Origin of the sequence: Streptomyces sp. NPDC018833 (genome assembly GCF_044390825.1) — a bacterium.
Classification (GTDB): Bacteria; Actinomycetota; Actinomycetes; order Streptomycetales; family Streptomycetaceae; genus Streptomyces.
Genome location: NZ_JBIRZM010000002.1, coordinates 191,136 through 247,461, shown reverse-complemented (window position 1 = coordinate 247,461; position 56,326 = coordinate 191,136). Strand labels below are relative to the sequence as shown.

Here is a 56,326-nt window from a genome sequence, read left to right as displayed (position 1 = left end):
CGCGGCTTCTCCTGGGTCACACCGGGTAGTCTCCTCGCCGTGGTGATCTGGCTGCTCGCCTCGGCGGGCTTCGCCCTCTACGTCGCCCACTTCGGCTCGTACAACAAGACGTACGGCACCCTCGCGGGAGTGATCGTCTTCCTGGTGTGGCTGTGGATCACCAACCTCGCCATTCTGCTGGGCCTGGAATTCGACGCCGAGATGAGCCGGCAACGGGCCGTCGCGGGCGGGCATCCGGTGGCCGAGGAGCCGTACGTAGAGCCGCGCGACACGCGCAAGTGGAGCGACGAGGAGCGACGGCGCGCGACCTGAGCCGTCCCGCTGCCCTGCCCGCCACGGCCGTCGATCAGCGACGGAGGAGCCATGAGCACCCACCAGGAACGTCAGCCCGCCCCGGTCGCCGTCGTGACGGGCGCTGACTCCGGTATCGGCCGTGCCACCGCTGTCCGTCTCGCCGCGGCGGGCATGGACATCGGCATCACCTTCCACACCGACCGCGAGGGCGGGGAGGCGACGGCGGACGAGGTACGCGCCCACGGCCGCAAGGCGGCCGTGGCACAGATGGACCTGACCCGACTCCCCGACGCCGCCGGGGTGGTGGACGACCTGGCCGACCAACTCGGCCGCATCGACGTGCTGGTCAACAACGCGGGAACAGGAACCGCCGTCCCCTTCCTGGAACTCGACCTGGAGACCGTGCGCCAGGTCGTCGACGTCGACCTCGTCGGCCCCTTGCTGTGCAGCCAGCGGGCCGCACGCCGGATGATCGCCCAGGGCGGCGGCGGCCGGATCGTGAACGTCACCTCCGTCCACGAGCACCAGCCCCGCGTGGGAGCCGCGCCCTACTGCGCGGCCAAGGGCGGTCTCGGCCTGCTGACCCAGGTCATGGCGCTCGAACTTGCCGAGCACGGCATCACGGTGAACGCCGTCGCTCCCGGCGAGATCGCGACACCCATGACCGGCCAGGAGGACGCCGACGTGCACCGTGCCGAGCGCCCCGGCATCCCGCTGCGCCGCCCGGGCGACGCCCGCGAGGTGGCCGCGGTCATCGCGTTCCTCGCCGGCGCGGACGCCACGTACGTCACCGGAGCGTCGTGGGCTGTCGACGGCGGCATGCTCCGCATGGGACCGATGGCGGGCTCCCACCTGCGGGAGGACGACTGGCGGCGGCCGTAGCCGATCGCCTGGACACATCAGGCCTGCCGTCGGGTCTCCCGGACCTCTTCGTCGGCGTTCCGGACGGGTGTGTACTCGACACGGGAACCGGGAGCAGCCCGGTCGTCGGCGGCCGGATTGTGCGCCGCGTGCGGGGGCTGCGGTTCCTCGTCGTCAACGCCCTCTCCCGCGGCGGGCAGACGCAGGGCGAGCAGGGCGACGTCGTCGCCGCTCGGGTCGATCCGGGAGAGCAACTCGTCGCAGAAGTTCTCCACCTCACGGCGCGACAGCGCGGAGGCGTGCCGTCGCAGCAGCGCGAGCCCGCTGTCGATGGGCTGTGAGCGGCTCTCGACCAGCCCGTCGGTGTACAGCAGCAGCGTGGATCTCGGCGGCAACTCCACCCGGGCGTCGGGCCAGTTCAGGCCGAGATGCATGGCGGAACTCATCCCCAGCAGGGGCCCGTGCCCCTCCTCCAGGAAACGGGCATGACCGTCGTCGGTCACCAACAACGGAGGCGGATGGCCCGCGTTGACCCAGTGCATCTGCCAGGGCCCTCCCGGTGGGCCCTCGATGCGGGCGAAGATCGCGGTCGCCATCGGGGCGTCACTGGTGTGCGTCATGGCCTCGTCGAGGCGGCGCATGATGAGACTCGGCGGCTCCTGCCGGTCCCACGCCAGCGCCCGCAGCATGTTGCGGACCTCGGCCATGTGCGCGGCCGCCTTGAGATCGTGCCCGGCGACGTCCCCGATGACCATGGTGGTGACCCCGTCGGCGAGGAGGAAGGAGTCGTACCAGTCGCCGCCGATCTCCGCTGCCCTCTGGGCGGGCCAGTAACGGGCGGCCATCAGCAGCCGGTTGATCTGCGGCAGTGGGGTGAGCAGCTGACGCTGCATGGTCTCGGCGACATGGCGCTGCTGGTCGAACAGCAGGGCGTTGTCCATGACCAGCCCGGCCCGGCGGCCGATATCGGCCAGCACCAGCAGATCCGCCTCGGTGTACGCCGGAGAGCCGGCCGTACGCGCGACGGTGAGCGCGCCGTAGACCTTGCGGCGCGTGTACAGCGGCACCACGACGGCCGAGTGCCCGCCGAGGCGGTCGAACAGCTCCCGGTGGGCCTGCGCGAACGGAGAATCCGGTTGACCGGCCAGGTCTGCGGCATCCAGCAGAACGTTCTCCGCATGGCGCAGGACCCGCGACAGCACCCCGGCGGACCTCGCGGGCAGCGGCGGCAGCGGCCCCTCCAGCGACTGCGCGGCCCCGGGGTCGTGCCAGCTGTGGACGGCCAGGCGCTGCACCTCCTGGGTCCCTTCCGGCTGGATCAGATCCGCGGCGGCCCAGTCACCGAGTTCGGGCACCAGCAGCCGCACGAGCCGCCGCAGCATCTCGGGGATGTCCAGGGTGGAGACGAGAACGGTGGAGATGCCTGCCACGGTGCTCAGCCGACCGGTCAGCTCCTCCAGCGCCGCCAGATGGGCGGCGGTCCGTTCGGCGGCCTCGCGGTGCAGGGTGAAGTCGTGAAAGACGATCACGGCACCGACCACGCGGTCGTCCTGCACCAGCGCCGTGGCCGCCCAGATGACCGGTGTCACGGTGCCGTCCGCCCGCAGGTAGTAGTCGCTGCTCCCCTCGGCGGGCCGCCCGTCGGCCAGCACGTCGAGAATCTGGCACTCCTTACGGGGGACGGGCCTGCCGTCCGCGTCGCGGTGGAGCAGGTCGTGCAGATCGTGCCCTCGCGTCTCGTCCTCTGACCGACCCAGGATCCGCTGCGCCCAGGGATTGGCCGCCGTGACGCGGCCCTCGGCATCCGTGACGTAGATCCCCGCGCCCAGGGCGTCGAACACGGCCTTGAGGAACGAGGGCGCCGGGAGCCGGTCCGGGCTGCTCATCGCCCTGCCGGAGCCGTCGGCGGGTGTGGTTGCACGCTTCACCGCTTTCCGGGCCACCCGTGGCCCCGGGCGGCTTGCAGGCTGACGCTTCCATGCTTCCCCGGGGCCACGGGTTGTGCATGTGCAGGGCCAGCGTCCGGGGGGCCCGCGCATACGAGTACGGGCCTGTGGCGGGTGGCACCCGGGAGGCTCCGGCCGGCCGGGCCGGATGGAGCCGGTACGGCTTCGGGGCGCCCTACCCGGGCCGGTCTGGCAGCGTCCCGGAGCCAGGCCGGGCTCCGGTATGTCCGGGACAGGGCGCAGCTCGGCGGCGGCGGTCCCCGCGGCGGACCGGGCCTCGGCCAGGGCCGTGTATGCCGCCTGGCGCAGCGCGAGGCGCTGCCCGGTGGGCTCGCCGGGAGCGGCGAACTCCGCCTCGTCCCGGCGGCAGCGCCCGACCCGGAGCGGTCGCCGCAGGAGCAGCGCCTCGTCGGCGCGGTCGAGAGCGGCGGTGAGCTGCCGCCGGGCCGCCTCTGCCCCCGGTCGTCCCACCTCGGCGAGGGCATCGGCCAGGGCGTCGAGGACGCCTGCCACCGCCTCCCGTTCACCCCGCAGCGGCCCCGCCGTCGAACGCCCGCGCGACGGCGGCACGAGACGGAGGAACAGCAGCCAGCCCGATGGCGGGCAGCGGCCCACAGGCGACCGCGCCGCGCGCGACGGCGGCCCGCGGTGTGGGCAGCCGTTGCCGCTGGAAGAGATGGGCGATCCAGGGAGGAGTGTCGAACTGCATGGGCCTCGTTCGAAGGTGCGGGAGTGGCCCGTGGGGCGGCGTCGGCCGCCGGAGTCCCATGAGCGAAGGCGCGGGACACGCCCGTGCGGCTGCGGGTGGGTTGCCGTCGCGTGAACCGTCACCCTCACCGATACCGTCTCACCGTCACCGATACCGTCATCACCATCACCATCACCATCGCGTCGGCAGAAGGCTGCCGCGAGCAGGTCGGCACGGGTGCCGTCGCGCCCACGGCGTGACAGGATCCCTGATCGATGAAGGACTTGGCGTGCTGTGTGCGATGCGGCGGAACGGTGGCCCCTGACGGCTGGTGCTGGGACTGCGGAGCGGCGCAGCCGGCGTACCACGCGCATGTGGAGATCACGGCGGGCGGCCGCGCGGCAGGAGTCAGCGACCGGGGCAGGCGCCGCGCCGTCAACGCGGATGCGATGGCTCTGGCCACCGTCGGCACATGGACGGTCGCCGCCGTGTGCGACGGAGTGTCCATGTCGCCGATGGCGGAGCGCGCTGCCCGGCTGGGGGCCCGGACAGGAGTGGCCGTACTGGCCGCACGGCTGCGCGCGGGCGCCGTGCCGGAAACCGCGCTCGCCGATGCCGCCCTGCGGGCATTTCACGCCGTCGCGGCGCTGGCCGCGTCGCCGGACGCCGCCCCCGCGTGCACATTCGTGGCGGCCGTCGCGGACGCCGCCGGCGTCTGGAGCGCCGGGGTCGGCGACAGCCGTGCCTACTGGCTGCCCGACGAGGGGCCGGGAGTATTGCTCACCGAGGACGACACCGGCGAACACGAGGTGATCACCTCGTGGCTGGGGGCCGGCGCCGACGAACCCTCACCGCAGGTCCGTAGCAGGCGACCGCGCGCACCGGGCCGCCTGCTGCTGTGCACCGACGGCCTGTGGCGCTGCCTGCCCGGTGCGGATGACCTGCGGGCGGTGCTCGCCCGCCGCCCGCAGGCGACGGGCGGGGGCAACGAGCTGCTGCAGGAAGCCCGTTCGCTGGTCGGACACGCCCTCGACGCGGGCGGCGACGACAACATCACGGCTCTCCTCATCCGACACGCCTGAGAGCCGGGGGCGCGCACCGACCGCACTCTCCCGCGGCACACCATCGTCGGGCCGCGCAGCGCCACCGCCGGTGCCACCGGTCCCCGGCGCGCCCCTCAGCCCTCGCGGCGGCGAGCCATCGCGAAGACGAACACCGAACAGCACCAGCTCCCGGGGCGCCGCGAGGGACCCGCCCCGTGCGCCTGGCCACTGGTTGAGCCTCCCTGGGTGGGGGGAGCATGCTGGGATCAGAGCCGTGAACGGTCCGCGGTTCGGCGGTCCGAGCGGCGCAGGACGAAGTGGTGGGCCCATGGGCATCCGCATGAGCGGACGGCCGGGCGCGAACGACGGAGTGCCCCGGCCACCGGCGGTGACCGGAACGCCTCCGGCACCACCGGCAGGATCCGGCTCGCCCCCTCCGTCCCCCTCCCGTGCACCGGGGCGCGCCGACCAGCCCGCACACAACGGAAGCAAGACGCGGGACGGCCGGGCCCTGTCCGAACTGCCGGGCTGGATCCTGGAGCAGCTTCCGGTGCCGGTGGCGTTCTTCGACCGCCGAAGGCGCCTCGTCTCGGTCAACACGGCCGCCAGGGCCTCGATCGACAGATCCGGTGAGGAGCTGCGCGGGCTGTTGCCCGGAGAGATCGCGCCGGGCGTGCTGCTGGAGGGCGCCGAGGGCCTCGATGCGGCTGTCGCGGAGGTGCTGGGGACCGGTGAGCCAAGGACGTACGAGACGCGCCTGCTGCCCGGGGACGGTGAACACGCGTGGGTGGCCGTGCTCTCCCCGGTGAAGGACAGCACGGGCGCCGTGCAGGGCGTCTGCGTGGTGACCATCGACACCACCGAGCAGTTCTGGGCGCGCCGCCGCATGGCCGTGCTGAACGAGGCGAGCATGCGCATCGGCAGCACGCTGGACCTGCGCCGCACCGCCGAGGAATTGGTCGAGCTGGCCACCGAGAGCTTCGCCGACTTCGCCACCGTGGACCTGCTGGCGGGTGTCATGGAGGGCGAGGAGGCGAGGCCGGCCACGGGCGGCGACGCCCTCGTCTTCCGCCGCGTGGCCCAGGGCTCGGTCCTGGAGGGCTGCCCCGAGTCGGTCGTGCCGCTGGGGGAGCGCCATACCTGCGCCCGCGACTCGGCACTCGGCCGCGCCCTGGTGGAGGGCGAGGCGGCACGGTACGTGATCGACGAAGACGCCCGGCGGCGGTGGTGGGCGGTCGATCCCGCACAGGCCCGGAGCATGCGTACCCACGGGATCCACTCGATGGTGGTGGCCCCGCTCAAGGCGCGCGGCGCCACCCTGGGCATCGCGATCTTCTGCCGCCACCGGACCGCCGAACCCTTCGACGACAGCGATCTCCTGCTCGCGGGCGAACTCGTCTCCCGTGCCGCGGTCTGTGTGGACAACGCCCGCCGCTACACCCGCGAGCACGCCACCGCCCTGGCGCTCCACCGCAGTCTGCTGCCCCGCCGGACGGCACGGCAGCACGCCGTGGAGGTCGCATCGCGCTATCTCCCGAGCGCGACAGGGGCGGGCATCGGCGGCGACTGGTTCGACGTCGTCCCGCTGTCGGGTGCCCGGGTCGCCCTGGTGGTGGGCGATGTCGTCGGCCACGGAGTCCAGGCGTCGGCCACCATGGGCCGCCTGCGCACCGCCGTACGCACCCTCGCCGACGTGGACCTGGCGCCGGACGAACTGCTCACCCAGCTCGACGACCTCGTCCTCAAGCTGGATCGCGAGGAGGCGCAGGACAGCGGAAGCACATCGTCCGTCGTCGGGGCGACATGTCTGTACGCGGCGTACGACCCCGTCTCGGGGCGGTGTTCGATGGCCAGGGCCGGGCACCCCGAACCCGTACTCGTCCGCCCCGACGGCTCCGCCGTGCTCCTCGATGTGCCGGCCGGACCGCCTCTCGGCGTGGGCGGCCTGCCGTTCGAGGCGGTCGAATTCGAGATCCCCGAGGGCAGCCTCCTGGCCCTGTACACCAACGGTCTCATCGAACTGCCCGGCCGCGACATCGATGCCGCGCTCGACGTCCTGCGCGACACCCTCGCCCACCCCGAGCCGTCCTTGGAGGACACCTGCGACACCGTCGTACGGGCCCTTCTGAGCGACCGGCGTCCCGACGACGACGTCGCACTCCTCCTGGCCCGCACCCGCCGGCTGGGCCCGGCCCACTACGCCAGCTGGGACCTGCCCGCCGACCCGGCCGTCGTCGCCGCGGCCCGCAAGTACGCCTCCGCGCAACTGGAGACATGGGGCTTCGGCGACGCCGTCTTCACGACCGAACTGATCGTGAGCGAACTCGTCACCAATGCCATCCGCTACGGCGGCGGTCCCATCCAGCTGCACCTGATCCGGGACACGGCGCTCGTGTGCGAGGTGTCCGACGGCAGCAGTACCGCGCCGCATCTGCGCCGCGCCCGGATCCTGGAGGAGGGCGGCCGCGGGCTCATGCTGGTCGCGAGCGTCACCGAATGCTGGGGCACCCGTTACGGCCCGACCGGCAAGACCATCTGGGCCGAGCAGCCCCTGCCGGAGACATGACCGCGGCGGCAGCCGTCAGGGAGTCGTCAGGGAGTCGTCCTCACTTGGTCCCGGGCGGGCCAGGCGCCGGAGTCGCGGGCGGGGCCGGGGACCGGGACCAGAGCGCAGTCCGGCGGCGCCGAGGGGCGCGGGGCGACGAAGTACTCGGCGTCCTTGGGGCGGTGGTCCGCGGAGAGCCGCGGGCGCTGGGCCGGTTCGAGGTGCGGGATGTGCTTCGAGCAGTGCACGTACGCCTCTTCCACCACGAGGTGCACCCACAGGTCGGGGCGGCGTCCGGGCGCCGTGTCGACAGGGAGGTGGGGATGGGCCCGCCGTTGCTCGTCGTCGGTGCGCAGCAGCGCCGTTCCGTTGACGTGCAGGCCGATGTGATGGTGGGTGAAGTCGATGAAGAGAAGCCCCAGATGAGGATTCTCGGTGATGTTCCCCGCGCTCGCGAGGACACCGTTTCCCCGGTACTCGGGGTAGGTCAGAGTCCGTTGGTCCAAGTCGACGACGAAACCCGGCGGGCCGGCCCGGAAGCTGGCGTCGCACTCCCCTCCGGCATCGGCCGTGGAGATGAAGACCATGCTCTGGAGTCGTATGAAGTCCCGCATCTGGGGCGTGAGCTGGGGCTGTACCTGACGGCCGTAGAATCCGGCGGCCCGTTCCGCGCTGCCGAGGTGGTTCTGCAGCAGACGCTCGCCGGCGGATCCGAAGGTGCCGCTGTGAGGTGTCACGGGGGGTCGTCCTCTTCCTGTGGGGCCGTTTGCAACCGGTGGTGCCTGTGCGTCGGGTCCCCTGTGGCAGGACCCGGCCTTGAGGGCCACTATGGTGCCCGGTCCGGGCTCTGGGAAGGCGTCGAAGCCGTCGTGCAGTTGTGAAGATCCACTGATCACGATGGCGCGGGAGCCGTTCAGCGGCCCGCCGATGACGAACGCACTGCTCGGCGAGCGTAGCTGGCCGGCGCCGCCACGTGTGCGGTCTGGCGCGAGCACCGCGTCCCCGCCGACCGCCGACCGCCGACGCCGACCGCGGACGGCGGACGGCGGACGGCGGACAGTGTGACGCCTGTGCGGCGGGTCGGCCGAGTTCGCGACAGGTGATGCCGCACGCTCCCGACCGGTCGACCCCGGAGACCGACCGGTGTACATCCGGGCGGCCCCGAACCGGGCGTGTGCCCGAGCCACCGCATCACCTCACGGCGGCCGCCTTGTGTTCGGGGACGTCGACGGCGACGGCCGTCGCGGGAGCGGTCGCCGCGAGCGCGTGGACCAGTGCAGCCGCCACCTCCGGACCGGGGGCGTGGAGAGGGCCGATGCGCGAGGTGCCGCTGCACGGACGGCCGGCAGCGAGCCCTCCGGCTCGCCCCCCGAGCCGCGCGGCGACGGCGGCGGGGACGGGGGCGGAAGACCGGCCACCCCATCCCGCCGGCCCCTCCCGCGGGGGGACGCACATCCGGCGTCGTCCCCCGGGGTGGGGGTGACGCCGCGGGCGCACAGTGGAGCGGTCAGGGGTTGCCGCATGCGCGGTCGCCGAGGATCTTTCTCCCAGTATCGCCGCGCCCCTCTCCGGGAGCTTCCCGAGCGCCCAGGGGACGCCCCGCCCGGCGGGGCGTCCCGTACGCCTGTATGCCTCGGCACGGTGCGGCTGCCCTGCCGTTCACCCGCTCCGCACGCGGCCGCGTGCGGAGCGCAGCACGTGGATCCGCTGGTGGATCGCCGCTGCGGCGCGGCTCACGAGGCCCGCATCCGAGGGGAGGGCCATCGGACGCGCCCAGCCGGTGCGCATCGTCGTCCTAGCGGTCATGTGCCGTGACTCCTCGACGGCGTGGATCCTGAAGGCGCCCTGCCCGAGGGCCCGGACCAGCGGCAGAACGGTCACTCTTACGCGCCGCCGTTTCCTCGGGCGTCACCCGGTGAGCAGGGGGTAGTCAGGAGACGGCACACCGGGGCCCGGCCACCGTCCGGTGGGCCGTGCTCTGCCGAGCCTGATACGGAAGGGTTTCCATGGCGACGCCGACCGAGCAGCCCGTCACACCGCTATCAGTTCCGCACCGCGGACGAGGCGCCGTGGTGATCTCCTGGATCACCACCACGGACCACAAGAAGGTCGGACACCTGTACCTGATCGCGTCGTTCCTCTTCTTTCTCGTCGGCGGTGTGATGGCGATGCTGCTCCGGGCGGAGTTGGCGCGGCCCGGCCTCCAGATCATCAGCAGCGAGCAGTACAACCAGATGTTCACGCTGCACGGCACGATCATGCTGCTGCTGTTCGCCACCCCGACGTTCGCCGGATTCGCCAACGCCGTCATGCCGTTGCAGATCGGCTCGCCGGACGTCGCGTTCCCCCGTCTCAACATGTTCTCCTTCTGGCTGTTCCTCTTCGGCGGCCTGATCGTGCTGGGCAGTCTGCTGACACCGCAGGGCGCGGCGGATTTCGGATGGACCGCGTACATCCCGCTCAGCGGAGGCGTACGCGCGCCGTTCGTGGGCGGAGACATGTGGATCATGGGGCTCGCGCTCGCCGGGTTCGGCACGATCCTCGGCGCGGTCAACTTCGTCACCACGATCATCTGCCTGCGGGGACCAGGCATGACCATGTTCCGGATGCCGATCTTCACCTGGAACGTGCTGTTCACCTCGGTGCTCGTCCTTATGGCGTTCCCGGTCCTGGCGGCCGCTCTGCTGGTCCTGGAGGCGGACCGCCGCTTCGGCGCGCAGGTGTTCAGTCCCGAGAACGGCGGCGCGCTGCTGTGGCAGCACCTGTTCTGGTTCTTCGGCCATCCGGAGGTCTACATCATCGCGCTGCCGTTCTTCGGCATCGTCACCGAGATCATCCCGGTGTTCTCGCGCAAGCCGATCTTCGGTTATGTCGGGCTCGTCGGCGCCACCATCGCCATCACCGGCCTGTCGGTGGTGGTGTGGGCCCACCACATGTTCGCGACGGGTGCCGTCCTGCTGCCGTTCTTCTCGTTCATGACCTTCCTGATCGCCGTGCCGACGGGGGTCAAGTTCTTCAACTGGATCGGCACGATGTGGACCGGGTCCCTGTCCTTCGAGACGCCGATGCTGTGGTCGATCGGCTTTCTCGTGACCTTCCTCTTCGGCGGTCTCACCGGCATCATCCTGGCGTCACCACCGATGGATTTCCACGTCACCGACACCTACTTCGTGGTGGCGCATTTCCACTACGTCGTCTTCGGCACGGTCGTGTTCGCGATGTTCGCCGGCTTCCACTTCTGGTGGCCGAAGATGACCGGCACCATGCTCGACGAACGCCTCGGCAAGATCCATTTCTGGACCCTGTTCGTCGGATTCCACACCACCTTCCTCGTCCAGCACTGGCTCGCCGCCGAAGGCATGCCCCGCCGCTACGCCGACTACCTCGCCGCCGACGGCTTCACCGCACTCAACACCCTGTCCTCGATCGGCGCCTTCCTGCTGGGCATCTCGACACTGCCGTTCCTCTACAACGTGTGGAAGACCGCCAAAATCGGCAAACGCATCGACGTCGACGACCCCTGGGGCTACGGGCGCTCCCTGGAGTGGGCCACCTCGTGCCCGCCGCCCCGCCACAACTTCGTCGCGCTGCCGAGGATCCGCTCCGAATCGCCCGCCTTCGACCTGCACCATCCCGCCCTCGCCCGGCTCGACGAGGCACGGTCACAAGGCCGCCGCGATGCGGTGGAAACGGGCAAGGGAATCGAAAAACCGGTGCAGGGCGAGGACTGACACGGCGCAGCCGACCGAGTGCCCGACGGGCGCGCTCGCCGCCGCCGACGCCCGGTCCTAGACTGAGACGCGGGTGTCCTGCGATGTGACGGGAGGCTCGTGTGGCTGCCGAGACTGCGAGTTGCCGCCCCAGCAGGGCGAACGCCCCGCGCTATGTCCCCATCGCCGAGCACGGTCTGATCGGCGACCTGCGCAGCAGCGCGCTCGTCGGCACGAACGGCACCATCGACTGGTACTGCTGTACCCGCTTCGACGCCCCCAGCGTCTTCGCGTCGATCCTCGATGCCGACCGCGGCGGCTCGTTCGCCCTCGCCCCTGACGTGCCGGTGCGCACGAAGCAGTTCTACTTCCCCGACACCAACATTCTGATCACCCGCTTCTACGCGGACGACGGCGTCGGCGAGGTCCAGGACTTCATGCCCGTCGTCGACGACTCGCGGGAGGCGGACCGGCACCGGCTGATCCGACGGGTGCTCTGCGTCCGCGGTTCGCTGCCGTTCACCGCAAGGGTCGCGCCCCGGTTCGACTACGGCAGGAGCGGTCACTCTGTGAGCACCCGCTGCGGCCAGACCGTCTTCGACTCGCCGGACCTCTCCCTGGCCCTGACGTCCACCGTGCCGGTCGAGGTCGACGGCCAAGACGCCTGCTGCTCGTTCAAACTCATCGAAGGCGAGACCGCCGTCTTCGCGCTCGACCGGATCGGCGGCGCCGTAGAGCCCCGGTCCTGCGCGCAGACCGAGGCGGAGGATCTGTTCGACGCCACCGTGCGGTACTGGCGCGGCTGGCTGTCCCGGTCGCGCTACCGTGGCCGCTGGCGGGAGATGGTGCACCGCTCCGCGCTCACCCTCAAGCTCCTCACCTACGCGCCGACCGGCGCGATCGTGGCGGCGCCCACGACCAGCCTGCCGGAACAGATCGGCGGCGAGCGCAACTGGGACTACCGTTACGTATGGGTCCGCGACGCCGCCTTCTGTATCTACGCACTCCTCAGGCTGGGCTTCACCGACGAGGCCGAGGCCTTCGTCAACTTCCTCTCCGAGAAGGCCGCCGCCCCGGGAGGCACGGAAGCCCCGGCAGGCACGGAAGCCCCGGCAGGCACGGGCGGCGCGAACGGCACGGGGGGCAAGGACGGCGCGGGAGGCGGCCGGTTGCAGATCATGTATGGCATCGACGGCCGGCGGGACCTTCCCGAGGAGGAGCTCACGCACCTCGAAGGCCACGTGGGCTCTGCTCCGGTCCGTATCGGCAACGACGCCGTCGGCCAGCTCCAACTGGACATTTACGGCGCCCTCATCGACTGCCTCTACCTCTACGACAAGTGGGGGCAGCCGTTGTCCAGCGCCCACTGGGACACCGTCGTGGACCTGGTCGACTGGGTCTGCGACAACTGGGACCAGCCGGACGAGGGCGTGTGGGAGACCCGCGGCGGCCGCAAGAAGTTCCTGTACTCGCAGCTGATGTGCTGGGTGGCGATCGAACGCGCGATGAGGATCGCGAGACGCCGCGGCCTGCCCGCGGACATGGCCCGCTGGGCGCAAGCCCGCGACACGATCTACCGGCGGATCATGGACCGCGGGTGGTCGGCACGACGGAACGCGTTCGTCCAGCACGAGGGCGAGGACGTCCTCGACGCGGCCGTCCTGATGATGCCGCTGGCCAAGTTCATCTCACCGACGGACCCCAAATGGCTGTCCACCCTCGATGCGCTGGGGGAGGGCCTGGTCTCCGACTCCCTGGTGTACCGCTACGACCCTCAGGCCAGCCCGGACGGACTGCGCGGGGAGGAGGGCACGTTCTCGATCTGCTCCTTCTGGTACGTCGAGGCGCTCGCCCGCGCCGGACGCCTGGACGAGGCCCGGCTCGCCTTCGAGAAGATGCTCACCTACGCCAACCACGTCGGTCTGTACGCCGAGGAGATCGGCCGGACCGGCGAACAGACCGGCAACTTCCCGCAGGCCTTCACGCATCTCGCGCTCATCAGCGCGGCGTTCAACCTCGACCGGGCCCTGGGCTGAGTCCTTCCCCGGTGGCGGACTTCCCCTGCCGGGCGCCTGGGGCTCGCCGCCTACATGTTGATCATGTGACCGGCCAGTCCGTGGACCGCTTCCTTCACCGCCTCTCCGAGGGTGGGGTGCGCGTGGACGTTGCGGGCCACTTCGTGCACCGTCAGGTCCCACTGCTGCGCCAGCGTCAGCTCCGGCAGCAGTTCGGTGACCTCCGGGCCGATGAGGTGGGCTCCCAGCAGTTCCCCGTGCCGGCCGTCGCTGAGGATCTTCACGAAGCCGGCGGGGTCGCCGAGTCCATGGGCCTTGCCGTTGGCGGTGAAGGGGAACTTCTGGACCTGTACGTCGAAGCCGCGCTCCCGCGCCTGCGCCTCCGTCCAGCCGAAGCTGGCGATCTGCGGCTGGCAGTAGGTGGCGCGGGGGATCATGATGTAGTCGAGCTCCATGGTCTCCGCGTCCGCAATGGTCTCGGCGGCCACGATGCCCATCGCCTCGGCCGCGTGCGCGAGCATCAGCTTCGCCGTCACATCACCGATCGCGAAGATGTGAGGGACGCTCGTGCGGCAGCGCGCGTCGACATCGACCGCCCCGCGATCGGTCAATCGCACACCGGTGCTCTCCAAGCCGTAACCGCTCACGCGCGGCTGGAAGCCGATGGCCTGGAGCACCTTGTCGGCTTCGAGGACCTGGCGCTGCCCGCCCGTCGTCACATGCACGCGCACCCGCGGGCCCGAGTCGTCGATCGCCTCGACACGCGTCGACGTCAGGACGTTGACCCCCAGCTTGCGGTACCGGCGCGCCAGTTCGGCGGAGACTTCCTCGTCCTCCAGCGGCACGACCCGGTCCAGGAACTCCACGAGCGTCACCTGCACGCCGTAGTTGTGCAGGACGTACGCGAACTCGACGCCGATCGCACCGGCGCCCGCGATGATGACACTGCCGGGCAACCGGTCACTGAGGATCTGTTCCTCGTACGTCACGACCCGCTCGCTCAGGCTCGTGCCGGGCAGCAGCCTCGTCGTGGCCCCGGTGGCGAGGATGCAGTGATCGAAATCGATGGTCTGCTCCGTGCCGTCGGCGGCCCGGACGCGCATCGTGTGCGCGTCGGTGAAGACCCCTGTCCCGTCGTACTCGGTGATGCCGTTCTTCTTCATCAGGTAGTGCACACCCTTGACGCGTCCGTCGGCAACCTTCCGGCTGCGCCGGAACGCTTCGGTGTAGTCGAAGTCGACCCGGCCCTCGACGCGGATCCCGAAGGTCTTCGCCTCATTGGTGAACAGATGGGCCAACTCGGCATTGCGCAGCAGCGCCTTGGAGGGAATGCACCCTACGTTCAGGCACACACCGCCCCAGTACCGCTCCTCGACCACTGCCACCGACATCCCCAGCTGGGCGCAGCGGACCGCCGCCGTGTAACCACCAGGACCGGCCCCGAGGACCACGACATCGAAGTGTGCACTCATGTGAGCACGATAGGGGGCGGGTGCCGTGAGCGGCATAATCGCCGTGCGGTATCAGCCAAATCCACCGGGAGGGCCGGACGTGGCGGACCGGATGCGGCGTGCCGGGTGGGGCCGCATGCGGGAGACCGTGCGGGCAGCGACCGGCGGACCCGGTCGGTGGAGGGTTCCGGCCGGAGGGCCGGAACCCCGTGGTTCATCTGCCGCAGCCGCGCGGGTGATGGATGTCGACCACGAAGCGCTCCGGCGAGTGGAGCGTGCGCGTCGTGTAGGAGGGCTTGGTGTTGAAGGCGGCTCCGAAGGTGACCACTCCTTCGTAGTCGCCGGTCAGCGCGATGCCCTTGAGGGTGGGCAGCGCGATCTTGGTGAGCCGCGGCCCCTTGTAGACGGACCTGCCCTTGTCGTCATGGGCGGCGGCGGGCGAGAGCCTGATCTCCAGGAAGTGCTTTCCGGCGAGCGGGACCTTCGTCCCCAGGCCGTCGTAGTGCAACGCCTTCACCGCTTGCACGGTGACCGGCGGCACCTTGCCGCGGATGTCGATGACGATTCTGTCGAACGTGCTGTGGCCGCCCCAGCGTGCGTTGGTGACCAGGGCGGTCGCCGGGGCCGAGGACGGTGCCGCGGACTGCGCGGCGGATGCGGGGATCGTGGCTCCGATCCCAGCGGTGAGAAGAATGCTCGCGGCGACCGCCGCGAGACGTGACTGGTGCTGCATGGTGTCCCCCATTTCTTCCTGTGCGGGGACTGCTGTGTCACTGAAGGAGACATGCCGCGAAAAGGAATGGTTGCAGCATTATCGCCCCATTCCTCGATGTTCAGCGATGCCGTCCGGCGCCCAGGCTCCACCGGGCAGGGGTGTCCCGCATCTGTCGCAGACATGGCATGGGCATGTAATCTCCGCGCTCGGTCTGTGGTGACCCCACCTCGCCCGCCCTGCGGCGTCGCCATGGGCGTGCCGTTGAAGGTGGCGGTCGCGTGTGACCACGATGCGGCCGCCGGTCAGACGCCGTGTGCCGAGGTGGACGTGCGAGGTCTCCCACGCGGACTTCACCACCGCGAGCAACAGGCCCAGTATCACGCCCTCGAAGAGATTCGTGACGACGACGGCCACGGCGGTCACCACCAGAAGGACCGCCTCGCTGCGGTGCGCGCCACAGCGGCAGGAGGTCCTTCACGGGGACGGCTTGCATCCGGCGTGCACCAGGACACCGGCGAGCACCGCCAGCGGGATGAGGCCGATGACGGCCGGGAGCAGGGCCGCGAACAGCAGCAGCCACAGACCGTGCGCGAAGGACGAGGACGGTCAGCCCGGCTGCCGGGCCGCTGAGCTGGCGGGAATTGCCGGGCAGCGCGCCGACGACGAGACCGCCCGGTCCGGCCCGCCGTGGCGGGCCGGTACGCGGAGCAGGTGGGGGAAACGATGCATGGCACGGCGGCCGGGGTGTGCGCCTCCATGCCGCGCCTGTGCAGGGGAGCCGAAGTCAGCGCCGGAGAAGTCCCGTTGGGCTGAGCGTCAGATCGCGTCGAACACGTCGGCGGTGCCGGGCCGGTGGACGCTCACGGTGCCGGTGTGCACCTCGTAGTACCAGCCGTGCAGGCTGAGGGAGCCGTTCTGGAGGCCATCCCGCACAGCGGGATGGCCGCGGAGTGTCTCCAGTTGCGCAAGCACATGCTGCTGCACGGCCGGGGCCAGGTCCGGGGAGCCTTCGGCGGAGCGCTGCACGCGTGTGGTGTGCTCCAGCCACTCCCGCACCGCGGGCATCGAGGACAGATCGTCGCCGCGGACCACGGCGCCCACCGCGCCGCAGTGGGAGTGCCCGCAGACGATGATGTCGCGGACGGAGAGCACACGCAGCGCGTATTCGATGGTGGCCGCCTCGCCGGCAGGCCGGCCCTGTGGCGGGTAGGGCGGAATGATGTTTCCCGCCGTGCGGAGTTCGAACAACTCGCCGGGGCGGGCGCCGGTGATCCACGCGGGGACGACGCGTGAGTCCGAGCAGGTGATGAAGAGGACCTCCGGCGCCTGACCGTCCGCGAAAGGCAGGAACGCCTGCGCGTTGCCGGCGACGTGCTCCGCGAAGGACCTGGCGTGGTCGATGAGCGACTGCATGATGGCCTGCCTCCTGCACCGCGGCGTGCGCCGGGGTGCGGTGTGGTCGGGTCAGATGGGCATGTTCTCGACTGGTCGACGCGTCGACAGGACGCCGGGGTGGGCGCCTGGCCTCGCGTCCCGATTTCCTCGCGGCAACCGCTGGGGGTTGGGGCGACCGCCGTCTGGGGTCCGATTCTGCTCGGCCGCCACTACCGGGACTTCACCATCGCATTACCTTGTGATGACAGATCACGAATACGCCAGGCCTCCCGGCCGCACGGCTCATTCTTCGCGCGGCCGGCGATGCGAAGGCGGCGTCCGGTCGAATCGACACCGGGCACGGCGGCACCAGCGCGGCCCCTTCCATCGGCGGGACGCCTCGGCCAACATGATCGGGCGTCAGCGATGCCGTCCGCAAAGAAGGTGACGCCCATGGCCGGGCACCGGATGGGACACGGCGTTCTGCGCCGCAAACCCATTGAGCAGATCGAAGAGCCCGACGTCCATCAACGGCTGACCCGGACCCTCGGGCTCTGGCAGCTCACCGCCATCGGCGTCGGCGGCATCATCGGTGCGGGCATCTTCAGCCTGGCCGGTGCCGTCGCCAACGGCACCGCCGGTCCGGCCGTGCTGGTCTCGTTCCTGATCGCGGGTGTCGCCAGCGCCGCGGCCGCCTTCTCGTACGCCGAGTTCGCGGGCATGATCCCGAAAGCGGGGTCGGCCTACACCTACGGCTACGCGGTCCTGGGGGAGTTGGCGGGCTGGTTCATCGGCTGGGACCTCCTGCTGGAGTACACGGCGATCGTGGCCGTCGTGGCGATCGGCATCTCCGGGTACTTCAACTTCCTCATCGAGTCGATGGGCGCCGAGGTGCCGGCCTGGATGTTGGGCGCGCCCGGCACCGGGGACGGGCACCAGGTCGACCTGTTCGCGGTGCTGCTCTGTCTGCTCATCGCCTACCTCCTCACGCTCGGCATCAAGAACGCGGCCCGCTTCGAGACGGGCGTCGTGGTGCTGAAGGTGCTCGTCGTCCTGCTGGTGATCGGCGTCGGAGTGGTGCACATCGACACCGGCAACTACGACCCGTTCTTCCCGTACGGTGTCGGCGGGGCGTTCACCGGAGCGGCGACGGTGTTCTTCGCGGTCTTCGGATACGACGCGATGTCGACGGCGGCCGAGGAGTCCAAGGACGCCCAGCGGCACATGCCGAAGGCGATCGTCTACTCGCTGGCCATCTCGATGGTGCTCTATGTGCTCGCCTGCCTCGTTCTGACGGGCATGCAGAATTACCGTGACATCGACAGGGAGAGCGGCTTCTCCACGGCCTTCCAGTCGGTGGGGCTCGCCGGGCTCGCCGACGTGATCGCGGTCGGGGCCATCATCGGCATCCTCACCGTCATGTTCACGTTCATGCTGGGCGTCACCCGCGTCTGGTTCTCCATGAGCCGGGACGGGCTGCTGCCGAAATGGTTCGCGAAGACGCACGAGACCCGCCATGTGCCCACCCGGGTGACGTGGATCGTCGGCTTCGCCTCGGCGGCCATCGCGGGCTTCCTGCCGATCGGCGAAGCCGCCGAACTCACCAACATCGGCATCCTGCTGGCCTTCGTGGTGGTGTGCATCGCCGTGATCGTGCTGCGCTACCGCCGGCCCGAGCTGCCGCGCACCTTCCGCTGCCCGGGAATGCCCGTGGTGCCCGCGCTGGGCGTGATCTTCTCGGTCTGGCTGATCACGTTCCTGCAGTGGCAGACCTGGGCACGGTTCGCGGTCTGGTTCCTGCTGGGGCTTGTCGTCTACTTCGCCTACTCCTACCGCCATTCGGAGCTGGCCAAGGCCGAGGCCGCGGCGGAGACGGAGGCCGGGCCGGGGGCGCCGCCGACGGCGCCCGGAAGCTGACAGGGGTCGCGAGCCGGCCGCCCCATCGGCCGGGTCCGCTCGCCGCAGTCCACCGAGTCCCGGAAGTCGTCGTGGTCCACCACCTCCGCTCGTGCTCCATCCGGAGGCACGGTGGAGACGACGCCGTGCTCGACGTCCCCCCGGCGTGGGCGGCCACTCCTTCGGCGCGATGGGGACCGACCTCCCGGAAGGCGCCACGCTCGCGCTGTACACCAACGGTCCGATCGAGGCCCGCTGCCAGGACATCGAGGTGGGCCTTGTCGCCGTGCGCGCCGAACTAGCCCGATTCGCAGGTCAGTTGGAAGAGACGCGGACCGCGTGATCGAGAATCTGCTGGCGGATCCTACGACCGGCGACGCCGTGCTCGTTCTCGCCCGGCCCCGCCGCAGCACCCCGCGCCGCCCGTGGCCCGGACAGGCGGTCGGTGCCCCGGTCGAGTGAGTGTGCGGCACGGGTGACAGAGGCGGGGGCGGACCGGGTAGGCATGGCCGCGTTGTGCCCCGAGCGCCGGAGGATGCTGTCCCATGCCCCTCACCCCCCACAACGGCGCCGCAAGGTGGCTGGTGCCCTTCCTCTGCCTTGCACCGCTGCTCGTCGGCTGCACCGAGGAACCGCGCACGCCTGCCTCGCCGTCCGCACCGCCCTCCGCCTCCGCCGCCTTCTCGGGAGCACCGCCGACTGCCGGGCCGCCCGGAAGGCACGTCACCAGGGAGGACGCCCGGCCCCGGGCCGCGGCCGGGCGCCTTCCCGGGGTCGGGCCGGACACCGGCTCCCGTATTCCCGGCGGCACGCGCCAGGCCCTGGTGGTCATCGGGGAGACGCCGGAAACCAGCGTGGCCACCGCAGTGCTCTACGAACAGGACGGGACACGGCGGTGGCGCCGCACCGCCGGACCGTGGCCCGCGCACAACGCCCTCCGTGGCTGGACGCACGACCACTGGGAGGGCGATCTGCGCACACCGATCGGCGTCTTCGGGCTCGGCAATGCGGGCGGTCGGCTGCCGGACCCCGGGGCACTGCTGCCTTACGACCAGAACGAGGAATTCACCGCCCTGGGCACCGGCTTCCTCGGCGAACCCCTGGAGGGCTCCTTCGACCATGTGGTGGCCATCGACTACAACCGGATCCCGGGCACGACCCCGCTGGACAGGGGGAGGCCGCTGGGCACCGAGCGGGGCGGTGGTGTGTGGATCCATGTCGACCACGCCGGTCCCACCCAGGGGTGCATCTCGCTGCCCCGGGACGGCATGCGAGAACTGCTGCGCGCCCTCGATCCCGACAAGCAGCCGGTGATCGTCATGGGCCCTGCCGCCGAACTCGCGACTTGACGACACCGCGGGGCCGGCCCGGTGGCGACGCCGTCACGGCGCGGCTTGTGCGCGTATGGGCCGGGGTGGATTCTGGAGGTCATGAGCAGTGCCGGTTCAACCGCCACGAGTCCGTGGCACGCGGCGAACATATGGACCGCATGGAGCGTTCCGGAGAGTGCTGAGCTGGGTGGCCCTCTCGACGTCGCCGTGGCGGCCACGGTGGTTCTCGATGCCTGGAACACGGTCATCGGGTGGAGCCCCGCGGCCGCCTCCCTGCTCGGTTACCCGGGCGAGGAGGTCATCGGGCGGCCCGTCGACATGCTCCTGGGTGCCCACCCGGTCGAGAAGCCCGGTCGCACGGTGCACGACCTCCCGCCCAGCGGCACCGACACACGCCTGGCCCGGCACCGCGACGGCCGTCCGCTGCAAGTGGTCGTCCTCGTGTGTCCGCTCACCGGCGGCGGTGCGGCGGCGCGGATCCTGGTGATAGCCGAACTGGAGAGCCTGCGCCTGTCGGAGACCCGGCGGGCCATGCTCAACGGTCTGACCACCCAGTCGGCGATCGGACTGGCCGTCTACGACGCCGATCTGCGGCTGACCTGGGCGAACACGGCACACGACCTCGAAATGGGCCGACCGCTCGCGGAGTACCGCGGCAAGGCTCCCGATGAGCTGTACCCCGACGGCACCCTGTTGACCATGGGCGGGCGCACGCTCAACGACGTCATGCAACGGGTGATCGACACCGGCGAACCTGTGATCGACCTGCACTTCCGGGGCCCGCTGCCCAGCGATCCGGGCAAGGACCACGTCTGGTCGTGTTCGTACTACCGGCTCCTGGACGCCGACGGGCGTGTGCTGGGGGTGTGCGAGGACGCCTTCGACATCACGGACCGTTACGAGGTCCAGAACCGTCTGGAACTGCTCGTCGAGGCGGGACGACGGATCGGGACCACCCTGGACGTCGTCGTCACGGCACAGGAGATCGTGGACGTGGCCGTGCCCGACTTCGCGGGCGTCGTCACGGTCGACGTCGAGCGTGCCGTGCTGGAGGGAGGGGACCCGGCTTCCGATGTGCCGGCCGGTGCGGCGTTCGTCCGCGTCGCCACCGGCTGCGACCCGCGGGCCGCAGCGGAGGCCATGACGCCGGTGCCGTACGCCGAGGACGGTGACCCGGTGCCCGGGCGCGAGGGCGAGCCCGTCCGCCTGGTGCGCTACCCACGCGGCTCTCCACAGCTGCGCAGTCTGTCGTCGGGCGGCCGGGTGCTCGACGACAACACTCTGGTCGTGCCGCTGCGGAGCCGCGGCGGCACGATGGGCCTGGTCACCTTCGTGCGCACCGGCCGTCCCGCCGTCTTCGACAACGGCGAGGTCGCGCTCGCGGACGAGTTGACCGCCCGCGCCGCCGTGTCCATCGACAACGCCCGCCGCTTCACCCGCGAACACGTCGCGTCGCTCACCCTCCAGCGCCAATTGCTGCCCCAGCACCTTCCGCCGCAGCCCGCGGTGGACGTCGCCCACCGGTATCTGCCCACCGATGCCGTGGCCGGGGTCGGCGGCGACTGGGCGGACGTCATCCCGCTGTCCGGCACACGGGTCGGCCTCGTCGTCGGGGACGTCGTCGGCCACGGACTGCAGGCGGCGGCCACCATGGGCCGGCTGCGCACGACCGTGGAGGCACTCGCCAGGCTCGACATGCCGCCCGACGAACTGCTGACGCGGCTGGACGATCTGGTCGGCCGGTCGCCGGAACGACCCCCCGACCTGCTGGACAACACCGCGGAGTCCCAACGCGCGACAGCGGGCGGCGCGGGTGCTCCGGGCATCCCGCAGCCGGATGTGGCCATCGGCGCGACCTGCGTGTACGCCGTCTACGATCCGGTCTCCTGCCGCTGCTCGATCGCGCGCGCCGGGCATCTGCCGCCGGCGATCGTGAAACCCGACGGCTCCTGCGTCTTCCCCGACCTGCCGGCCGGACCGCCGCTGGGGCTCGGCGGAATGCCGTTCGAGGCCATGGAGATGGAGCTGCCGGAGGGCAGCCTGATCGCGCTGTTCACCGACGGCCTGGTCGCGGCGCGCGACCGCGACATCGACGTGGGGCTCGACCGGCTGGGACGGGTACTCGGCAGCGGCCACGCGCGTCCGCTGGAGGAGTTGTGCGACCGGGCGGCGGCCGAGCTGCGGCCCGGCGGCTCGTCGGCGGACGACGCCGCCCTGCTCCTCGTGCGTACGCGTCGTCTCGGCACGTCGCAGGTCGCTGTCTGGCAGCTGCCGGCGGAGGCGGTCGTGGTCGGCCGCGCCCGCGAACTCGTCACCGGCCAGCTGAGCGAATGGGGCCTGGACGAGCTGGCGTTCGCGACCGAACTCGTCGTCAGCGAGCTGGTCACCAACGCCATCAGATATGCCGAGGGGCCGCTGCATCTGCGCCTCATCCGCGACCGGGCCCTGCTGTGCGAGGTCGCCGACGCCGGCCACACCTCCCCGCATCTGCGCCACAGCACGGTCGAGGACGAAGGCGGCCGGGGGCTGTTCATCGTCGCCCAACTCGTGCAGCGGTGGGGCACGCGGTACACGAGCTCGGGCAAGATCATCTGGACCGAGCAGGAATTCCCCTCGGACCGGGTCGAAGGCTCGGACCGGCTCTGAGGCGCCCGCGGATCATGCCGCGTGGTGGGTGAGCGGTGCGTGCGGGTCGGCCGCGCCGGGCAGGGGCGCGGGGTCGGCATGAACCAGGGCTGCGGTCAGCCGGGGGAGCGCGTGCAGCAGCGCGTGCTCGGCGTCCACGGCCACCCTGTGCGCTTCGAGCACAGTCAGCCGGCCGTCGACGACGACGGCCACCTCGGCCCGCAGGCGGTGCCCGATCCAGCGCAGTCGCAGCTCACCCACGGCCCGTACGCCCCGTACGCCCTTCAGCGACTGCTCGGCCACATCCATCAGGGCCGGGTCGACCGCGTCCATCACCCGGTGGAAGACCTCCCGGGCGGCGTCCCGCAGCACCAGCAGGATCCCCGTGGTGATGGCGAGGCCGACGACCGGGTCGGCCAGGCGCCAGCCCAGGGCCGCGCCGCCGGCGCCGAGCAGGACCGCCAGCGAGGTGAAGCCGTCGGTGCGGGCGTGGAGCCCGTCGGCGACCAGCGCCGCCGAGCCGATCCTGCGGCCGGTGCGGATGCGGTAGCGGGCGACCCACTCGTTGCCCGCGAAGCCGATCACGGCCGCGGCGGCGACCGCGGGCAGGTGGCTCACCTCCCGGGGGTGCAGCAGCCGGTCCACGGACGACCACGCGGCGAACGCCGCCGAGGCGGCGATGGTCAGGACGATGACGATGCCGGCCAGGTCCTCCGCCCTTCCGTAGCCGTAGGTGAACCGGCGTGTGGCCGCTCTGCGGCCGAGGACGAAAGCGACGCCCAGCGGCACCGCGGTGAGTGCGTCTGCGGCGTTGTGCACGGTGTCGCCCAGCAGCGCCACCGAGCCCGACAGAGCCACCACGACCGCCTGCGCGGCCGCCGTGGCGCCGAGGACGGCCAGCGAGATCCACAGAGCCCGCAAGCCCTGGGCCGAGGCCTCCAGCGCCCGGTCGACCTTGGCGGCCGACTCGTGGGAGTGCGGGCGGAACAGGTGCGCGGCCCGGTGACGCATGCGGAACCACCCACCGGCGGACCCGTGGTGATGTGCGTGGTCGTCGTGTGCGTGCTCTGTCCCCTCCATACGGGCTACCGTCGCACGCGAAACCCATTGCGGCTACAGCCGTCCTACGGCCTCTGACCAGGTGCGACACGCTCGCAGATGCGGCCTGTCGGCCCCTGGGTACGCAGGTCACCACAATGCTCGTGACAACCCGACCCGCCCGTACGGCGAGCGCGGCACACGATGGAAGCAACAATGCGTGCCGCCTTCGTCACCTGCCCCTATGGTCATGGGCACCCTGCCCCGCCGCTGTGGCAGGTCTGCCGTCGAGAAAGGCGCCTGATGCCTCGTCAATACAAAGCCTCCGGAACGCGAGTCCGCGTCGGAGCAGGTCTGTACGTTGCTGCCTCGGCCTCACTCGTCCTGATGCTGGCCGCTCCCGGCGCCCACGCGGACGCCGCCCGGTCGGGTCCACGGGTCGACTGGGACGCCATCGCCCGGTGCGAGTCCAGCGGCGACTGGCACGCGAACACGGGCAACGGGCACTACGGGGGCCTGCAGTTCACTCGGTCGAGCTGGCGGGCCGCAGGCGGCCTGAGATACGCGCCACGCGCCGATCTGGCCACCAAGTCGGAGCAGATCGCGACGGCGAGGAGACTCGCGGCGATCCAGGGCATGGGCGCCTGGACCTGCGCCCGGCGTTGACCGCACCGGCGACGACGACAACAGCACGGCGGGCACGGCGCCTCCAGCGCCGCTCGCCGTCCCGCTCACCGGGCCGGGGCCGAAAACGCCCGTGGTCCGGAACCGGTCGACCGGCTCCGGACCACGGGCGTGTGACGACCGCGGCCGTGATCAGCCCTCGAGCACGCCCGACTTGGCGATCGTGACCTTCGACTTGACGGTGCCGCTGCGCGAGCCCAGCGACTCGATCCGCTTCACCACGTCCATGCCCTCGACGACCTCGCCGAAGACGACGTGCTTGTTGTCCAGCCAGTCGGTGACGATCGTGGTGATGAAGAACTGCGAGCCGTTCGTGTTCGGGCCCGCGTTGGCCATGGAGAGCTGGCCCGGCTTGGTGTGCTTGATCTGGAAGTTCTCGTCCGGGAACTTCTCCCCGTAGATGCTCCGGCCGCCCGTGCCGTTGCCGGCGGTGAAGTCGCCGCCCTGGAGCATGAAGTCAGGGATGACGCGGTGGAAGGACGAGCCCTCGTAGCCGAAACCGTGCTCGCCCGTGGCGAGCTCGCGGAAGTTCCTCGCGGTCTTGGGGACCACGTCGTCGAACAGGGTGAAGACGATCCGGCCGGCCGGCTGGTCGTCGATCGTGATGTCGAAGTACACATTGCTCATGACTGCATCCTGACATCTGCCGTCACCGCGGCGCACACCAGGCACACCGTCCGCACGCGTCGACCGGCGCGTCACATCGCAGCCTCACATCGGCAACGTCACGGACCGAGCAGCAGTTCCTGCGGCAGGTGACCGTCCGTCAGGGACTGCTCGGTCCAGATCACCTTCCCCGTCGGTGTGTACCGCGTTCCCCACCGAGACGCCAGCTGGGACACCAGGAACAGGCCGCGGCCGCCCTCGTCGGTGGTGGCGGCACGGCGCAGGTGGGGCGACGTGCTGCTGCCGTCGGAGACCTCGCAGACCAGGGCGCGCTCGTACAGCAGCCGTACATGGATCGGCTCGGAGCCGTACCGGATCGCGTTGGTGATCAGCTCGCTCAGCACCAGTTCCGTGGTGAAGCCCACATCGTCCAGCCCCCACTCCTGGAGCCGGCGGCTGCAGGCATTGCGCACCGGAGCGACGGCCGCGGGGTCGCGGGGGACGTCCCACGTGGCGACCCGCTCCGGATCCAGCAGGCGGGTGCGTGCCACGAGCAGGGCGATGTCGTCGCGGCGCGCCATGGGCAGCATGGTGCTGACCACCGCCTCGCAGATGTCCTCGGGCGGGCGGTCGGCGTGGTCGGACAGCACCGCTCGCAGAGCCTCCAGGCCGGCGTCGATGTCGCGGCTGCGGTGCTCGACGAGGCCGTCGGTGTACAGCACCAGACGGCTGCCCTCGGGCAGGTGCACCTCCGTGGCCTCCGTCGGCAGTCCGCCCAGGCCCAGCGGAGGCGCGACGGGCACCTCGATGAACTGCACGCTCCCGTCGGGACGCACCAGGGCCGGCGCCAGGTGCCCGGCCGTCGCCATGCTGCACAGGCCGGAGACCGGATCGTAGATCGCGTACAGGCAGGTGGCTCCGGTGGTCCCTTCGCCGTCATCGACGGGCTCGTCCTGGTCGATGCGGCTGACCAGTTCGTCGAGACGGGTCAGCAGTTCGTCCGGGGGCAGGTCGAGCGTGGAGAAGTTGTGGACCGCTGTCCTCAGGCGGCCCATGGTCGCCGCGGCGTGCAGCCCGTGCCCGACGACGTCGCCGACGACGAGCGCGACCCGCGCCCCGGGGAGCGGGATCACATCGAACCAGTCGCCCCCCACCCGCGCCCGCGCGGGCAGATACCGGTAGGCGATGTCCAGGGCGCCCTGGCTGGGCAGCACGTGGGGCAGCAGGCTGCGCTGGAGCGTCTCGGCCATACGGTGCTCACGGGTGAAGCGGCGGGCGTTGTCGATGGCGACAGCGGCACGGGCGGCCAGTTCCTCGGCGAAGGACAGATCCTCCTCCTCGAACGGATCGGGCCGCGCCGAACGCCAGAAGTTGACCATGCCCAGCACCCCGCCGCTGCCCGGCAGCGGTGCCGTGATCAGCGAGTGGACCCCATAGGCGAGGGCGTCGTCGGCACCCTGCTCGTCCTGCGCCCGCCAGGCGTCCGCGACGGTCAGATCGGCCTCGAGCACCGCATGACCGCCGGCCATGGCCGCGGCCATCGGTGTGACATGGGCGACGAAATGGATCACGTCTCCCACCGGCTGGAAGGGATGGTCCGCCCGAATGCCGCTCAGCGCGGCGCGGCGCATCGCCATGGGCGCGGGCGAGGGCTCGTCCCCCTGAAGCACCGCCTCGGGCAGCTCGACGGTGACGAAGTCGGCGAAACGGGGAACCGCCACCCGCGACAGCTCCTCCGCCGTGCGCACCACGTCCAGCGTGGTCCCGATCCGCACACCGGCCTCGTAAAGGATCTTCAGCCGTTCCCGGGCCACCTCTGCCGTGCCCGCCAGCGCCCGGAGCTCGGTGGTGTCGCGGAGCGTCGCCACATTGCCGGAGCTCCCGCCGTACGGGGCGGTCGGCCGCGTGCTCACGGCCAGCAGCCGGTCCCCGGCCAGCTGGACCTCGTCGGTCACGGCACGGTCGGAGACCAGCAGATCGGCGATGGCCGCGCCGAGGCCCAGCTCGTCGACGGGACGCCCGTCGGCGTCGGGCGGCAGCTCCAGGAGCCGGCGTGCCTCGTCGTTGGCCAGCATCAGGCGGTGGTCGCCGCCGACGATCAGGACGCCTTCGCGCACCGCGTGCAGGACCGCGTCGTGGTGCTCGTACATCCGGGTCATCTCGGCGGGGCCGATCCCGTGTGTCTGCCGCCGCAGGCGCCGGCTCACCAGGGCGGCGCTGCCCGTGGCCAGTGCGAGCGCGGCCGCGGCGGAGGCGAGGAGCATCGGGAGCTGCCGGTCCACCGCGTTGCCCACGTTCTCGATCTGCACACCCGCGCCGACCAGACCGATGACCGACCCGTCGGGGGCCGTGACCGGGACGACCGCCCGTGCGGCGTCGCTCGGAGCGCCTTTAAAGATCTCCGTGAACGCTTCCCCGGCCGCGGCCCGCTCGACCCCCTCGCTGACCTTGCCGACGAGGCCGGGATCGGTGTCGGCGTACCGGGTGCCGTCGGGCGCCATCACCGTGATGAAGTCGACCCCCGACTCCCGCCCGGCACTGTCCATGAGGGGCTGGAGGGCGGCGGTGGGATCGGGGGACCGCAGAGCGGCCACGATGCCCGGAGCATGGGCGAAGGAGGCGGCCGTGGCCAGCGACCGGTTCTGCGCCTCCTGCTCACTGTCGTGGCGCGCCTGCAGGACGAGGGCGATCACGGCGGCCGCGATCAGCAGCACCGCGACCACGACCTGGAGGAAGAGGACCTGCCCGGCCACCGTGCGGGAACCGAGCACGGACCGGGCGCCGCCGCGCGGGGAGTGCCGTGAGGCGTCGAGCCTGTCGAACCTGTGCCGGTTCATGGGACTCCTCCCGGGACCCGGGCGTCCGTGGCGGGCGGACCTCCGGTGAGGCGGCGGGCGGCCTGAGGCCGGGCCGAGGTGACGGCCCGATCATGACCCTTCAAGCATCGCATGCACCTTTTGGCGGATCGCGATGACGCAGAAGGCGCCGTGCGGCTGCCGCGTCGTCGGCTCAACGGCCGGGGCGTCGCCTCGGAGATGTCCGTGCCCGGCACGGGAAAGCCGCGGAGGAGCGTCTCCGCTCGCGTTCTGACTGCACCGGTGTCCTCGGCAGGCCTCCGCCCTCGCCGCGGTGGCAGTCGCTCAGCCGGGGCGTGCCGACAGGCCCCGGCGCAGGCACTCCACCAGGCGGGCGGCCATCGATCCTTCCGGATCCAGGCGAGGGTTGAAGATGGTGACGTCCAGGCCCCGCGCCCGTTCGTCGGCCAGTGCCGTACCGAGCACCGCCTCCAACTCCGCCCAGGTCAACCCGCCCGGCAGCCGGTAGTCGACGGCAGGCATGACGGCGTCGTCAAGGACATCCACGTCGAGGTGCACCCAGAACCCGGCCGTCTCCCCGGCGGTGAGCCTCTCGACCGCCACCCGTGCCGCAGCGGCGGCGCCCGTCGCGCGCACACGGTCGAGTCCCATCGCGTGCAGCCGCCGTGGCAGCGGCTGCATCCCGGCCGCTGCGGATTGGGCCTCGTCGCGGAAGCCGAAGGCGACGACGTCCTCGTCCCACAGCAGTGGTCCGCTGCCTTCGAGGTCGGTGAGGATCCGCGGGCCGCGCCCCGTTGCCAGGGCCAGCTCCATCGAGGCCGCCTCACCGGCCGGTTCCGCCGACGGCTGGTAGAAGTCGGTGTGGCCGTCGAGGAACAGCAGACCGTGGCGTCCGCGGCGGTGCAGGGCGAGGAGGTTGCCGAGCAGGATGCTGCAGTCCCCGCCGAGCACGAGCGGAAAGCCGCCGCGCCCCAGCACATTGCCGACCGCGTCCGCCAACTCGACCGAGTACCCCGCGATACCGGCGGCGTTGAGGATCCCGGTGTCCTCGTCCCGCCGCGGGTCGTACGCCGGAGCCTCGATCCTCCCGGCCCGTACGGCCCCCGGAAGGGTCGCCAGCCCGGCGGTCAGCAGGGCCTCGGGAAGGTCCTGGACGCCGGACGGCCGGAGCCCCAGGACGGACGGCGCCTCGATGATCTCCAGTGCCGGCATGGCGAAAACCCCTTCGTCGGCGAGGCGGCCGCAGGAACCGACAACGGTCCGGGCCCGGCACGACTCCCGGCCGGGTACGGCTCCGGCCCGGTACGGCTCCGGGCCCGGCCGTTGCGCATCGGCCGCGGACCGGACCCTATGCCGAGCCGCTCGGGGCGCTCCGGAGCAACGCCGCAGGCTCCGCTCCCGCGAACGCGAGCCACCCGCCCGGGCCCGCCGGCGGGCGGCTCAGCCGGCGACCGGCCCACCCGTCGCCGCGGCCGGGACCTGGGGACGCGCGGGATTGACGTGGCGACGCGCGGGATTGACGTGGGGACGTGCGAGATTGTCGGGAAGCAGGACGAGCTGTAGCTCGGCGCTGGTCAACAGCCTCTTGTCCAGGACAAGTTCATGCACGCTCCGGCCGGTCGCCAGCGCCTCCTGGGCGACGGCGGTGGCCTGCTCGTAGCCGATGTGCGGGTTCAGCGCGGTCGCGAGGCCGATGGACCGGGTGACGAGATCGGCGAGGTGCTCGCGGTTGGCGGTGATGCCGGTGACACAGCGTTCGGCGAGGGTCAGGCAGCCGGCCAGCAGATGGGTCAGGCTCTTGAGCAGGCTGTGGGCGATGACCGGTTCGAAGGCGTTCAGCTGGAGCTGGCCGGCCTCGGCGGCCATGGTCACCGTGATGTCGTTGCCGATGACCTCGAAGGCGATCTGGTTGACGACCTCGGGGACGACGGGATTCACCTTGCCCGGCATGATGCTGGATCCCGCCTGCACCGACGGCAGGTTGATCTCGGCGAAGCCCGCGCGCGGTCCGCAGGACAGCAGCCTGAGGTCGTTGCAGACCTTGGAGAGCTTGACGGCGATCCGCTTCAGCACGCCCGACAGCTGGACGAACGCCCCGGCGTCCTGGGTCGCTTCGACGAGGTCGGCGGCGACCGTCAGAGGCAGCCCGGTGATGGCGCGCAGATGGCGGCAGGCCAGCGCGGCGTAATCGGGGTGGGCGTTGAGCCCGGTGCCGATGGCGGTGCCGCCGAGATTGATCTCGCGGATCAGCTCGCGCGCCTCGGCCAGGCGCCTCTGGTCCTCGGCCAGCATGACGGCGTACGTGGCGAATTCCTGGCCCAGCGTCATGGGCACCGCGTCCTGGAGCTGGGTGCGGCCCATCTTCAGGACGTCCGCGAACTCCTCCGCCTTGGCAGCGAACGCCTTGCGGAGCACCTCCATGGCGTCCAGCAGCCGCTGTGCGGTGAAGTCGAGCGCGATCTTCACGGCGGTCGGGTAGACGTCATTGGTGCTCTGGCCCGCGTTGACGTCCTCCAGCGGGTGCAGTTGTCCGTACTCGCCCTTGCGGTGACCGAGGAGCTCCAGAGCGCGGTTGGCGACGACCTCGTTGGCGTTCATGTTCGTCGAGGTTCCAGCGCCACCCTGGATCACGTCCACCACGAACTCGCCGTGCAGCCGACCGGCCCGTATCTCCTCGCAGGCGCTCACGATCGCGTCCGCCTTGCGGCCGTCCAGCAGACCGAGGTCACGGTTGGCGAGCGCCGCCGCCTGCTTGACGCAGGCCAGTGCGGTGACGAGGTCCGGGTAGGCGGCGACGGGCGTGCCGGTGATGGGGAAGTTCTCCACTGCCCGCAGGGTGTGGATGCCGTAGTACGCGTCGCCGGGGACGTCCCGGTCGCCGAGCAGATCGTGCTCGCTGCGGGTTCCGGGGCGGACGAGGTCCTCGTGCGTGGCCATGGAGGTTCGGGCTCTCCTGTCGCGTGGGTACGCGGAGTCGGGGCGAAGGTGAAACGGGAAGGAAGAGGGGGAGCGGGAGGGGAGGCCGGCCGTGCCCGTGTGTGCCGTGGGCAAGGACCGGGCGGCCGTCTAGGCCCGGGTGAGTGCGGCCGGAGAGGCGGCATCGGCCGGCAGCGGAGTGCCGAGCGCGGCGCGCAGTACCTCGTCGCGCTCCTGTGGGTCGGTGGCCGCGAGCAGTGCGGTGAGCACCGCGATACGGGTCTGCCCGGCCCGCAGTGTGCCTGCGGGCACGGCCCCGGCGGCCACCAGGTCGACCGCCCCGCCGTGCGTGTAGACCTCGGAGACCGGTCCGGCCTGGACGCGTGTGGTGAGCGCGACGAGCACGCCACGCGACCGCGCGGAGGCGACGGCCTCGACGGTCTCGGGGGTCGCGTTGCCGGCGCCGGTGGCCACCAGCACGATTCCCTGCGCGCCCGCGCCGACGGCCGCGTTCAGCAGGAACGGGTCGGCGTCGCAGTGGTGCATCACCATGTCGACGCGGGGCGGGGTGTGGGGCATCTCCGGAAGCGGCAGGCCGGCGGGGCGCTGGGGCAGGCGGAGGACCGAGACCCGTCCGAAGCCCACGTTGCCGACGCGGGCGCCGGACGGGTCGGCGAAGGCGTCGACCGCCAGCGTCTGGGTCTTGACCGTGCCCCGGGCGGCATGCACCTTGCCGTCGAAGGCGATCACAACGCCGAGGCCGCGTGTCGTCGCGGCGGTCAGCAGCGCGTCGTGGAGGTTGCCGGGCCCGTCGCCGTCGGCGGCGTCGAGCGGCAGCTGCGCACCGGTGAAGACGACCGGACGCGGGTCGTCGTGATGCAGGTCGACGAGGAACGCCGACTCCTCCAGGGTGTCCGTGCCGTGCGTGACGACGATGCCGTCCACGTCCGGGTCGGTGAGCACCTCGTGCACGGTGCGCAGCAGCGTGAGCTGATGGGCGGTGGTGAGGCGGGGGCTGTTGACGCTGAACAGGTCGACGATCTCGATGGCGACCCCCTCGGGGACCGGCGCGGTCGCCATGACCTCCTGGCCGTGGGCGTCGGCGGCGAACCCGGACCCCTGCCAGCGGCTGGCTATGGTTCCGCCGGTGCTGATGACGACGATCCGTCCCATCTGCGTTCTCCTCGTGGGTGCCCTGTCGGGGCTGTGGGTCGCATGGGGAACACGTGGCCCGGCCGGCTCCAGGCCCGGCCGGGCGACGCCCATGGCTGTTCCGTGCACTACGGAGCAGCGAACGCAATGATAGAAGGATTGTCCCGCAATATGATTGCTAGTTCGACTCGCCATTCCGCATGGCAGTGGTGGATAATTGCGCCATGGACGCGATCGACCGCGCAATCTTGCGTGAGCTTCAGCATGACGGGCGCCTCAGCAATCAGGAACTGGCCCAGCGGGTGGGTCTGACTCCCTCGCCCTGCATGCGCCGTGTCCGGCAACTGGAACAGGACGGGGTGATCCGGGGCTACCGCGCGGTCGTCGATCCCGAGGCCGTCGGGCGAAGCTTCGAGGTGCTCGTCTCCATCGAGGTGAAGCGCGACCGTGCGGCGGTCGAGGCCTTCGAGGCCGCGCTCCAGGACATCCCGGACGTCGTCGAGGCCTACCGGCTGTTCGGCAGCCCGGGGTGCCTGCTGCGGATCGCGGTGGCTGACCTGCGTGCGTACGAGCAGCTGTGGATCGAGAAGCTGACCGCGCTGTCCGGCGTCACCGAGGTCAACTCGCAGATCATCATGAAGCGGATCAAGGAGCCCTACGGACTGCCGGTGGACGGCTGACGCCCGGCGCGCTCCCGGTGGCCGCCTCCCGTGCATGCCGCGAGGGCGGTCGAAGGCCGACATCTTCGCCCTCGCCCGCTCCCACAGGGCCGACAGCTCACGCCCGGCCGGCCTCGACGAGCCGGGCCAGGTTGTCGAGCGCCATCCGCGTGCCGGTCTCGTTGTCGGCCGCGGGCACACTGTCCGGGATGCCCTCGTGCACGATGAGGACATCGGTGCCGCCGTCCGCCTCGGTGAGCGTCGTCGTCATCGTCATCTCACCCCCGAACGCCGGATCCGCCGTCTCGAACGCGAACACTTCGACCACCTGCTCGTCCGGCACCAGCCTCATGAAGCGGCCGCGGTACGTGTCCCTGCGCGCACCGGACTTTCCGGCGGCGTCCGGTGCCTCGTACGTGAGCGAGATGCGGAACGAGCCGCCCTCGCGGGCGTCGAACTCGTGCACATGGCTGCTCATGCCGGCCGGCACCCGCCACCGTGCGAGCGCGGTCGCATCGAGCAGCGCCCGGTAGACGGCGGAGCGAGGGGCCCTCACATGACGGGAGATCCGCGTCGTGTACACGCGAAGAGCGTAACGGCCCCTCCACGTGCCGCAGGGACACCCGGGCGGCCACGCCGGCGACCGCCCGGATGCCGGCGCGGGTCAGGCCGTGCGGATCGCCGGGTCGCTCACCCCCGGGGCGCCGGTCTCCACATGACCGGCGAAACGGCGCAGGAACACGGTGTTCGTGTCGGACACCACCGACACGTCGTACCAGCGCCCGGTGCCACTCAGATCGACCGTGTGCGTCACCCTTCCCCCGGCGGGCAGCGCGAGCGTCCGGGACGCGCCGCCGTAGGTGTTGCGGATCGTGACGTTCGCGGCGGCTGTGCCGGAGTTGGTCAGGGTGAGATCCAGGTTCCCCGTTGCCGCGTTGTGGCGGCCCCTCACCTCGGGTGTCACGGTCTTCCCCGGGCTCCTGAAGACGCGCAGGAAGCCGTTCGGGCCGTGCACGGTGAGGTGGTGCGTGCCCTTGGAGTAGGCGGAGTTCCAGGTGTCGGAGACTTCCCTGCCCGCCTCGGCCGTGTACGTCCATGGCGCATCGGTGCGGTTCGCCGACGTGACGTAGAACTGCGCTCCGGCCGCGAGCCCCGGACCGAAGGTGAGGGCGATGCGGCCGTCGGCCGTGTTGACGGCACTGTCGACGTAGGGCGCGTAGGGAAGTGGCCGGGTGGGCCGCGCACCGGGCTCCTGCGCGGGCAGGCTGCCCACGGCGGGCGGCGTGGGACGGTAGTCGGGGTGGCGCTCGTGGTCCGGCGGCTCGTACGCCGCGGTGTCGGGCAGCGTCACGGGAGCGGTGTCCTCGGCGCCGAAGTCGAAGGCGGAGGTGAGGTCCCCGCAGATCGCACGTCGCCAGGGGGAGATGTTGGGCTCGGTCACGCCGAAGCGGCGCTCCATGAAGCGGATGATCGAGGTGTGGTCGAAGACCTCGGAGCACACATAGCCGCCGGTGCTCCACGGCGAGACGACGAGCATCGGCACACGCGGGCCGAGGCCGTAGTTGCCCGCGGCGTAGGAGATGCCGCCCGCGTAGAACTCTGTGGAGGTGTCCACGGTGGACTTGCCCTGGGCGGCGGAGGCCGGCGGGTACGGGGGCACGATGTGGTCGAAGAAGCCGTCGTTCTCGTCGTAGGTGATGAACAGGGCGGTCCTGCTCCACACCGCGGGGTTGGACGTCAGCGCGTCCAGGACGCCCGCGATGTACCAGGCACCGTAGTTCGAGGGGAAGTTGGAGTGCTCGGTGAAGGCTTCGGGGGCGGCGATCCAGGAGATGCGCGGGAGCGTGCCGGCCTGCACGTCGGCCCGCAGACCGTCGAAGTACCCGTCGCCGTTCTTGACGTCGGTGCCGGTGCGGGCCTTGTCGTAGAGCGGGTCGCCGGGCCGGGCGTTGCGATACCGGTTGAAGTAGAGGAGTGAGTTGTCGCCGTAGTTCCCGCGGTAGGCGTCACTGATCCAGCCCCAGTGACCGGCGGCGTCCAGGCCGTCGCCCGTGTCCTGATAGATCCTCCAGGAGATCCCCGCCTGCTCCAGCCGCTCGGGATAGGTCGTCCAGCCGTACCCGGCCTCCTCGTTGCCCAGCACGGGTCCGCCACCGGAGCCGTCGTTGCCGGTGTGGCCCGTCCACATGTAGTACCGGTTGGGGTCGGTGGCCCCGATGAACGAGCAGTGGTAGGCGTCGCACACGGTGAACTTGTCGGCGAGTGCGTAGTGGAAGGGGATGTCGTCCCGGTTGAGGTACGCCATCGTCGTGGGGGTCTTGGCAGGCACCCACTGGTCGTACCTGCCGTTGTTGAACGCCTTGTGACCGCCCGCCCAGTCGTGATTGAGCCCCTGGAGGAACTGCATCCCGAGATCGTCGGCCGTGGGATGAAAGGGGAGCGTCTCCTTTTTCCCGTCCGCCTGGTGCCAGACCGACTTGCCGCTGGGCAGCGTCACCGGACGTGGATCGCCGAAGCCCCGTACGCCCTTGAGCGCGCCGAAGTAGTGGTCGAACGAACGGTTCTCCTGCATCAGCACCACGATGTGCTCGACGTCCTGGATGGTGCCGGTGCGGCGGGCCGCGGGGATGGCCGCGGCGCGGTCGATGCTGCTCGACAGCGCGGCGAAGCCCGCCGTCGCGCCCGCTATCTGCAGAAAACGGCGCCGGTTGATGTCAGGCATGTGTGGCCTCTTGGGGGGTCGGGGAACAGAAGCGACCGGAATCCTCCAAGAGGGGCGAGGGGAAGGAAAGAGACCGAGGTTGCTGTTCCGGTGAACTGTGGCTGTACGGGGCCTTGACGAGCAGCGCCGAGCCGTCGACTCGGCGCGGGCGTCGACGACTTGGGGCATGGACAGACCAAGAATGCGAGAGGCGGGGCGGGGAGGGCATGGACTTTTCACGGGGCCGTATGGACTCTTGCCGTGCTGTCGCACTCCGCCCCCGGGGTCCGCGCGGCCGCAGAGGCACTGCCCGCCCTGCTCCCGACCCGCTGCACGTTCGACGGCATCACACGGGCCTGCGTGCTGGCCATCGCCGCACACGAGGGCATCGCCTGTGCCGTCGGCGACCTCGCACCCCGGTTCGCCGGCGAGGCGGACGGCGCGTTCATCTGCGGCACCGCCTGCGAGATCCTTCCCGTCGCCCGGATCGACGAGCACCACTACGACCTGAGCGGCAACGAGATCATCCGCAGAGTGATCACCGGCTACCGGGAACTGATTGAGGGCCGCAGCGATGTGGAAGTGCCGAATGCGTGGGCCTCCTGATCAGCTGCGCGACACAGGACGAGGCCCCTGAGACGGAGCCGTGACAGCAAGGGCACGTGCATGGGAGCGGTAGAGGCTCTGGAGCGGCTGGCACCGGTGGTGCTGGCCTTCGGATGCGGGGTCCTCCTCGCGAAGCGGAAGGTGGTGCCGGCCGAGAGTTCAAAGGTCTTCGCCGACTATGCCTTCCTCTTCGCGGTCCCGTGCTTCCTGTTCGGCAACATCTACAGCAGTGACCTCGGTGCCCTGTTCGACTGGCGGGCGATCACCGGTTACGCGGCCGCCGCAGGCGTCGCCGTCGTCCTGACGGGTGCCCTGGCCTTCGTCCTCGGCGTACGCGATCCCCGCGGTGTGGCCCTGCGGATCATGGCGGCCGTCCAGGTGAACACGGCCTACTTCGCCGTACCGGTGTTCATCATGCTGTTCGGGAACGCGGCACCGATCTTCCCGGTCCTCCTCTTCCAGGTCTGCGTCCTGTCCCTGATCATCATCTCGATCATGGAGCTGGGCCGCCCCGACCGCACCGGAAGCCCGGGCAGACGCCTCCGCGCGGCCGTCGTCGCCTCTCTGATGACCCCCGTCGTGATCGCCTGTAACGCGGGCATCGTGCTCAACCTGCTGCCCGTGCACCTGCCGCGGGTGGTTCTCGACAGTTTCGCCTTCGTGGGGGACAGCGCCTCACCGGTGGCGCTGTTCGCCCTGGGACTGCACCTCGGCGGGACGGGCCTGAAGGTGCGCGGCACCACCGTGGAGGAGATGTGGATCATCGCCTTCAAGTGCGTCGCGTTCCCGCTGCTGACCTACGCCGTGTGCCGCTACGGCTTCGACGTCGAGGGCGACTGGCTGAACTACCTTGTCCTGATCGCCGCGATGCCCGCCCCGCAGAACCTGTTCATCTTCGCCCAGCGCTACGACGTGAGCGTCGACGTGTCGGCCGCGCTCGTCGTCAAGAGCTCCGTCGTCGCGCTGCTCCTGCTCCCTCTGTGGATGCAGTGGGTGGCCCGCGCCACCTGAGATCCGTGTCCGAGACCGCTCGTCCGTGTGAACCGTTCGTGTGCCGTCCGAACCGTTCCCGTCACCGTCCGTGTGAACCGATCGCCCAAACCGCTCCTGCAACCGCTCACCGCTCACCGCTCACCGCAAACCGCTCGTGAAAGGCAGAACCGTGACCCAGACCGTGCAGCCCACCAGAATCACCGTCCAGCAGGTGGCGGCCCCGGCTCGACCACCCGCATCACCGGATTCACCGAGCTGGAGAGCCGCCATCTCCTGGAGCTGCTCTTCCAGCACATGACCAGCGCCGAGTACACCGTGCGCTTCCGCTGGGAGCCGGGCTCCATGGCGTTCTGGGACAACCGCAGCACCTGCCACTTCGCCCCGACCGACTTCGCCCACCTCGACGTCGACCGCGTCATGCACCGTGTGACGGTCCTGGGAGAGCCGGCGAAGGGACCGACCGGCTTCGTCTCACAGCTCGTCGAGGGGGAGCCGATGCAGGCCTGGTGGCCGAAGGCGGCCGGGCGAGGGCTCCGGCCGGGGGCCGGCCGGGGGACCGGACGGAGCCCGGGGTCGTCCAAGAAAGAGGCCGGCGCCGTCAGGTGGCCAGCAGCCGGTTGAAGAACGAGCGGTACTCCCGCAGCGCCACGCGCAGGCTCTCGGTGTCCGCCTGCTCGCCCCGGTTCCACTGCTGCTCAAGGCCATCCCTGCGTTCCGCGAAGGTCGCGGCCAGCCTCTGCATGACGTCCGCCACCAGCGCGTCCGCGGAGTGCACGGCCTCGCGGGGGTCGTCGACGAAGTCGTTCTGGATCGCCTGCCAGCGGGTACGGAAACCCTCCTTGTCCTCGGGTGCCAGCAGCTCCTCTTCCGCCGCGCCGCCCGGGGCCGCCGCAGGGGCCCTTTCGGCTTCCTCCTCGGCCGGTGCGGGCGCGCCGCCCGTCTCCGGCGCGCTGACGGTGCCGGCGGCGTTGGCTGTGAAGGCGGTGTCGCCGGTGTCGGCGGTGCCGCCGGTTTCCTCGCCGGGGTAGACCGGTGGCCCGGCATCCTGTCCCTCGCCCGCTCCGCCGCCCGGGCCCCGGGCGATGTCCTCAGTGGTCAGTCCGCTCTCGGCGGGCCCTGTCGTGTCTTTGTCCCGCATGATCTCTCCCGCGCGAATGCGTACGGATCAGGCCCGGGCGGGCCCGGCCTGATCTCCGTCGGACAGCAGCTCGTCGAACAGAGCCCGGTAGTGCACCATGGCTCCACGCAACTGCTCGGTGGTGGCACGCTGCGCCGTGCTCAGCGTGTTGATCTCATGTGCGACCCGGTAGTGCTCCAGCGTGCGGCCGTGCCGGACCGAGAGGTCTCTCATCTGCTGTTCGTACCCCTCGGTGGGGTAGCCGCGCTCGTGCATGAGGGAAGTCACGAGCCGGTCCGCGTCGTGCACGGCATCCACGGGCCGGTCCACGAACTCCTCCTGCACGCCGACCCATTCCCGGGCGTAGCGGTCCTTGGCGCTGTCGGCCAAGGGCTGGATGTCGAGCGACGCATGGCGCTTCTCACGGGCGCTCAGTTCATGTTCGGCGGCCCGCCGGCCGCCGGCTTCCTCGACGGTGCGGTCGTACTCGGGGCCGAAGCGTTCACGCAGGCGACGGCGTCGCCGCATGGTCAGGGCCACGGCCAGTGCGATCAGGGCGACCACCGCTGCGATGGGAATGATGATCGCCAGAAGTGTTCCTGTAGACATCGGGCCGACTTCCTCTTCCGTATCGGGTGCGTCCCTGTTGAGCGCTGCTGCCCACCGGCATCGAGCCGAAACAGGGGCTCCGGCCCGGGGCGGGATCGCGGCGCCGGCCACGCGTGCCGTCCGCGGCCACCCCGCCGCGCGGGTCTACGACACCCGCTCGCCGCCGTCCGTCGGCGCCCGCACCCACACGGGGCGTGAGTGTCCGACTCGGCTGCCGTCAGGCGGGCCCTTCCTCCGGGCCGTTCCCGGACTGCAACACCAGGAGCGCGATGTCGTCCGTGCGCTGCCGGGTCGGGCCGGATTCCCGCAGGACGCTGTCGATGAGGAGATCCAGGTCCCCCTCGCCGGCGTCGTCGAGTCGGCGCGCGAGCTGTGCGATGGAGTCGTCGAGGTCGGTCCCCGGTGCTTCGACGAGACCGTCGGTGTAGAAGGCGAGCAGCAGTCCCGGGGCGAGCGGGAACTCGGTGACGGGGTATTTCGCGCCGGGGACGATGCCCAACAGCGGGCCTGGGGTGACATCGACAGGCACTGTCCGGTGGCCGGGCAGGCGCAGCAGCGCTGGGGGGTGGCCGGCACTGGCCAGCTGAACCCGGCGCCGGGCGAGGTCGATGTGGGCATAGAGGCAGCTGGTGAACAGGCCGGGGTCGAGATCGCTCAGGAGCCGGTTGGTGCGGGAGAGGACCTCGTCCGGGGACGAGCCGAGGGTGGCGTGTGCGTGGACGCCCGTGCGCACCTGTCCCATCAGGGCGGCCGCAGCGACATTATGGCCCTGGACGTCCCCGATGACGGCCGCGGCAGCGGTGTCGCCGAGCCGGATCACGTCATAGAAATCGCCGCCGATGTCCATGCCGTGGGTCGCCGGCAGGTAGCGGGCGGCGACGTTCAGCCCGGCGACCATGGGAAGCGTGTGCGGCAGCAGCGCCTGCTGGAGACCGTGGGCGAGCTGGTGCTTGGTGTCGTACAGACGGGCGCGGTCCAGGGCCTGGGCGATGAGCCCGGCGAGCGAGGTCATGACGGCGCGTTCTTCGGCAGAGAACGTGTGCGGATGCTCGTACGACAGGATGCAGCAGCCCACCGGGCGGCCGGAGATGATCAGGGGAAGGAAGGCCCATGCCTGCTTGCCGCTGATCGTCTGCGCCTCGGGATAGATCCGCCGCATCTCCTGCGCGGTGGCGAAGAACGAAGGGATGCCGCTGGTGAGCACCTGCCCGGCCGGGGTGAAGTGGGTGTCGATCGGCAGACCGTCGAGGCGCTCGATGACATGAGTCGGATACCCGCGGTGCCCCGTGATCCGCAGCCGGCCGGCGTCGGCGGTGGACAGGACCAGGCCCTGGGCCCCGAAGGCGGGCATGATCTGGTCGGCCACGAGATCGACGACGTCCTGCACACCGACGGCCTCGGTCAGCGCGGCCGCCAGGTGCATCAGTTGGTAGAGCTGCCCCGCACGGGCCGGTGCGGCGGTGCCCGCGGACCGGCGCAGCGCAGGTGACGGGGGCTGTGCGCCGGTGGGAACGATGCGGATGCTGATGCCACTGGCGTCCGGATAGAGGTGGAAGTCCAGCCACTGGTCCGGCGGTCGGCAGGCGGTGAACATCACGGGTTCGCGGCTGATGACGGCGGCCCGGTAGCGGTCTTCGTACGTGGGATCGTCGAGCCAGGGCAGCGACTGCCAGGGCACGGTGCCCAGCAGCTGATCGGCGTCGCGGCCCAGCAGTTCGGCGCCCCCGGAGGTGAGGAAGGTGATACGGCCTTCCAGGTCCAGTGCGCAGGATCCGCCGGGCAGCCGCTCGGCGAAGTCGGCGGCGGCCGGCGCCGGTCGCCCGGCCCGGGTGCCGGAGGCGACGGGGAGTACGCGGGGCTGCGCACCGGGGACCGGTCCCTGCCCGGACTCGACGGCTTCCTCCAGCAGCTGGGCCATTCTTCGGCAACTGGAAGCGATGTGGCCCTCTTCCCGCCGGCTCATATGGGGCGGGCGGGTGGCGGGCCAGATCAACAGCAGCGACCCCCACCGCCGTGTGCCGGTGACGGGAGCGGCGGCCAGCGCGCAGGGGTACGGCAGGGCAACCGCCGTACGCGGGTAGGCGCGGGCGAACTCCTCCTGACTGGCCACCCAGACGAGGCGGTCCTCGCGGACGGCGTCGGTCACGGGGGCGGGAGAGGCAACCGGAACCCTTGCCCACGGAGCGGCGAAGTCGGCCGGTGCCCCGCACAGCACCTCCAGCAGCAGTACAGGCTCATCCGGCGCGCACACGTACAGGGCACCGATGGTGGCACCGGTTCTGCGCACCGTCTCCGCGACAGCGGCATCAACCCCTTCGGTGAAGGTGGCCGGACCACCCGTGCTGGTCACGAGACACCTCCAGCGGCGCTGAGCGTTGTCCTGGGCGGTGGTCCACCGGGTGCGGCGGCCCGCGCGCCCACCGGTCGCACCGGCGCCGCTCGTCCGCCCTGCGGAGCGGGGTGCACCGGCCCCGTCCCACTGGGGACGTTACGCCGACGAGAAGGTGACGGCACGCTGTCCGGCACGGCGGGACCGGTGCACACCGGTACGGGGCTCATCGGTCACACCTGCTGCCGACCGAGCAGTGGTGGCCACCGCGGCGCGTCATCGCGTACGCAGGCGGACCGATACGGGGAGTAGCGCCTCCGGATGTCCTCCGCCTGCGTACGACGGCACGCCCTCGCCGGCCCTGATCCGCTGCGACGAGACGGTCCTCGCGGACGCGGGGTGTCGTTGCAGCCGATGGACCAGTTCGGACCCCCCACCCACCTGGCGCACCATCCTCACCCGTCGCCACGTCCTCGGACCACCCGGTACCGCGTGCCGCCGAGCGGGCACGCGCGCTCCCGGCCGGCTGCCGGAGCCGGCCGACGCCCGGCCTCCAGGCACTGGACGGGCCCACCCCGAGCAACCGAAACGGCCCACCGGATGAACCGACGGGCCGTCAGGAAAGATCGAGACTAGTACCAGAAGATTCCGTCGGCGCCGTCGTTGGCGATGGTCTGGGTCATGACGTCTCCGTCATTCGCGTAGCGCCTGTGCTTGTCGGTGAGGAAGAAGTCGAAGGCGGCTACGGGCGACGTGGCATCGCACGCCATGTCGCCGCGGATGCAGAAGCGGGCGACCGGGACGCCGGGGAACTCCTTGGGGCCGGGGCCGGTGGAGGTGAAGCCGAGGGCGCCCAAACCCTTGGGGACCTTGGCCCACAGGCCGGTGTCGGGCTGCTTCGGGTCGGCGTACAGCATGCCGTTGACCAGTTCCCTCGGGATGTCGGAGCCGCCGTTGGCGATTGTCTCCAGAACCTGGTCGGCGGCCTGCGCGCCCTGGGAGTAGCCGACGATGGTGAGGCGTGCGGCCGGGTCCTTGCGGTGGGTTTCCTCGGCGGCGGCCAGGAGGTTCTCGTATCCCTGCTTGACGCTGCTGTCGTAGCTCGGCGCGGTCGGGTCCGGCGTGTTCTGGCCGTTGAGCCAGGGGCCGGCGCTGGCCGGGTAGCAGACGGGGACGGGGATTCCGCCGTCCAGGTGCTGGTTGGCGTAGTAGTACGTCCTGGTGCACCCGGGCGCGTCCGCCGCGGAGCCGGTGCCGCCGAGTTCGATGTAGTAGTGGCGAGGGGGCTCGTTGGCGTTCGCGACGGTGGGTGTGATGGCGGCGGCGGCCGTCATCGCCGCCGTGAGGGCGATGGTTTTGGCGCGGCGCACGAGTCGGTTGGTGTTCGGCATTGGGTGGCCCCCTGGGTCCGATGGCTGTTTCTTTGGCTGGTGCTGTGGCGTCAGACGCTAGGGAGGAGCGATGAAATCGTCGTGAAGCCCGAAGCGTTGGGGGCGCTGTCTGCGAAGACGGGCCGGTCGGCCGGGAGCGCGGCGTGTTCGGTGGGCGTGGGCGAGGTGGTGTTGCAGGCGGGCGTGGCGGAACTGATAGACCGCGCCGGCCTGGCGCAGTACGCCGCGCCGGTAGGCGTCTTCCAGGAACGTGGTCACGGCCCAGGGCAGACGCCCGGTCAACGGCAGCCAGATGCGGGTGAGGACGAGCCACTGGCCCCAGGCGGTCAGGGTGAGGGCGTAGCCGAGTGCGGCGCCGAGGCCGCTGATGATGCCGAGCAGGACGCTGGCCTCGGACGGCCAGACGAGTGGGCCCAGTGGTCCTTGCAGGAGGGCGACCACTGCTCCGCTGCCGAATCCGACCACTGTCCCGAAGACGGGTGCCCACACGCACAGTTGAGTGATCACGGTGCGGCGGTTGGTGTCCAGGAGGCTGCGTGGGTTGACCGCCGATTCGATGTCGAGGGGGGTTTCGAGCAGGCCGAGGAGGCAGAAGGTCAGTCCGGCGCCGGCGCCGAAGACCAGGCCGTAGACGGTCCCGTCGACGATCGCGATGCGCAGACCGGCCGAAAGTCCGGCCTTCCAGGCATACGCGTGCACCAGGCCGACCACGAATCCGTAGGCGAAACCGAAGATCGCCCCGCCCAGTGTGCCGATCACCAGTCGGGGACCGGTCGTCCATGTGATGGGCCCTGGCCTGCCGCGTATCCGCAGGCGTACGGCGGACGGCCTGACGTGCTTGCCCTTGACCGAGTACGTGAACCAGTGGACGAGCCCGAACATGAGGCCGGCAAGGAACCCGACGAGCATCCCGTCCACGGTGGCGCCCGTGAACGAGCCGTGGAAGGCGGCGCTGACGGCGCAGTCGACGAGGCCGATGGCGAGTCCGGTCACGAGGGCGGTGACGAGCGTGCGGGTGGAGCGGCGCATGCCGTTGCCGAGCCGCCACCAGGCGAGGTCGGGTGTTGTGAGCCGGGTCAGGTGGTGGGCGAGGTAGCCGAGCCAGTGCCGGGCGTGTTCGGGATCGAAGCGGCGGTGTGGCCCACCGGTCGAACTCCGGTGGAGCCGGTGGCGGTAGACGGTGGGAATGAAGTTGTCCAGCAGGTGGTCTTCCAACTTCTCCGGGCTGCCGAATCGCTCGGTGTCGAGGAGCGAGGCCGGATCGTGGTCGGGGGTGTCGCTGTAGACGGTGCGGGCGAGCGCGACCATCAGAGGGGTCTTCAGGACCGTGGCGAGCGGGGTGGGTTGTTCCTGCGGCTGCTCGCGCAGTTCGGCCAGTACGGGGTCCCAGGCGTTCGCCGTGGGGTTCGCGCGGTCGGCTTTGCGGGTGGTGCGGGGCAGGTAGTCGGCCAGGTCGTCGACGGTGAGGTCGGTGAGTTCGATCGCGGCGGCGGAGGTCAGTACGTCGGTTTCGGCGACCGCGGCGGCGTATTCGGCGGGGCGGCTGGTGAGCAGGAGGGAAAGGGTGGTGGCGTTGAGGGCTTCCAGCGCCGGGCGGCGCAGACCGTCTGCCATCTCGTCGAAGCCGTCCAGTACGGGGAGTACGCGGCCGGACTCGACCAGGGCGGAGGCCAGGCTGTCCCGGCCGGGGCCCTGTACGGCGTAGCCGGGGTGATCGCGCGTCAGTTGGGCGGTCAGCCAGTCGCGCAGGGTGATGGTGGTGGGGTTCCAGGCGCCGATGCTGAAGATCACCGGCACGGGTTCCTTCGGGCTGCGCGATTGCAGGTGGTCGAGGACGAAGCGCAGGGCCAGGATCGTCTTTCCCGAGCCGGATCTGCCCAGCACCACCAGCCGTCCGGACGGGATGCGCCGGTAGGTGTCGGTGATCTCGTCCAGTCGGCCGTCCAGGTCGAGGGGGTCGGCCGCGGCTCTCGGGGGGAGTCGGAGGATGTTGGCCCAGTGGTCGGTCAGTTCCCCGGGCGCTGTCCGCCAGCGGACGGGTAGTGGGAACGGGTCTTGGACCTGGCGTTGTTCCTCTTCGCGCTGCCAGCGTGCGGCCACCAGCTTCGCGAGTTGCTCGGCGGGGTCGCTCGGCGCGTCAGGTGGTGCCGGAGCCGGCTCGCTCGCGGCGGGCGGCTGCGGATCCGGCCGGCCGGTCGCGGGCTCGTCGGTGGGTTCGTCCTGCCGGCCGTCGTCCGTGTTCCGGGGGACGGCGGCGCTCAGTAACTCCTCGCGCTCCTTGGGCCGTAGCGGCAGCGCTTTGGCCAGCTCCTGCACTGTGGTCATGCGCGGGTTGGGGCGCTTGCCGGTCTCCAGACCGCGGATGGTGCGCACGCTCACCCCGGAACGCCTCTCCAGCTCCTCCTGGGTCATCCCCGCCTGGATCCGCAGCCGCCGCAGCACCTCACCGAACTCACCGGCCACAAGTCACGGCCCTTCCCCCCGAGATGTCAACTTTTCGCAGGTGAGGACTCTAGCGCGGTCACCGGCCATATATGACCGCCTCGATGGCCTGTCCACGTTTCCTCCACCTCGGCGACCTTCGGTGGCATCGACGGGATCGACCGGAGCGAGTGGATCGACCGGTCCGGAGAACGGGGAGAACCGCCATGCCGACGACGACCGCGCTCCAGGGACGCCCGAGCGTCGCTGTCCTCACCTCTCGAGAGCGAGAGGTGCTCTACGCACTCGGATGCGGCCTGGGGGACGCCGAGATCGCCCACGCGCTCGCGCTGCCCGAGCAAGTGGTGTTTGGGCAACTGGGACGCATTCTCGTGAAGTTGGGACTGCGTGACCGGGCCTCCGCCATCGTGCATGCCTTCGACTGCGGTCTGGTCGTGCCCGGACAGGGTCCGCGCAGGCAGTCGGCGGTGCCGGGGACCACTGTCCGTCAACAGACGGACCCCGCACCCGCTCCATGGCTTCGGGTCTCCCTGCTCGGGCCCTTGCGGGCGTGGCTCGCCGGGCGGCCCGTGGACGTCGGCCCGGTCCGGCAGCAGGCCGTGCTGGCGGCTCTGGCGCTGAGCCCGGACCGGTCGGTCAGTCAGCAGGAACTGCTGGACGGCGTATGGGGGATGGAGTCGCCGGGCGGGAACGTGGTTCCGGTCTATGTGTACCGGCTGCGCAAGAGCCTGCGTCTCGGGGAGTGCCCGAACCCGGTGATCAGGCGCGACCGGTACGGCTACGGGCTGGCTCGCGGTGTGGTCGAGGTGGACGTGGCGTGCGTGGAGGAACGCGTCACCGCGGCCGGAGCTGCCGAGCGGGCCGGTGACCTGTCGGAGGCGGTGCGGCTGTGCGCCCGGGCGCTGGAGCTGTTCCGTGGCGAGCCCTTGGCCGGTCTGCCCGGGCCCCTGGCCGAGTTGGAGCGGCTGCGGCTCGCCGAGCGCAGGGTCGCCCTGGCGCAGCGGAAGGCGGACTGGCAGCTGAGGCTCGGCCGAGTCGCCGAGGCGATCGTCGAACTGTCCGCCCTGGCCTGGGAAGAGCCACTGAACGAACCGATCGCCGCGCTGCTGATGCGCGCGCTGCAGCGCGGCGGCCGGCGGGCCGACGCGCTGGTCGTCTTCGACCGCACCCGCAGGCGGCTCGCCGACGATCTCGGGGTGGCCCCGGGCGAACTGCTGCGGCGGGCACGGTGGGCGATCCTGCGTGGGGACGACGCACATCCCGGCCGCGGTCTGGCGGGTGCGGTGTAATGGAAGGCACTCCCCGCGACCGAGACGAGGAGTTGCTGCTGGCGAGGATCTCCGAAGCTGCCGGCCGTTGGCAGCTCGGCAGGCGACGCGCCACCCATCGGGCAGTACCGCATGGAGTCACCGCACAAGGGTGGGGGGCGGCGATCCAGGTCGTCTCGCGGGCCGCTGCGGCGGGCGCACGCCGACTGCGGCGTCCCAGCGGGAGGAAGAGGGTGAACGCGGGCGCACGGCTGGACTTCTTCGAGCACGGAATCACGGCTGCCGTGAACGGGCGGATCCACGTCATCCGCTACGACACCACCGTGGTGCGTCGATGCACAGCTCTGTCCCCGCAGGGCATCACCCGCACCTGCGTCCTCATCGATGTCGACGGTGAGCGGATCGTGCTGCGCGGCGGCGACTTCGGCCACGCGGAGGTGTGGGAGCCCGAGCTCCGTCGGGCCGTCACCGACGCCCAGGTGCCGCGGGCCCTGGCCGCGCTCGCCCAGGGAGCTCGGCTCACCTTCGGCCCAGTCTGGATCACCGAGGACGAGGTCGGCTCCGGACGGACGTCGATGCGATGGCCGCAGGTCCAGCGGATCGACACCCGGCACGGTTCCGCCACCGTCCGCGTCGCCGGCCGGTGGCAGTCGCTGGGCACCGTGGCATCAGGAATCCCCAATGTCTTCGTCTTCCACGCGCTCGCCGAGCACCTGGCCGGCATCCGTCCACCGGGTGCCGAGCGGAGCGACGAATGACGTAAGCCGCTTTGTTTCACGGTGATTTCACCGGCCGCTCCTAGCGTCCGACAGGACGTGTCCGCGGCCACACGCAACCAACGAGCACAGAAGGAGACCGGCATGGCCGACAGTTACCGATACCGGTGTGGTGAGTGCGGGCACCGCACCGCCTGGGGGAGCGAATCCCAGGGCGAGCAGGGGATCGAGACCCACTACGCCCGACGCCATCCACACACCGTCCCCGGAGGGGTGGTCGAGTTCCGCAAGGGGTCCTCCGGGGGCGGCTCCGGGTGCCTGATCGTCCTGGGGATCGTTGTCCTGCTCCTGATCATCGCCTCCCGGAACTGACGAGACAGCGACACCCGGCCCGGCCGGACCCATCCTGCCAGGTCGAAAACGGCCGGGGTGGGCGCCAGAGGAATCACACCAGGAAGGAAGACACGCACATGCACGATGTACGAGACCTACTCGCTCCTGATGCGTTCGGGAGTGTCAACGCAACGGTCCTGGACAACAACCCCGGCATGGACGAGCCCACGGCCAGGCGCGTCGTCGAAGAAGCCCTGAAGTTCGTCGTGGCCGCCGTCAAGTTCCCGACGACGCCCATCCGGCCCTCGCGCCTGGTCGACGAGGGCTGGCACGCCCTCATCCTGGACACGGCACTGTACGCCGAGTTGTGCGCTCGCCTCGGACGCTTCGTACACCACTGTCCCGACGGACCGGACTCGCCCCATCAGGCCCCGGACGCGCACCTGCGGACCGTGGCCCTGATCGAAGAGGCAGGGCTCAGCGCTGACAAGGAGCTGTGGACGGTGCCGACGAACGCACTGGGCCTGGCGGGGGCGAAGTGCAGGCGGCCGCGGCCCGGCCAGCCAGGCGGCTGTACCACTCCTTCCTGCGGCTCCTCCTGTGGCGGAGGGGGCGACTAGTGGCAGTCGACTCGAATCAGGGCTTGGGCGGGCGGGGCGCGGCCGACGCTGCCGGCTCGTCTCACGGCCAGGGAGACCCGAGCAGTTCGTCAGGTGGGCCGTCGGGTCGGCCGCTCCCGCCGGATCCGCCGGGACCCCCCGGACGGCTGCGCCGTCTGTTGCCCAGAAAACGGCGAGCGGTGTCGGCCGGCGCCGTCGTCATCTGCCTCGTATTGGCCGGCGCCGGCTGGTGGGCCCGGCCGGATCAGCCAAAGGCCGTCCCCCTGCGCGTGGTCGAGGGAACGGTCCAGGCGGATGCCCTCACCCCGGACGAGGTCAGCAAGCTGGCCGGGATCACGCTGGTCTCCGGCCCGGGAGCGAGCGAGCCGCCTCGTGCTCTCGAGGCCGATCCGTCGAGTTGCGCCGTGGCGGTGGGGCCGGCGACCCAGGCGGTCTACGGTCGCGAGTGGACCGCGTTCCTGTCGGCGACCTACCAGGACTCCGCAGGCGTGGGCGACTACACGGTGACCCAGGTCATCGGCGTGTACTCCGGCAGCGACAAGGCCGGAGCGGTGTTCCGCACGCTGAGCGACGGCCTCGACTCATGTCGGTCCGCCGTACGGACCGACCAGGACGGACGTACCTCCAAGTGGGCTTACACGACCCACACCGCCACCTCGGACACGCTCGGTTGGACGGCGGCGCAGGTCGCGGGCGACGGGTGGGCTTGCCACCGCCAGGCGAGGTTGAAGGGCAGGACCGTCCTGCAAGTGGCGGTCTGCGGGGCGGGCAACGGCAAGCCGACCGTCACAAGGATCGCTGACCGGTTCGCCGCGGAAGCGAGCGGATGACCGTGATCAACAAGACCGCCCTGAAAACGGCCCTCCGCGCTCCGATTGCCGCACGGCGCCTCATCGGCCTGATCCTTGTCTCGACGCTGGTACCGGTGCTCAACACGGGAGCGGAGGCGAGCGCGAACTCCGCGACCGTCAGAGTCAATCCGTCTGCCGTTGCGCAGTCCGCCGGCGCCGCCACGCCCGACCCGCTCCGGACGGGCAGCAACTACCCCGTTGGCCTCAATGCTCGGATCGCGTCATTCGCCCAAGAGGTCGCGGCGCTGCCCCGCCGCGAGGACGCGCTGACGGTGGCGAAGGAGGCACTCGCCAAGCGCAGTGTCGCATTCAACGCACACGCCGACGCCTACAACAAGGAGGACGCCCGCTGCGGCAACAGAATCACCGCCCACAACACCCGGATCGACAGCTACGAAGCCAGGGTTTCGGCCCACAACGCCAAGCCGAACCGCTTCCGGCTGCCCGAGCAAGCCGCACAGTACAACGCGTACGCCGCTGAGAAGGCCCGGCTCGACGCCGAACGGGCGAGGCTCCGGAACGAGTCGGCCTCGATCAAGGCCCAGAAGTCGAAGCTCGACGCCGACAAGGCGAAGCTCGAAGCCGAGAAGTCCAAGCTCACCGCCGACATGAACGCGCACAACGAGCGCGTCAATCAGTTGAAGAGCGACAAGCAACAGCTGAGCAGCCGGCGTCAGCAGCTGCTCCGGGAGATGGCCTCGCTTCTCCAGAGCCTCGCCGGCACCCCACCAGTCGCCGCGACTTCCATGGCACGGGGTGGTGATGCGGTTCGCCCACCGGACGACGCCGGCCAGAGCGCGGCGGGGTCACCGGCCGACGGCGGCGACGGTCGGTCCAGGACCATGCAGACGGCCTCGCTCGACGCGTATGCCAAGAAACACGATGTCAAGGTCGACGAACGGCCCGTCACGGCACACCTGTCACCCGACGCGGTGTCCAGACTGCCCGCCGCCGAGGCCGCGCGGCTCAACCTGTCCAACACCTACGACGGCCTCGTCCCCAAGCCCAACGGGAACTACGCGGCACTGCGGATCCGGACACCCGGGGCCTCCTACGACCCCGGGCGGAAGGCTTTCGACAAGGCCATCGCGCAGGGTGGGCAGGCCACGGCCACCGTCGACGGCGAGAGGGTCGTCATCGACGAAGTGAGGCCCGTCGAGGACACGAGCTGCCAGGAACACAACAGTTTCGCCGCCGGTACTCCCGTCCTCCTGGCCGATGGCACCGTGCGGGACATCGAGGACGTACGTGTTGGTGATCTCCTGTTGGCCACCGACCCGGCAAGTGGCGAAACGTCAGCCCGACCGGTCACGCGAGAGATCCGTGGCACAGGGGAGAAGACCCTGGTCGACGTCACCGTGACCGGCCACGACACCCGAGGCACCGTCACGGCGACCGCAGGCCACCCCTTCTGGGTACCCCGGCTGAGCCAATGGACCGACGCTGCCGCTCTGCAGCCGGGTCAATGGCTGCGCACCAGCGCCGGCACACATGTGCAGATCAGCGCGGTCCAGCACCGGACGCGGTCGACCACCGTGCACAACCTCACCGTGGCCGACCTGCACACGTACTACGTGCTGGCGGGCGAGACGCCGGTTCTCGTTCGCAACAGCGGAGGCCACACTCCAGGCGAGGGGATGGTCACTGTTGGTCGTTGGATGTCGTCAGCAGAGCATCAGGCGATGATGGACACTGGAATGGTGCAGCGCGGCGGAGGTGGTTTCACTTACGTTGTGTACCCGGCAAGTCGAGACGCCTATATATCTGCCCGTCCGGGATCCGTGTACGTCGAATTCGATGTCCCGAAATCGTCGCTCATTCCCGGCGGCAGGCCAGGGGACTTCAAGATGTCGGACTCCGACACCATTTTTGCTCGGCTGGCGAAGAAGAAGGGAAAGCCTGTTCCGCAACTCTCCGAGGCGAAGAACATCAAGCTGGGAGGGTGGGGATGCTCCTAGGCAGTGCGTTGCTGGAGCGGGCCCAGGAGTGGATCCGTCAGGAAATCCATGAGACAGAGGTCCTGCGGGATATTTCAGAGATCGAGATATCTCCTAGTGGGGGAGATCCGAAGTCAATGAGTTGGATCCTCGAAGGCGGTGACTTTATGGCCCAAGTCGTGGTGTGGGATACCGGAGAATTCGAGCAAGATCTCGCAGACGTGGAAACGGGTCGGGTTCAGACGCGGAGTGGGCGGCTGGTATCACTCGGCGATCTCGAGTCCTGTCTTACGGCCGCCCGTGATTGGGTTCTCCAGGGCCTCTGAGGCTCCAGCGTCAAGGTGTGCGTCCACAAATTTGAGGCTCCGCCAGGTAACTGGCGGAGCTTTCGCGCGGGTTGCCGGCAACACGATGCCTATCGGTGTCGAGTCCCTGGGCGCAGCACTGGCAGGCGGTGCGGGGTCGGTCGAGGAAGGCGCGCGCGTCCTTGGCGGTGAGCCGCGGGACCTTCGATCTCGCCGAGCAAGCCTTCGCGTTCGGCCCCGGCGAGGACCAGGAGGGACCAGGGCCCCTCCGCCGGCATGGCAGAAGGGGCCCTGTAGATGTCGATGACTGTGGAACCATGTCTCTATGGAGCGACGGAGACCTCGGCAGCATGACGAGGCCGATCTGACAATCGCGGGGATTGGTTTCCTTGCGATTCTGGCGGTGTTCGTCACCATCGGTCAGGTTGTTGCGGAGGTCGCCCTTCCTCGGGATTCGTGGGAAGGCGCGATCTGTCGCTGGGGATCAGCTGCGATGGGACTGTTCTTTGCCGCTGGTTGGCTCGTCAGGCGCTTCGCCAGGCGAACCGCTTCAGCCACAGGTGATTCAGGCCTCTGAGCTGAAGCGCATGCGAGACGGCATCATCCAGGTGTCGGCGGTGGCCCGCAGGGACGCGCTCATCTTGCCCTTGTACCTGTTGCTCGCTCCCTTGCCGCGCCAGAGGCCGAGCATCCTCGTCCACCTCCGGGATTGGGGAGGTGACGCCGGCAGGTGTCGGGGTCGCGGACGCACCGGAAGTCCATGGGGGCCGCCGGAGCCGTTCACCTCACAGGCCGTCCAGGCAGCGATCCGGTACCGGATGCGGTAGCACCTGTGGCACACGTGGGACCCGCCGCGGATGGCCTTCGCGCCTCAGGGGGAACCTGGCGCTGAGCGCCGGACCGCACGAGAGCCCCTGCGCAACGCGGGCTCGGCACTCCGGTCAGGGACGTCACCGCCGCCTTTCGGGCGAAGCCGCCGGTGCTTCTGCGCCGATCGCATGCCCCCGTCCACGACACTCGATCCCGGCTGCCGACTGTCTCCCGGGCGCCACCCGCGTCAGAGTGCGACCACCCTGACGTCCGACGATGCGACGCTGCGAGGGATGTGTGGAGCCGGTCACCCTGGGGCTGGAAGAGGAGTACCTGCTGCTCGATCCGGACACGGGGGTGCCCGTACCACTGGCGGAACAGGTGCGGGCAGCAGCCGGACTCGCCCCTCTCGTGGACGCGAAGGAGCTGCAGTCGGAGCTGTTGCAGGTGCAGGTCGAGGTCGCGACCACGATCTGCACCGAGCTGAAGGAGGCCGGGGGGCACCTCCTGCGGCTGCGGCATGCCGTCGGGGCTGCCGCGGAGGCGAACGGATGCCGGCTGGCCGCCTGCGGCACACCGCCCCTCAGGGGTCATGGAACGGCCCTGGTGACGGAGCAGTCGCGGTACCGCGCAATGCAGATCCAGGCCCCGCAGCTGGTCGCCGAGCAGCTCGTCAACGGCTTGCACATCCACACCTCCGTGCCGTGCCCCGAGGTCGGCGTAGCCGTCCTGAACCGCCTGCGCGGCTGGCTGCCGGTCCTTGTCGCCATGTCCGCGAACTCGCCGTTGTGGGAGGGGCACGACACCGGGTTCGCCAGCTGGCGCACCGTGATCTTCGGGCGCTGGCCGGTCAGCGGGCCGCCGCCCGCCTTCCGGGACCTCGCGGACCACAACGAGCGGGTCCAGACGCTGCTGGACACCGCCATCATCCGCGACACCGGGCAGCTGTACTGGCAGGCCCGGCTGTCCGACCGCTTCCCGACCGTCGAAGTGCGCTGCCCCGACGTGCAGTTGCGAGCCGACGAGGCGGTCATGTTCGCGGGCATCGTCCGGGCGCTGGTCATGACGGCCATCCGCGAGGCCGATGCGGCCGCGCCTGTGCCCTCCATCGCTCCGGAGGTGTTGCAGGCCGCGAACTGGCAGGCCGCCCGCCACGGTCTCGGCGGCAGCCTGATCACCGCGACCGGCGAGCGCCGCAGCGCCGGTGACGTCGTGGCGCAGCTGATGGAACACATCACTCCCGCGCTGGACGCGGCGGGGGACACACGGGAGGTCGTCTCCCTCGTGCACCGGCTGCTCCAACAGGGCACGCCGGCCGACCGGCAGCGGCGCGCCCTGTCCCAGGGTGGCCTGAAGGCGGTGACCGACCTGATCATCTCCGAGACCACGGCGTTGTGACCACGGGCACGTGTATGGGAAGAGGCTCCGGCCGTTGTGGCTGGAGTCCCTTCCGATGGAGGGCAGCGACTCGCCCACGGACCTGGGAGAGCGTCGGGCTGCCCGGATGTCACCGGCCCTGCGTACCACGCTGATGTGGCGTGCGGCGGCAGCTGCTGGGGCGCGAGGAACCGCTGAGAGGCGGCAGGAGCAGCGGCGGCCGACACCGGTGCGGCGACTGTGGTCACCCGTCGAGTCGGTGCTCATCAGGATCTTCGGCCGGACCGCCCGGCGCAACGGTTCCGGCACTCAGCGGCGGGGTGAAGCGGTTCCACCTCTGTCGGCAAGGCAGAACGCGGAGGGGTGGAACGCGCGGAGCCCCTGAGTGCCGAAAGCCGGATGCGTTCTCCCGGCGGTCCGGCTACCGTGCACGCATGTCTACGCCCCGGATTTCCTAGCAGAGGACCCGCTTCCCCGCCAGAAGTGTGTCCCTTTGCTGTTTCGGAGCGTCATTCCATGATCACCGTTCGCGACGTCGAGCTGCGCGCGGGTGCCCGCCTGTTGCTCGCCGACATCTCCTTCACCGTCTCTCCCGGCGACCGTGTCGGCCTTGTCGGCCGCAACGGTGCGGGCAAGACCACCCTGTTGACCGCCCTCGCCGGGCACGCCGAGCCGTCAGCAGGCACCGTCACCGCCACCGGTCCGGTCGGCTTCCTGGCCCAGGACTCCCGCGCCGCCGACCCGGCGGCCACCGCGACCGACCGGATTCTGTCGGCCCGGGGCTTCGACCGGACACTGCGCCGTCTTCGCGCGGCGGAGGCCGCCATGGCCCGAGCCGGCGCACCCATGGAGCTCGAGCGGGCGATGAACGCCTATGCCCGCGCCGAAGCCGCCTTCCAGGCCGGCGGCGGATACGCCGCCGAGGCCGAGGCCGCCCGGGTGGCGGCCGGGCTGGGGCTTCCCGACCGCATCATGAGCGAGCCGGTGGGCGCGCTGTCCGGCGGGCAGCGGCGCCGGGTGGAGCTGGCGCGGATTCTGTTCTCCGGCCACGACGGCACCCTGTTGCTGGACGAGCCCACCAACCACCTCGACGCCGACTCCGTCGGCTGGCTGCGCTCCTTCCTCCAGGACCACCGGGGTGGACTGGTGGTGATCAGCCACGACACCGCCCTGCTCACCGCCGTCGCCAACCGGGTGTTCCGCCTGGACCCGGCCCGCGCGACGATCGACGTCCACAACACCGGCTGGACCGCGTATCTGGCACAGCGGGAGGCGGACGAGCGGCGCCGCGCTCGCGAGCGTGCGAACGCCGAGCGGAAGGCGGCAGCCCTGAACGCCCAGGCGGACCGGATGAAGGCCCGGGTGGCGACCGCTGTGGTGGCCAGGAACATGGCACGGCGCGCCGACCGCATGCTGGCCGCGCTGGAACCGGTCCGCCGGACGGAGAAGGTCGCGAGGATCCGGCTGCCCGAGCCGGAACCATGCGGGCGGATCCCCCTCGGCGCGATCCGCCTGACCAAGTCCTACGGGGACCACCAGGTCCTCACCGGTGTGGACCTCGCCGTGGACCGGGGCAGCCGCCTGGTCGTCCTCGGCCTCAACGGAGCCGGCAAGACCACGCTGCTGCGCATCCTGGCCGGCGAGGAGGAACCGGACTCCGGCCGGGTGGTGAACGGGCCCGGTCTGCGACTGGGCTACTTCGCCCAGGAGCACGACACCCTCGCCTGGGAACGCTCGGTCCGGGAGAACCTGGCCGGGGTCGCGCCGCATCTGACGGACGGTGAGGTGCGGCGCGTGCTGGGTGCGTTCCTGTTCTCCGGGGACGACGCGGACAAGCCTGCCGGTGTGCTGTCCGGTGGGGAGAGGACCCGCCTGGCCCTTGCGACGCTCGTCCACTGCGGCGCCAACGTGCTGCTGCTGGACGAGCCGACCAACAACCTGGACCCCGCGTCCCGCGACGAGGTCCTGACGGCGGTCGGCTCCTACCCGGGCGCCGTCGTGATGGTCACCCATGACGCGGGCGCGATCGACGCGCTGCGGCCCGACCGCGTGCTGTTGCTGCCGGACGCGGACGAGGACCTCTGGAACGAGGACTACCGGGACCTGGTCGCCTCGGCCTGACCCCCTGGTGAGACGTCAGGCACTCCTCAGCACTTCGCGGCGCCGCCGGGCGAGCTGCGAAGGCCGGGAGTGTGGTCGGTCTCAGCCGCGCTCGGACACGTACGCCCTCCATGGCAACACGTGCGTGCCCGAGTAGGGACCGCACCCTTCCTGATCCCCGGCTGCCGCACCCGGTCACATTCGCGCCCGGCGGCGTGTCACTGCAGTGACACGGTCATCTCGGCGGGTGCGCGCCCGCGCACGTGCATCCGCCCGGCGTGGCGCGCGCCGGGCGGAGCGAGCCCCGCACCCTGTCGCCGCCTGTCACGGTGTGGCCGGCGACCGCCATGCCGAGGGCGAGCCACCCCGTGCCACAGCCGAGGTCGAGTACCCGTGCGCCGGGGCACCCGTCGACGACGCAGAGGAGGCAGTCGTCCTCGCCTGACCATGGACACTCGGCGTCGTGGACCGCCACGAGGCGAAGGCCACGGAACTCGGCGTGCAGCATCCGGCGGATGCCTGCCGGGACGGAAGGGAGCCAGCCGGCCCTTAACGGTCGACGGCACGTGGGGGCCGCGGGACGTCTCAGCGGACCGGCCGCCGGCCCGAGCGGCGCCAGTGCAGGAGGAGGTGGACAAGGGCCCCGACGAAGACCACGATGCCGATGATCAGCAGGTAGAGCAGACCTTCGGCCACGGCGCCGATGATGCCCAGCACGATTGCGACGATGACGAGCAGGAGGAAGAGTGTCACGGTCCGGCCTCCGTGCTCAGCGGCGGGCGAGCTGCCGCTCGCCGCTGACGCCGGGCCGATAGGTGAGGCCGTAGTGCTCGAACACCGCCGGCTCGTCCGCGGCGGGCAGGACGTCGTCCGTGCCGATGGAGGGGCCCTTCTTCACGAGCGCCTTGTCGTAGGCCACCTTGACGTACCCGGGCCCCACGACCGCCCCGTCCAGGGGGACGAACACCAGGCGCTGCCGGGTGGGCAGACCGATCTGGATCGTGGCCATGGCCGGCTCGTCCGAGCGGGTGTCGACGTATACACCCTCCAGCGCGCCGATCTTCCGGCCGCCCGAGTCGACGACGTCGTGAGTGCGCCACTCACGGATATCCGCGATCTGGATCATCCCGGGTTCCCTTCGCACAGTGGGGTGCCCGTAGGCGGGGCACCTCTCAGCCTGCCCCGAAAGGCTTGTCACCACCAGCCTGAGCAGGCCCACCGTGTCTGCCCCGCGTCCAGCTGAGGGGGCGGGCCGTTCCACCGGACACGGCTACCAGGCGTCCTGCGATTGTCCACTCATCGATCAAAGGCCCGCGATCGCCGGGCTGCCACCCCAGCCGGGGTGGCAGCCCTTCCGCCTGCGGGTCAGTCCGCCAGCAGCTCCCGCAGTTCGCGGACCGCCACCCCGAGGCGGTCCGCGAACGCCCGCATCTGGTCGGCCACCCCCAGCGGTGTG

General features: G+C 70.8%; 49 protein-coding genes and 1 pseudogene (1 of these 50 running past the window's edge). 25 read left to right on the top strand and 25 right to left on the bottom strand.

Annotation, left to right across the window (positions count from 1 at the left end; translation table 11 throughout):
* Positions 1-312 carry the final stretch of a YihY/virulence factor BrkB family protein gene (locus tag ACH5AF_RS05075; RefSeq protein ID WP_398900021.1) on the top strand. Its footprint begins 834 nt before the window's first position, so 312 of the gene's 1,146 nt are visible here — the last part of the coding sequence; the start codon falls outside the window, past its left edge; the stop codon is at positions 310-312.
* A gap of 51 nt (positions 313-363) precedes the next feature.
* Positions 364-1,176, top strand: coding sequence for an SDR family oxidoreductase (locus ACH5AF_RS05070; RefSeq protein ID WP_398900020.1), 813 nt, complete (start codon positions 364-366; stop codon positions 1,174-1,176).
* 17 nt (positions 1,177-1,193) lie between these two features.
* On the opposite strand, the gene ACH5AF_RS05065 is transcribed toward ACH5AF_RS05070, so the two are convergent.
* Both ACH5AF_RS05065 and ACH5AF_RS05060 read right to left on the bottom strand, forming a co-directional pair.
* Entirely contained in the window at positions 1,194-3,041 is a 1,848-nt protein-coding gene (locus ACH5AF_RS05065; RefSeq protein ID WP_398900442.1) for a SpoIIE family protein phosphatase, read from the bottom strand.
* A 583-nt stretch (positions 3,042-3,624) separates the two neighbouring features.
* Positions 3,625-3,810, bottom strand: a complete 186-nt coding sequence (locus tag ACH5AF_RS05060) for a hypothetical protein (protein ID WP_398900019.1) — start codon at positions 3,808-3,810, stop codon at positions 3,625-3,627.
* A gap of 110 nt (positions 3,811-3,920) precedes the next feature.
* Here ACH5AF_RS05060 and ACH5AF_RS05055 point away from each other — a divergent pair, with 110 nt between their 5' ends.
* From ACH5AF_RS05055 to ACH5AF_RS05045, 3 genes are all read left to right on the top strand, one after another.
* The gene (locus ACH5AF_RS05055) at positions 3,921-4,049 is read left to right on the top strand and encodes a hypothetical protein (RefSeq protein ID WP_398900017.1); all 129 of its coding nucleotides are present in this window, start codon (positions 3,921-3,923) and stop codon (positions 4,047-4,049) included.
* A gap of 15 nt (positions 4,050-4,064) precedes the next feature.
* Positions 4,065-4,871 (top strand): PP2C family protein-serine/threonine phosphatase, encoded by an 807-nt coding sequence (locus ACH5AF_RS05050; protein WP_398900016.1) that lies wholly within the window; start codon positions 4,065-4,067, stop codon positions 4,869-4,871.
* 289 nt (positions 4,872-5,160) lie between these two features.
* A complete protein-coding gene (locus ACH5AF_RS05045; protein WP_398900015.1) occupies positions 5,161-7,398 on the top strand; it encodes a SpoIIE family protein phosphatase in 2,238 nt (745 codons plus the stop codon).
* A gap of 26 nt (positions 7,399-7,424) precedes the next feature.
* Here ACH5AF_RS05045 and ACH5AF_RS05040 read toward each other — a convergent pair whose 3' ends face one another.
* The 3 genes from ACH5AF_RS05040 to ACH5AF_RS05030 all read right to left on the bottom strand — a co-directional run bounded on the left by ACH5AF_RS05040 (position 7,425) and on the right by ACH5AF_RS05030 (position 9,183).
* Positions 7,425-8,114 (bottom strand): pyridoxamine 5'-phosphate oxidase family protein, encoded by a 690-nt coding sequence (locus ACH5AF_RS05040; protein ID WP_398900014.1) that lies wholly within the window; start codon positions 8,112-8,114, stop codon positions 7,425-7,427.
* 454 nt (positions 8,115-8,568) lie between these two features.
* The gene (locus ACH5AF_RS05035; protein ID WP_398900013.1) at positions 8,569-8,832 is read right to left on the bottom strand and encodes a hypothetical protein; all 264 of its coding nucleotides are present in this window, start codon (positions 8,830-8,832) and stop codon (positions 8,569-8,571) included.
* Positions 8,833-9,036: 204 nt separating this feature from the next.
* Positions 9,037-9,183 (bottom strand): hypothetical protein, encoded by a 147-nt coding sequence (locus ACH5AF_RS05030; RefSeq protein WP_398900011.1) that lies wholly within the window; start codon positions 9,181-9,183, stop codon positions 9,037-9,039.
* Between the two features lie 200 nt (positions 9,184-9,383).
* Here ACH5AF_RS05030 and ctaD point away from each other — a divergent pair, with 200 nt between their 5' ends.
* Both ctaD and ACH5AF_RS05020 read left to right on the top strand, forming a co-directional pair.
* The gene (gene ctaD, locus ACH5AF_RS05025; RefSeq protein WP_398900010.1) at positions 9,384-11,108 is read left to right on the top strand and encodes a cytochrome c oxidase subunit I; all 1,725 of its coding nucleotides are present in this window, start codon (positions 9,384-9,386) and stop codon (positions 11,106-11,108) included.
* 101 nt (positions 11,109-11,209) lie between these two features.
* Entirely contained in the window at positions 11,210-13,123 is a 1,914-nt protein-coding gene (locus ACH5AF_RS05020; RefSeq protein WP_398900008.1) for a glycoside hydrolase family 15 protein, read from the top strand.
* Between the two features lie 50 nt (positions 13,124-13,173).
* Here the strand turns inward: ACH5AF_RS05020 and lpdA are convergent, their stop codons facing one another.
* The 4 genes and pseudogenes from lpdA to ACH5AF_RS05000 form a co-directional block, all read right to left on the bottom strand.
* Positions 13,174-14,574, bottom strand: a complete 1,401-nt coding sequence (gene lpdA, locus ACH5AF_RS05015; protein ID WP_398900006.1) for a dihydrolipoyl dehydrogenase — start codon at positions 14,572-14,574, stop codon at positions 13,174-13,176.
* Between the two features lie 193 nt (positions 14,575-14,767).
* Entirely contained in the window at positions 14,768-15,286 is a 519-nt protein-coding gene (locus ACH5AF_RS05010; protein ID WP_398900441.1) for a hypothetical protein, read from the bottom strand.
* A gap of 261 nt (positions 15,287-15,547) precedes the next feature.
* Positions 15,548-15,868, bottom strand: a pseudogene (locus ACH5AF_RS05005) (SulP family inorganic anion transporter); the annotation flags it as partial.
* A 216-nt stretch (positions 15,869-16,084) separates the two neighbouring features.
* Positions 16,085-16,681 (bottom strand): carbonic anhydrase, encoded by a 597-nt coding sequence (locus tag ACH5AF_RS05000; RefSeq protein WP_398900005.1) that lies wholly within the window; start codon positions 16,679-16,681, stop codon positions 16,085-16,087.
* Between the two features lie 414 nt (positions 16,682-17,095).
* Here ACH5AF_RS05000 and ACH5AF_RS04995 point away from each other — a divergent pair, with 414 nt between their 5' ends.
* From ACH5AF_RS04995 to ACH5AF_RS04975, 5 genes are all read left to right on the top strand, one after another.
* A complete protein-coding gene (locus ACH5AF_RS04995; protein ID WP_398900003.1) occupies positions 17,096-18,559 on the top strand; it encodes an amino acid permease in 1,464 nt (487 codons plus the stop codon).
* A gap of 91 nt (positions 18,560-18,650) precedes the next feature.
* Positions 18,651-18,881: a hypothetical protein gene (locus ACH5AF_RS04990; protein ID WP_398900001.1), complete on the top strand. Its 231-nt coding sequence runs from the start codon at positions 18,651-18,653 to the stop codon at positions 18,879-18,881.
* Positions 18,878-19,000, top strand: a complete 123-nt coding sequence (locus ACH5AF_RS04985) for a hypothetical protein (protein WP_398900000.1) — start codon at positions 18,878-18,880, stop codon at positions 18,998-19,000. The genes ACH5AF_RS04990 and ACH5AF_RS04985 overlap by 4 nt, the downstream gene beginning before the upstream one ends.
* A gap of 83 nt (positions 19,001-19,083) precedes the next feature.
* Positions 19,084-19,887 carry a L,D-transpeptidase family protein gene (locus tag ACH5AF_RS04980; RefSeq protein WP_398899998.1) on the top strand — a complete coding sequence of 268 codons (804 nt, stop codon included), beginning with the start codon at positions 19,084-19,086 and terminating at the stop codon, positions 19,885-19,887.
* 81 nt (positions 19,888-19,968) lie between these two features.
* Complete coding sequence (locus ACH5AF_RS04975; protein ID WP_398899997.1) at positions 19,969-22,515, top strand: SpoIIE family protein phosphatase; 2,547 nt, start codon at positions 19,969-19,971, stop codon at positions 22,513-22,515.
* A 12-nt stretch (positions 22,516-22,527) separates the two neighbouring features.
* Here the strand turns inward: ACH5AF_RS04975 and ACH5AF_RS04970 are convergent, their stop codons facing one another.
* Entirely contained in the window at positions 22,528-23,574 is a 1,047-nt protein-coding gene (locus tag ACH5AF_RS04970) for a cation diffusion facilitator family transporter (protein ID WP_398899996.1), read from the bottom strand.
* 345 nt (positions 23,575-23,919) lie between these two features.
* On the opposite strand from ACH5AF_RS04970, the gene ACH5AF_RS04965 reads away from it, so the two are divergent.
* A complete protein-coding gene (locus tag ACH5AF_RS04965; RefSeq protein WP_398899995.1) occupies positions 23,920-24,198 on the top strand; it encodes a transglycosylase family protein in 279 nt (92 codons plus the stop codon).
* A 150-nt stretch (positions 24,199-24,348) separates the two neighbouring features.
* Here ACH5AF_RS04965 and ACH5AF_RS04960 read toward each other — a convergent pair whose 3' ends face one another.
* The 5 genes from ACH5AF_RS04960 to ACH5AF_RS04940 all read right to left on the bottom strand — a co-directional run bounded on the left by ACH5AF_RS04960 (position 24,349) and on the right by ACH5AF_RS04940 (position 31,727).
* Positions 24,349-24,843 (bottom strand): peptidylprolyl isomerase, encoded by a 495-nt coding sequence (locus ACH5AF_RS04960; protein ID WP_398899994.1) that lies wholly within the window; start codon positions 24,841-24,843, stop codon positions 24,349-24,351.
* Positions 24,844-24,941: 98 nt separating this feature from the next.
* Positions 24,942-27,659 (bottom strand): SpoIIE family protein phosphatase, encoded by a 2,718-nt coding sequence (locus ACH5AF_RS04955; RefSeq protein ID WP_398899992.1) that lies wholly within the window; start codon positions 27,657-27,659, stop codon positions 24,942-24,944.
* Between the two features lie 303 nt (positions 27,660-27,962).
* Positions 27,963-28,850 (bottom strand): arginase family protein, encoded by an 888-nt coding sequence (locus ACH5AF_RS04950; RefSeq protein WP_398899991.1) that lies wholly within the window; start codon positions 28,848-28,850, stop codon positions 27,963-27,965.
* A 228-nt stretch (positions 28,851-29,078) separates the two neighbouring features.
* Entirely contained in the window at positions 29,079-30,575 is a 1,497-nt protein-coding gene (aspA, locus tag ACH5AF_RS04945) for an aspartate ammonia-lyase (RefSeq protein WP_398899990.1), read from the bottom strand.
* Positions 30,576-30,704: 129 nt separating this feature from the next.
* Positions 30,705-31,727, bottom strand: coding sequence for an asparaginase (locus tag ACH5AF_RS04940; protein ID WP_398899989.1), 1,023 nt, complete (start codon positions 31,725-31,727; stop codon positions 30,705-30,707).
* 203 nt (positions 31,728-31,930) lie between these two features.
* Between ACH5AF_RS04940 and ACH5AF_RS04935 the strand changes: the two genes are divergently transcribed.
* Positions 31,931-32,386, top strand: coding sequence for an Lrp/AsnC family transcriptional regulator (locus ACH5AF_RS04935; protein WP_398899988.1), 456 nt, complete (start codon positions 31,931-31,933; stop codon positions 32,384-32,386).
* A 97-nt stretch (positions 32,387-32,483) separates the two neighbouring features.
* Here ACH5AF_RS04935 and ACH5AF_RS04930 read toward each other — a convergent pair whose 3' ends face one another.
* Both ACH5AF_RS04930 and ACH5AF_RS04925 read right to left on the bottom strand, forming a co-directional pair.
* Positions 32,484-32,948: an SRPBCC domain-containing protein gene (locus ACH5AF_RS04930; protein WP_398899987.1), complete on the bottom strand. Its 465-nt coding sequence runs from the start codon at positions 32,946-32,948 to the stop codon at positions 32,484-32,486.
* An 81-nt stretch (positions 32,949-33,029) separates the two neighbouring features.
* Positions 33,030-35,087, bottom strand: a complete 2,058-nt coding sequence (locus tag ACH5AF_RS04925; RefSeq protein ID WP_398899986.1) for a phosphocholine-specific phospholipase C — start codon at positions 35,085-35,087, stop codon at positions 33,030-33,032.
* A gap of 240 nt (positions 35,088-35,327) precedes the next feature.
* On the opposite strand from ACH5AF_RS04925, the gene ACH5AF_RS04920 reads away from it, so the two are divergent.
* The 3 genes from ACH5AF_RS04920 to ACH5AF_RS04910 are packed head-to-tail and all read left to right on the top strand — an operon-like array spanning position 35,328 to position 37,286.
* A complete protein-coding gene (locus ACH5AF_RS04920) occupies positions 35,328-35,672 on the top strand; it encodes an aminotransferase class IV (RefSeq protein ID WP_398899985.1) in 345 nt (114 codons plus the stop codon).
* A 60-nt stretch (positions 35,673-35,732) separates the two neighbouring features.
* Positions 35,733-36,683, top strand: coding sequence for an AEC family transporter (locus tag ACH5AF_RS04915; protein WP_398899984.1), 951 nt, complete (start codon positions 35,733-35,735; stop codon positions 36,681-36,683).
* A gap of 27 nt (positions 36,684-36,710) precedes the next feature.
* Positions 36,711-37,286, top strand: coding sequence for a TauD/TfdA dioxygenase family protein (locus ACH5AF_RS04910; protein ID WP_398899983.1), 576 nt, complete (start codon positions 36,711-36,713; stop codon positions 37,284-37,286).
* On the opposite strand, the gene ACH5AF_RS04905 is transcribed toward ACH5AF_RS04910, so the two are convergent.
* The 5 genes from ACH5AF_RS04905 to ACH5AF_RS04885 form a co-directional block, all read right to left on the bottom strand.
* Entirely contained in the window at positions 37,264-37,803 is a 540-nt protein-coding gene (locus ACH5AF_RS04905) for a hypothetical protein (RefSeq protein WP_398899982.1), read from the bottom strand. The two genes, ACH5AF_RS04910 and ACH5AF_RS04905, sit on opposite strands and share 23 nt — an antisense overlap.
* A 27-nt stretch (positions 37,804-37,830) precedes the next feature.
* Positions 37,831-38,391, bottom strand: coding sequence for a hypothetical protein (locus ACH5AF_RS04900; RefSeq protein WP_398899981.1), 561 nt, complete (start codon positions 38,389-38,391; stop codon positions 37,831-37,833).
* Between the two features lie 217 nt (positions 38,392-38,608).
* Entirely contained in the window at positions 38,609-40,741 is a 2,133-nt protein-coding gene (locus tag ACH5AF_RS04895) for a SpoIIE family protein phosphatase (RefSeq protein WP_398899980.1), read from the bottom strand.
* 611 nt (positions 40,742-41,352) lie between these two features.
* A complete protein-coding gene (locus tag ACH5AF_RS04890; protein WP_398899979.1) occupies positions 41,353-42,111 on the bottom strand; it encodes a PE-PPE domain-containing protein in 759 nt (252 codons plus the stop codon).
* Between the two features lie 57 nt (positions 42,112-42,168).
* Positions 42,169-44,574, bottom strand: a complete 2,406-nt coding sequence (locus ACH5AF_RS04885) for a helix-turn-helix domain-containing protein (protein ID WP_398899977.1) — start codon at positions 44,572-44,574, stop codon at positions 42,169-42,171.
* 185 nt (positions 44,575-44,759) lie between these two features.
* Here ACH5AF_RS04885 and ACH5AF_RS04880 point away from each other — a divergent pair, with 185 nt between their 5' ends.
* From ACH5AF_RS04880 to ACH5AF_RS04855, 6 genes are all read left to right on the top strand, one after another.
* Entirely contained in the window at positions 44,760-45,842 is a 1,083-nt protein-coding gene (locus ACH5AF_RS04880; protein WP_398899976.1) for a BTAD domain-containing putative transcriptional regulator, read from the top strand.
* Positions 45,842-46,579, top strand: a complete 738-nt coding sequence (locus tag ACH5AF_RS04875) for a DUF6585 family protein (RefSeq protein WP_398899975.1) — start codon at positions 45,842-45,844, stop codon at positions 46,577-46,579. Before ACH5AF_RS04880 ends, ACH5AF_RS04875 begins: the two co-directional genes overlap by 1 nt.
* A gap of 102 nt (positions 46,580-46,681) precedes the next feature.
* Entirely contained in the window at positions 46,682-46,909 is a 228-nt protein-coding gene (locus ACH5AF_RS04870; protein WP_398899974.1) for a hypothetical protein, read from the top strand.
* A 98-nt stretch (positions 46,910-47,007) separates the two neighbouring features.
* Entirely contained in the window at positions 47,008-47,490 is a 483-nt protein-coding gene (locus ACH5AF_RS04865; RefSeq protein ID WP_398899973.1) for a glycine-rich domain-containing protein, read from the top strand.
* Between the two features lie 179 nt (positions 47,491-47,669).
* Complete coding sequence (locus tag ACH5AF_RS04860) at positions 47,670-48,320, top strand: sensor domain-containing protein (RefSeq protein WP_398899972.1); 651 nt, start codon at positions 47,670-47,672, stop codon at positions 48,318-48,320.
* Entirely contained in the window at positions 48,317-50,299 is a 1,983-nt protein-coding gene (locus ACH5AF_RS04855) for a polymorphic toxin-type HINT domain-containing protein (protein WP_398899971.1), read from the top strand. Before ACH5AF_RS04860 ends, ACH5AF_RS04855 begins: the two co-directional genes overlap by 4 nt.
* A gap of 849 nt (positions 50,300-51,148) precedes the next feature.
* Here ACH5AF_RS04855 and ACH5AF_RS04850 read toward each other — a convergent pair.
* Positions 51,149-51,274: a hypothetical protein gene (locus ACH5AF_RS04850; protein ID WP_398899970.1), complete on the bottom strand. Its 126-nt coding sequence runs from the start codon at positions 51,272-51,274 to the stop codon at positions 51,149-51,151.
* Between the two features lie 416 nt (positions 51,275-51,690).
* On the opposite strand from ACH5AF_RS04850, the gene ACH5AF_RS04845 reads away from it, so the two are divergent.
* Both ACH5AF_RS04845 and ACH5AF_RS04840 read left to right on the top strand, forming a co-directional pair.
* Complete coding sequence (locus tag ACH5AF_RS04845; protein ID WP_398899969.1) at positions 51,691-52,791, top strand: glutamate--cysteine ligase; 1,101 nt, start codon at positions 51,691-51,693, stop codon at positions 52,789-52,791.
* 495 nt (positions 52,792-53,286) lie between these two features.
* The gene (locus tag ACH5AF_RS04840; protein ID WP_398899968.1) at positions 53,287-54,891 is read left to right on the top strand and encodes an ABC-F family ATP-binding cassette domain-containing protein; all 1,605 of its coding nucleotides are present in this window, start codon (positions 53,287-53,289) and stop codon (positions 54,889-54,891) included.
* Positions 54,892-55,455: 564 nt separating this feature from the next.
* On the opposite strand, the gene ACH5AF_RS04835 is transcribed toward ACH5AF_RS04840, so the two are convergent.
* Both ACH5AF_RS04835 and ACH5AF_RS04830 read right to left on the bottom strand, forming a co-directional pair.
* On the bottom strand, positions 55,456-55,623 hold the full coding sequence (locus ACH5AF_RS04835) for a hypothetical protein (protein ID WP_215179762.1): 168 nt from the start codon (positions 55,621-55,623) through the stop codon (positions 55,456-55,458).
* A gap of 16 nt (positions 55,624-55,639) precedes the next feature.
* A complete protein-coding gene (locus ACH5AF_RS04830; protein WP_398899967.1) occupies positions 55,640-55,996 on the bottom strand; it encodes a PRC-barrel domain-containing protein in 357 nt (118 codons plus the stop codon).
* Between the last annotated feature and the right edge of the window lie 330 nt (positions 55,997-56,326).

Excerpts from the sequence above, each read along its gene's own strand:
- ACH5AF_RS05035 (WP_398900013.1), bottom strand. The coding sequence starts at position 8,832 with ATGTGCGTCCCCCCGCGGGAGGGGCCGGCGGGATGGGGTGGCCGGTCT.
- ACH5AF_RS05010 (WP_398900441.1), bottom strand. The coding sequence starts at position 15,286 with ATGCAGCACCAGTCACGTCTCGCGGCGGTCGCCGCGAGCATTCTTCTC.
- ACH5AF_RS04950 (WP_398899991.1), bottom strand. The coding sequence starts at position 28,850 with ATGCCGGCACTGGAGATCATCGAGGCGCCGTCCGTCCTGGGGCTCCGG.
- ACH5AF_RS05060 (WP_398900019.1), bottom strand. The coding sequence starts at position 3,810 with ATGCAGTTCGACACTCCTCCCTGGATCGCCCATCTCTTCCAGCGGCAA.
- ACH5AF_RS04830 (WP_398899967.1), bottom strand. The coding sequence starts at position 55,996 with ATGATCCAGATCGCGGATATCCGTGAGTGGCGCACTCACGACGTCGTC.
- ACH5AF_RS04870 (WP_398899974.1), top strand. The coding sequence starts at position 46,682 with ATGGCCGACAGTTACCGATACCGGTGTGGTGAGTGCGGGCACCGCACC.
- ACH5AF_RS04925 (WP_398899986.1), bottom strand. The coding sequence starts at position 35,087 with ATGCCTGACATCAACCGGCGCCGTTTTCTGCAGATAGCGGGCGCGACG.
- ACH5AF_RS04970 (WP_398899996.1), bottom strand. The coding sequence starts at position 23,574 with ATGGAGGGGACAGAGCACGCACACGACGACCACGCACATCACCACGGG.
- ACH5AF_RS05050 (WP_398900016.1), top strand. The coding sequence starts at position 4,065 with ATGAAGGACTTGGCGTGCTGTGTGCGATGCGGCGGAACGGTGGCCCCT.
- ACH5AF_RS04940 (WP_398899989.1), bottom strand. The coding sequence starts at position 31,727 with ATGGGACGGATCGTCGTCATCAGCACCGGCGGAACCATAGCCAGCCGC.
- lpdA (WP_398900006.1), bottom strand. The coding sequence starts at position 14,574 with ATGAGTGCACACTTCGATGTCGTGGTCCTCGGGGCCGGTCCTGGTGGT.
- ctaD (WP_398900010.1), top strand. The coding sequence starts at position 9,384 with ATGGCGACGCCGACCGAGCAGCCCGTCACACCGCTATCAGTTCCGCAC.
- ACH5AF_RS04980 (WP_398899998.1), top strand. The coding sequence starts at position 19,084 with ATGCCCCTCACCCCCCACAACGGCGCCGCAAGGTGGCTGGTGCCCTTC.
- ACH5AF_RS05000 (WP_398900005.1), bottom strand. The coding sequence starts at position 16,681 with ATGCAGTCGCTCATCGACCACGCCAGGTCCTTCGCGGAGCACGTCGCC.
- ACH5AF_RS04955 (WP_398899992.1), bottom strand. The coding sequence starts at position 27,659 with ATGAACCGGCACAGGTTCGACAGGCTCGACGCCTCACGGCACTCCCCG.
- ACH5AF_RS04915 (WP_398899984.1), top strand. The coding sequence starts at position 35,733 with ATGGGAGCGGTAGAGGCTCTGGAGCGGCTGGCACCGGTGGTGCTGGCC.
- aspA (WP_398899990.1), bottom strand. The coding sequence starts at position 30,575 with ATGGCCACGCACGAGGACCTCGTCCGCCCCGGAACCCGCAGCGAGCAC.
- ACH5AF_RS05030 (WP_398900011.1), bottom strand. The coding sequence starts at position 9,183 with ATGACCGCTAGGACGACGATGCGCACCGGCTGGGCGCGTCCGATGGCC.
- ACH5AF_RS05045 (WP_398900015.1), top strand. The coding sequence starts at position 5,161 with ATGGGCATCCGCATGAGCGGACGGCCGGGCGCGAACGACGGAGTGCCC.
- ACH5AF_RS04965 (WP_398899995.1), top strand. The coding sequence starts at position 23,920 with ATGCTGGCCGCTCCCGGCGCCCACGCGGACGCCGCCCGGTCGGGTCCA.
- ACH5AF_RS04880 (WP_398899976.1), top strand. The coding sequence starts at position 44,760 with ATGCCGACGACGACCGCGCTCCAGGGACGCCCGAGCGTCGCTGTCCTC.
- ACH5AF_RS04960 (WP_398899994.1), bottom strand. The coding sequence starts at position 24,843 with ATGAGCAATGTGTACTTCGACATCACGATCGACGACCAGCCGGCCGGC.
- ACH5AF_RS05070 (WP_398900020.1), top strand. The coding sequence starts at position 364 with ATGAGCACCCACCAGGAACGTCAGCCCGCCCCGGTCGCCGTCGTGACG.
- ACH5AF_RS05065 (WP_398900442.1), bottom strand. The coding sequence starts at position 3,041 with ATGAGCAGCCCGGACCGGCTCCCGGCGCCCTCGTTCCTCAAGGCCGTG.
- ACH5AF_RS04995 (WP_398900003.1), top strand. The coding sequence starts at position 17,096 with ATGGCCGGGCACCGGATGGGACACGGCGTTCTGCGCCGCAAACCCATT.
- ACH5AF_RS04875 (WP_398899975.1), top strand. The coding sequence starts at position 45,842 with ATGGAAGGCACTCCCCGCGACCGAGACGAGGAGTTGCTGCTGGCGAGG.
- ACH5AF_RS04865 (WP_398899973.1), top strand. The coding sequence starts at position 47,008 with ATGCACGATGTACGAGACCTACTCGCTCCTGATGCGTTCGGGAGTGTC.
- ACH5AF_RS04900 (WP_398899981.1), bottom strand. The coding sequence starts at position 38,391 with ATGTCTACAGGAACACTTCTGGCGATCATCATTCCCATCGCAGCGGTG.
- ACH5AF_RS04975 (WP_398899997.1), top strand. The coding sequence starts at position 19,969 with ATGAGCAGTGCCGGTTCAACCGCCACGAGTCCGTGGCACGCGGCGAAC.
- ACH5AF_RS04905 (WP_398899982.1), bottom strand. The coding sequence starts at position 37,803 with ATGCGGGACAAAGACACGACAGGGCCCGCCGAGAGCGGACTGACCACT.
- ACH5AF_RS04850 (WP_398899970.1), bottom strand. The coding sequence starts at position 51,274 with ATGCTCGGCCTCTGGCGCGGCAAGGGAGCGAGCAACAGGTACAAGGGC.
- ACH5AF_RS04840 (WP_398899968.1), top strand. The coding sequence starts at position 53,287 with ATGATCACCGTTCGCGACGTCGAGCTGCGCGCGGGTGCCCGCCTGTTG.
- ACH5AF_RS04855 (WP_398899971.1), top strand. The coding sequence starts at position 48,317 with ATGACCGTGATCAACAAGACCGCCCTGAAAACGGCCCTCCGCGCTCCG.
- ACH5AF_RS04935 (WP_398899988.1), top strand. The coding sequence starts at position 31,931 with ATGGACGCGATCGACCGCGCAATCTTGCGTGAGCTTCAGCATGACGGG.
- ACH5AF_RS04890 (WP_398899979.1), bottom strand. The coding sequence starts at position 42,111 with ATGCCGAACACCAACCGACTCGTGCGCCGCGCCAAAACCATCGCCCTC.